45 protein-coding genes (2 of these 45 cut by a window edge) are annotated in these 57,671 nt (G+C 74.4%); 25 read left to right on the top strand and 20 right to left on the bottom strand.

Going from position 1 to position 57,671, the window contains the following annotated elements; all coding sequences use genetic code 11:
• From IEY73_RS13280 to IEY73_RS13305, 6 genes are all read left to right on the top strand, one after another.
• Window positions 1-500: the 3' portion of a carbohydrate ABC transporter permease gene (locus IEY73_RS13280; protein ID WP_189079489.1), read on the top strand. The gene continues 454 nt to the left of window position 1, outside the view; only the last 500 of its 954 coding nucleotides appear in the window; its start codon lies beyond the left edge, outside the window; the stop codon is at window positions 498-500.
• A 93-nt stretch (window positions 501-593) separates the two neighbouring features.
• Entirely contained in the window at window positions 594-1,460 is an 867-nt protein-coding gene (locus tag IEY73_RS13285; protein ID WP_189079490.1) for a carbohydrate ABC transporter permease, read from the top strand.
• A complete protein-coding gene (locus IEY73_RS13290) occupies window positions 1,460-2,590 on the top strand; it encodes an ABC transporter ATP-binding protein (protein ID WP_189079491.1) in 1,131 nt (376 codons plus the stop codon). The genes IEY73_RS13285 and IEY73_RS13290 overlap by 1 nt, the downstream gene beginning before the upstream one ends.
• Window positions 2,587-3,702: an ABC transporter ATP-binding protein gene (locus IEY73_RS13295; protein ID WP_189079492.1), complete on the top strand. Its 1,116-nt coding sequence runs from the start codon at window positions 2,587-2,589 to the stop codon at window positions 3,700-3,702. Before IEY73_RS13290 ends, IEY73_RS13295 begins: the two co-directional genes overlap by 4 nt.
• Before the next feature lie 10 nt (window positions 3,703-3,712).
• Window positions 3,713-5,536, top strand: a complete 1,824-nt coding sequence (locus IEY73_RS13300; RefSeq protein ID WP_189079493.1) for a dihydroxyacetone kinase family protein — start codon at window positions 3,713-3,715, stop codon at window positions 5,534-5,536.
• A complete protein-coding gene (locus IEY73_RS13305) occupies window positions 5,533-6,021 on the top strand; it encodes a ribose-5-phosphate isomerase (protein WP_306661483.1) in 489 nt (162 codons plus the stop codon). Before IEY73_RS13300 ends, IEY73_RS13305 begins: the two co-directional genes overlap by 4 nt.
• Here the strand turns inward: IEY73_RS13305 and IEY73_RS13310 are convergent.
• Window positions 6,004-7,512 (bottom strand): FGGY-family carbohydrate kinase, encoded by a 1,509-nt coding sequence (locus tag IEY73_RS13310; RefSeq protein ID WP_189079494.1) that lies wholly within the window; start codon window positions 7,510-7,512, stop codon window positions 6,004-6,006. The two genes, IEY73_RS13305 and IEY73_RS13310, sit on opposite strands and share 18 nt — an antisense overlap.
• A 37-nt stretch (window positions 7,513-7,549) precedes the next feature.
• Entirely contained in the window at window positions 7,550-8,074 is a 525-nt protein-coding gene (locus IEY73_RS13315) for an NUDIX domain-containing protein (RefSeq protein ID WP_189079495.1), read from the bottom strand.
• Between the two features lie 109 nt (window positions 8,075-8,183).
• On the opposite strand from IEY73_RS13315, the gene IEY73_RS13320 reads away from it, so the two are divergent.
• Window positions 8,184-9,161, top strand: a complete 978-nt coding sequence (locus IEY73_RS13320) for a S1C family serine protease (RefSeq protein WP_189079496.1) — start codon at window positions 8,184-8,186, stop codon at window positions 9,159-9,161.
• Here the strand turns inward: IEY73_RS13320 and IEY73_RS13325 are convergent.
• The 5 genes from IEY73_RS13325 to IEY73_RS13345 all read right to left on the bottom strand — a co-directional run bounded on the left by IEY73_RS13325 (window position 9,133) and on the right by IEY73_RS13345 (window position 16,008).
• Entirely contained in the window at window positions 9,133-9,666 is a 534-nt protein-coding gene (locus IEY73_RS13325) for an aromatic-ring hydroxylase C-terminal domain-containing protein (RefSeq protein ID WP_229715803.1), read from the bottom strand. The two genes, IEY73_RS13320 and IEY73_RS13325, sit on opposite strands and share 29 nt — an antisense overlap.
• A 122-nt stretch (window positions 9,667-9,788) precedes the next feature.
• Window positions 9,789-13,274, bottom strand: coding sequence for an ATP-binding cassette domain-containing protein (locus IEY73_RS13330; RefSeq protein ID WP_189079497.1), 3,486 nt, complete (start codon window positions 13,272-13,274; stop codon window positions 9,789-9,791).
• A gap of 94 nt (window positions 13,275-13,368) precedes the next feature.
• Entirely contained in the window at window positions 13,369-14,508 is a 1,140-nt protein-coding gene (locus tag IEY73_RS13335) for a metallophosphoesterase (RefSeq protein ID WP_189079546.1), read from the bottom strand.
• Between the two features lie 127 nt (window positions 14,509-14,635).
• Window positions 14,636-15,295 carry a nucleoside/nucleotide kinase family protein gene (locus IEY73_RS13340; protein WP_189079498.1) on the bottom strand — a complete coding sequence of 220 codons (660 nt, stop codon included), beginning with the start codon at window positions 15,293-15,295 and terminating at the stop codon, window positions 14,636-14,638.
• A 47-nt stretch (window positions 15,296-15,342) separates the two neighbouring features.
• A complete protein-coding gene (locus IEY73_RS13345; protein WP_189079499.1) occupies window positions 15,343-16,008 on the bottom strand; it encodes a hypothetical protein in 666 nt (221 codons plus the stop codon).
• A gap of 382 nt (window positions 16,009-16,390) precedes the next feature.
• On the opposite strand from IEY73_RS13345, the gene IEY73_RS13350 reads away from it, so the two are divergent.
• The 3 genes from IEY73_RS13350 to IEY73_RS13360 are packed head-to-tail and all read left to right on the top strand — an operon-like array spanning window position 16,391 to window position 19,538.
• Window positions 16,391-17,215: a polysaccharide deacetylase family protein gene (locus tag IEY73_RS13350; RefSeq protein ID WP_189079500.1), complete on the top strand. Its 825-nt coding sequence runs from the start codon at window positions 16,391-16,393 to the stop codon at window positions 17,213-17,215.
• Window positions 17,212-18,270, top strand: a complete 1,059-nt coding sequence (locus tag IEY73_RS13355) for a glycoside hydrolase family 26 protein (protein ID WP_189079501.1) — start codon at window positions 17,212-17,214, stop codon at window positions 18,268-18,270. The genes IEY73_RS13350 and IEY73_RS13355 overlap by 4 nt, the downstream gene beginning before the upstream one ends.
• A complete protein-coding gene (locus tag IEY73_RS13360; RefSeq protein ID WP_189079502.1) occupies window positions 18,267-19,538 on the top strand; it encodes a serine/threonine-protein kinase in 1,272 nt (423 codons plus the stop codon). The genes IEY73_RS13355 and IEY73_RS13360 overlap by 4 nt, the downstream gene beginning before the upstream one ends.
• A gap of 442 nt (window positions 19,539-19,980) precedes the next feature.
• Here IEY73_RS13360 and IEY73_RS13365 read toward each other — a convergent pair whose 3' ends face one another.
• The 6 genes from IEY73_RS13365 to IEY73_RS13390 form a co-directional block, all read right to left on the bottom strand.
• Window positions 19,981-20,853 (bottom strand): bifunctional 5,10-methylenetetrahydrofolate dehydrogenase/5,10-methenyltetrahydrofolate cyclohydrolase, encoded by an 873-nt coding sequence (locus IEY73_RS13365; protein ID WP_189079503.1) that lies wholly within the window; start codon window positions 20,851-20,853, stop codon window positions 19,981-19,983.
• A 167-nt stretch (window positions 20,854-21,020) separates the two neighbouring features.
• Window positions 21,021-21,947, bottom strand: coding sequence for a hypothetical protein (locus tag IEY73_RS13370; RefSeq protein ID WP_189079504.1), 927 nt, complete (start codon window positions 21,945-21,947; stop codon window positions 21,021-21,023).
• Window positions 21,944-24,460, bottom strand: a complete 2,517-nt coding sequence (locus tag IEY73_RS13375) for a putative glycosyltransferase family protein (RefSeq protein ID WP_189079505.1) — start codon at window positions 24,458-24,460, stop codon at window positions 21,944-21,946. The genes IEY73_RS13370 and IEY73_RS13375 overlap by 4 nt, the downstream gene beginning before the upstream one ends.
• A gap of 174 nt (window positions 24,461-24,634) precedes the next feature.
• Window positions 24,635-26,002, bottom strand: coding sequence for a glycosyltransferase family 2 protein (locus IEY73_RS13380; RefSeq protein ID WP_229715804.1), 1,368 nt, complete (start codon window positions 26,000-26,002; stop codon window positions 24,635-24,637).
• Complete coding sequence (locus IEY73_RS13385; protein ID WP_189079506.1) at window positions 25,999-26,976, bottom strand: glycosyltransferase family 2 protein; 978 nt, start codon at window positions 26,974-26,976, stop codon at window positions 25,999-26,001. The genes IEY73_RS13380 and IEY73_RS13385 overlap by 4 nt, the downstream gene beginning before the upstream one ends.
• Window positions 26,977-27,023: 47 nt before the next feature.
• Window positions 27,024-27,974 carry a glycosyltransferase family 2 protein gene (locus IEY73_RS13390; protein WP_229715805.1) on the bottom strand — a complete coding sequence of 317 codons (951 nt, stop codon included), beginning with the start codon at window positions 27,972-27,974 and terminating at the stop codon, window positions 27,024-27,026.
• Window positions 27,975-28,930: 956 nt separating this feature from the next.
• On the opposite strand from IEY73_RS13390, the gene IEY73_RS13395 reads away from it, so the two are divergent.
• Entirely contained in the window at window positions 28,931-29,992 is a 1,062-nt protein-coding gene (locus IEY73_RS13395; RefSeq protein WP_189079508.1) for a serine/threonine-protein kinase, read from the top strand.
• 45 nt (window positions 29,993-30,037) lie between these two features.
• Here the strand turns inward: IEY73_RS13395 and IEY73_RS13400 are convergent, their stop codons facing one another.
• Window positions 30,038-31,468 carry an amino acid permease gene (locus tag IEY73_RS13400; RefSeq protein WP_189079509.1) on the bottom strand — a complete coding sequence of 477 codons (1,431 nt, stop codon included), beginning with the start codon at window positions 31,466-31,468 and terminating at the stop codon, window positions 30,038-30,040.
• A gap of 360 nt (window positions 31,469-31,828) precedes the next feature.
• On the opposite strand from IEY73_RS13400, the gene IEY73_RS13405 reads away from it, so the two are divergent.
• The 12 genes from IEY73_RS13405 to IEY73_RS13460 all read left to right on the top strand — a co-directional run bounded on the left by IEY73_RS13405 (window position 31,829) and on the right by IEY73_RS13460 (window position 45,406).
• On the top strand, window positions 31,829-32,164 hold the full coding sequence (locus IEY73_RS13405; protein WP_229715806.1) for an STAS domain-containing protein: 336 nt from the start codon (window positions 31,829-31,831) through the stop codon (window positions 32,162-32,164).
• Between the two features lie 72 nt (window positions 32,165-32,236).
• A complete protein-coding gene (locus IEY73_RS13410) occupies window positions 32,237-33,271 on the top strand; it encodes an alpha/beta hydrolase (protein WP_189079511.1) in 1,035 nt (344 codons plus the stop codon).
• A complete protein-coding gene (locus IEY73_RS13415; RefSeq protein ID WP_229715807.1) occupies window positions 33,268-34,545 on the top strand; it encodes an ATP-grasp domain-containing protein in 1,278 nt (425 codons plus the stop codon). The genes IEY73_RS13410 and IEY73_RS13415 overlap by 4 nt, the downstream gene beginning before the upstream one ends.
• A complete protein-coding gene (locus IEY73_RS13420) occupies window positions 34,538-35,842 on the top strand; it encodes a cytochrome P450 (protein ID WP_189079512.1) in 1,305 nt (434 codons plus the stop codon). The genes IEY73_RS13415 and IEY73_RS13420 overlap by 8 nt, the downstream gene beginning before the upstream one ends.
• A 69-nt stretch (window positions 35,843-35,911) precedes the next feature.
• Window positions 35,912-36,886: an ABC transporter substrate-binding protein gene (locus IEY73_RS13425; RefSeq protein WP_189079513.1), complete on the top strand. Its 975-nt coding sequence runs from the start codon at window positions 35,912-35,914 to the stop codon at window positions 36,884-36,886.
• A gap of 8 nt (window positions 36,887-36,894) precedes the next feature.
• A complete protein-coding gene (locus tag IEY73_RS13430) occupies window positions 36,895-37,710 on the top strand; it encodes an ABC transporter permease (RefSeq protein ID WP_189079514.1) in 816 nt (271 codons plus the stop codon).
• Window positions 37,707-38,549 (top strand): ABC transporter permease, encoded by an 843-nt coding sequence (locus IEY73_RS13435; protein WP_189079515.1) that lies wholly within the window; start codon window positions 37,707-37,709, stop codon window positions 38,547-38,549. Before IEY73_RS13430 ends, IEY73_RS13435 begins: the two co-directional genes overlap by 4 nt.
• A complete protein-coding gene (mdlC, locus tag IEY73_RS13440; RefSeq protein WP_189079516.1) occupies window positions 38,546-40,159 on the top strand; it encodes a benzoylformate decarboxylase in 1,614 nt (537 codons plus the stop codon). The genes IEY73_RS13435 and mdlC overlap by 4 nt, the downstream gene beginning before the upstream one ends.
• 4 nt (window positions 40,160-40,163) lie before the next feature.
• Complete coding sequence (locus tag IEY73_RS13445) at window positions 40,164-40,907, top strand: ABC transporter ATP-binding protein (protein WP_189079517.1); 744 nt, start codon at window positions 40,164-40,166, stop codon at window positions 40,905-40,907.
• Window positions 40,908-40,975: 68 nt separating this feature from the next.
• Window positions 40,976-41,443 (top strand): DUF5990 family protein, encoded by a 468-nt coding sequence (locus IEY73_RS13450; RefSeq protein ID WP_189079518.1) that lies wholly within the window; start codon window positions 40,976-40,978, stop codon window positions 41,441-41,443.
• A 17-nt stretch (window positions 41,444-41,460) separates the two neighbouring features.
• Entirely contained in the window at window positions 41,461-44,598 is a 3,138-nt protein-coding gene (locus tag IEY73_RS13455; RefSeq protein WP_189079519.1) for a DEAD/DEAH box helicase, read from the top strand.
• Window positions 44,591-45,406, top strand: coding sequence for an SWIM zinc finger family protein (locus IEY73_RS13460; RefSeq protein ID WP_189079520.1), 816 nt, complete (start codon window positions 44,591-44,593; stop codon window positions 45,404-45,406). Before IEY73_RS13455 ends, IEY73_RS13460 begins: the two co-directional genes overlap by 8 nt.
• 81 nt (window positions 45,407-45,487) lie before the next feature.
• On the opposite strand, the gene IEY73_RS13465 is transcribed toward IEY73_RS13460, so the two are convergent.
• Window positions 45,488-47,014 carry an SDR family NAD(P)-dependent oxidoreductase gene (locus IEY73_RS13465; RefSeq protein ID WP_189079521.1) on the bottom strand — a complete coding sequence of 509 codons (1,527 nt, stop codon included), beginning with the start codon at window positions 47,012-47,014 and terminating at the stop codon, window positions 45,488-45,490.
• A 239-nt stretch (window positions 47,015-47,253) separates the two neighbouring features.
• Entirely contained in the window at window positions 47,254-47,928 is a 675-nt protein-coding gene (locus tag IEY73_RS13470) for an AbfB domain-containing protein (RefSeq protein ID WP_189079522.1), read from the bottom strand.
• A gap of 354 nt (window positions 47,929-48,282) precedes the next feature.
• Between IEY73_RS13470 and IEY73_RS13475 the strand changes: the two genes are divergently transcribed.
• Both IEY73_RS13475 and IEY73_RS13480 read left to right on the top strand, forming a co-directional pair.
• Window positions 48,283-51,177: an ExeM/NucH family extracellular endonuclease gene (locus tag IEY73_RS13475; protein WP_229715808.1), complete on the top strand. Its 2,895-nt coding sequence runs from the start codon at window positions 48,283-48,285 to the stop codon at window positions 51,175-51,177.
• A 76-nt stretch (window positions 51,178-51,253) separates the two neighbouring features.
• Window positions 51,254-52,474 carry an MFS transporter gene (locus IEY73_RS13480; protein WP_189079524.1) on the top strand — a complete coding sequence of 407 codons (1,221 nt, stop codon included), beginning with the start codon at window positions 51,254-51,256 and terminating at the stop codon, window positions 52,472-52,474.
• Window positions 52,475-52,572: 98 nt separating this feature from the next.
• Here IEY73_RS13480 and IEY73_RS13485 read toward each other — a convergent pair whose 3' ends face one another.
• From IEY73_RS13485 to IEY73_RS13500, 4 genes are all read right to left on the bottom strand, one after another.
• Complete coding sequence (locus tag IEY73_RS13485; RefSeq protein WP_189079525.1) at window positions 52,573-53,295, bottom strand: SDR family oxidoreductase; 723 nt, start codon at window positions 53,293-53,295, stop codon at window positions 52,573-52,575.
• A gap of 11 nt (window positions 53,296-53,306) precedes the next feature.
• Entirely contained in the window at window positions 53,307-54,104 is a 798-nt protein-coding gene (locus tag IEY73_RS13490; RefSeq protein ID WP_189079526.1) for an AraC family transcriptional regulator, read from the bottom strand.
• A gap of 9 nt (window positions 54,105-54,113) precedes the next feature.
• Window positions 54,114-56,723 (bottom strand): MMPL family transporter, encoded by a 2,610-nt coding sequence (locus tag IEY73_RS13495; RefSeq protein ID WP_229715809.1) that lies wholly within the window; start codon window positions 56,721-56,723, stop codon window positions 54,114-54,116.
• An 83-nt stretch (window positions 56,724-56,806) separates the two neighbouring features.
• Window positions 56,807-57,671 carry the 3' portion of a hypothetical protein gene (locus tag IEY73_RS13500; RefSeq protein ID WP_229715810.1) on the bottom strand. It continues 29 nt past the right edge of the window, so the window shows 865 of its 894 coding nt (coding positions 30-894); its start codon lies off the right edge, out of view; the stop codon is at window positions 56,807-56,809.

A 57,671-nucleotide genomic window follows, 5' to 3' on the forward strand; every position in this document is an offset into this window, starting at 1 on the left:
CGCAGTTCGGCGTGCTGAACCACGTGCTCGGGCTCGGCTCGACGTTCGACTGGCTGAGCCGGGACCGGGCGCTGTGGTCCACCGTCCTGGTGGACGTGTGGATCTACACCCCGTTCGTGGCGATCCTGGTGCTGGCGGGCGTGCGCTCGCTGCCCAAGGAGCCGTTCGAAGCCTCCGACGTGGACGGCGCCGGCTGGTTCTACATGTTCCGCCGCCTGATGCTGCCGATGATGTGGCCGTACATCCTGGTCGCGGTCATCTTCCGGCTGATGGACTGTCTGAAGATCTTCGACATCGTCTACGTGCTGACCGCCGGCGGGCCCGGCAACGCGACCCGCACCCTGCAGGTCGGCGCCTTCGAGGACTCGATCACCAACCTGAACTACTCGCGCGGCTCCACGTACATGTTCCTGCTCTGGATCATCGTGTTCGCCGTCGCCCGCTACCTGGTCTCCGTGCTGGGCCGGGCGCAGCGGCGGGCCGCCGGGGCGGAGGGATAGCCATGACCGACTGCACCGAGCGGCACCGGCCGCACCTGGCAACGGCCTCGCAGGCGAGGGCCGGGAGGGCATGGCGAAGGAGGCTCAGCACCCATGGCTAGAGAGATGATGCCCGGCCGGCGGCGGTTCACCGCCGGCAGCGTGGGCGCGGACCTGCTGATCCTGCTCTGGTTCGTGTTCTCGCTGTTCCCGATCGTGTGGATGGTGCTGCTGGCGCTGAAGACCCGGTCCCAGCAGACCAGCACCTACTTCGCGTTCAGCCCCACGCTGGAGAACTTCGGCACCGTGATGAGCCGACGCGGGGAGGACCTGACCAGCGTCAACTTCTCCGGCGCGCTGCTGTCCAGCGTGCTGAACTGCGGTGGCGCGGTGCTGGTGTCGCTGCTGATCGGCATTCCGGCCGCGTACGCGGCGGGACGCTGGAAGTACCGCGGCTCCGAGGATCTGATGTTCCAGATGCTGTCGTTCCGGTTCGCGCCGGAGCTGATGGTGGTCGTGCCGCTGTTCGTGATCTACAACCAGACCGGCCTGTTCGACACCACGTACGGCATGATCTGGGTGCTGCAACTGGTCACCATGCCGCTGGTGGTGTGGATCCTGCGATCCTACTTCCAGGACCTGTCGCCGGAACTGGAGCAGGCGGCGCTGCTGGACGGCTACACCCGGCGGCGCGCGTTCGTGATGGTGGCGCTTCCGCTGGTGCGGCCCGGCATCGCCGCCGCGGCGCTGCTGGCGTTCATCTTCGCCTGGAACAACTACGTCTTCCCGCTGATCCTCACCGACAGCGAGGCGACCACGGTCACCGTCGCGGTCACCAAGTTCCTCGGCGGCGGCGGCCAGGCGTACTACAACCTCACCGCGGCGGCGGCGCTGATCGGCGCGCTGCCCCCGCTGGTCCTCGCCCTGACCATCCAGCGCTATCTGGTGCGGGGCCTGTCGTTCGGGGCGGTGAAGGCCTGATGGCCACCTTGGAGTTGGAGGGCGTGACCACGCGCTACGGCAAAGTGGTCGGCGTCGAGGACCTGGAGCTGACCGTGGGCGACGGCGAGTTCTTCGTCGTCCTCGGTCCGTCCGGCGCCGGCAAGACCACCACGCTCAAGAGCGTGGCCGGGCTGGTGGACATGGACGCCGGCCGGGTGTCCATCGGCGGGCGCGACATGGGCGGCGTGGAGCCGTACCACCGCAACGTCGCGATGGCATTCGAGAGCTACGCGCTGTACCCGCAGAAGACCGTCTTCGAGAACCTGGCGTCGCCGCTGCGCTCCGGGCGCACCGGCACCTACGACAAGGCGGAGCAGAGCAAGCGGATCGAGCTGGTGACCACCACCCTGGGCATCAACCACCTGCTCAAGCGCTTCCCGCGGGAGCTGTCCAACGGGCAGCGGCAACGGGTCGCGCTGGGCCGGGTGCTGGTCCGCCCGGCCGACGTCTACCTGCTGGACGAGCCACTGTCGCACCTGGACGCCAAGCTGCGCGCGGCGATGCGCGCCGAGCTCAAGCAGCTCGGTGAGGACAGCAGCACCACCAGCCTGTACGTGACGCACGACTATCAGGAAGCGCTGGACCTGGGCGAGCGCATCGCGGTGCTGCGGCACGGCAGGCTGGTCCAGGTCGGCACCCCGGAGCAGATCTGGCGGGAGCCGGCCGACACCTTCGTCGCCAAGGCGCTGGGCCAGCCGGAGATCAACCTGCTGGACGGCGAGGTGACCGGCGGGCGGATCGTCGCCGCGGGCGGCGCGGTGAGCCTGCCGGTGCCCTCCGGGGTGGACGTCGGCGACCGGGTGCGGGTCGGGCTGCGGCCCCGCGACCTGGACCGGGCCGACGCCGATCCGGACGGCGGCGCCCACCGGGCCGGCGCCGAACGGCTGCACCTGCGCGGCCGGGTGCACCTGGCCGAGCGGCTGGGCCGGCTGGTGGAGCTGAGCATCGAGGTCGGCGACACCGAGATCATCATGGTCGCCGGCAGTGATCACGCCCCCGGCGAGGGCGACGTCATCGACATGGCGATCGACCTGGCCGACGTCCACCTCTTCGCACCCGGGGCGCCGGGCGAGGAGACCGCACGCCTGGGATCCGGGAGGCCACGATGACCACCGCCGTCACCGCCACCGACGCGGCGCCGCTCACCCTCACCGACGTCCGCAAGACGTACCTGGCCCGCGGCCGGGAACCGTTCGAAGCGGTCAAGGGCATGTCCATGGACATCCGGCCGGGCGAGCTGATCGCCCTGCTCGGGCCGTCCGGATGCGGCAAGACCACCACCCTGCGCATGATCGCCGGACTGGAGACGGTCACCTCGGGCGCTATCGCCATCGGCGACCGCCAGGTGCAGGACCTGCCGCCGGGCAAACGGGACATCGGCGTGGGCTTCGAGAGCTACGCGCTCTATCCGCCGCTCAACGTGCGGGAGAATCTCGCGTACGGGCTGAAGGCGCGCCGTGTCCGCGGCGCCGCCCGCCAGGTGGACCAGCTCGCCGCCCGGCTGGAGATGTCCGACCTGCTCGACCAGCGCCCGGCCAGCCTGTCCAGCGGGCAGAAGCAGCGGGTCGCGCTGGCCCGTGCGCTGATCCGCAACCCGCGCGTGCTGCTGCTCGACGAGCCGTTGTCGCATCTGGACGCCGCACAGCGGCAGCGGGTGCGCCGCGAGCTCAAGGTGCTGCAGCGCGAATTCGGCTACACCACCATCGTGGTCACCCACGACCAGTTGGAGGCGCTCAGCCTGGCCGACCGGATGGCGGTGATGAACGCCGGCGTGATCGAACAGTTCGGCACCCCGGACGAGATCTACGACGACCCGGCCAACATGTTCGTGGCCGACTTCGTCGGCGAGCCGAAGATCAACCTGTTCGAGGGCACGGCGGTCCGGCGGTCCGGCGGCACAGTGGTGCGCGCCGGCCGCGACGGGCGGCTCGCGGCGTACGCGCCCGCGGCCACCGACGGCCAGGCGGTGACCGTCGGGCTGCGCCCGCAGGACGCCCGGCCGGCCCACGACGACGAGCCGGCGCTGGCCGCGCGGGTGGTGGTCTACGAGGACTTCATGGAGTTCGGCCTGGCCACCCTGGAGGTTCCGGGGGTGGACGGGCGGATCGTCGCGCAGCTTCCGCACGGCGTGCGCTGGCGGCGCGGCGAGACCCGCCGCATCGCCGCCCGGCCCGACCGGGTCTACCTGTTCGACACCGAGACCGGCACGCGGATCCGCTGAGGAGCACCGGATGACGTACGTCTACAACAGCGAACGCACCTTCAAAGACGAGACGATCGACGGGCTGGTCGCGGCGTACCGCCGGTACCAGCGGCGGGTGCCGGGCACCGCGGCGGTGATCTCCAACGCGGCGCCGGCGCCGGGCCGGGTGTCCACCATCGTCGGCGGCGGGTCGGGCCACTACCCGTCGTTCGCCGGCCTGGTCGGGCCCGGCTTCGCCGACGCCGCGGTGTGCGGCGACGTGTTCACCAGCCCGTCGGCCGAGCAGGTGCACCGCACCATCCGCGCGGTGGACGGCGGCGCCGGCGTGGTGATGCTCTTCGGCAACTACGCCGGCGACGTGATGCACTTCGGGCTCGCCGCCGACCAGGCCCGCGCTCAGCAGGGCATCGACGCCCGCATCGTGCTGGTCACCGACGACGTGGCCTCCGCGCCGCCGGAGCGGGCCGCGGACCGGCGCGGCATCGCCGGGGACTTCTTCGTGTTCCGGGCCGCCGCCTCGGCCGCACACCGCGGCGACAAGCTCGACGACGTGGAGCGGATCGCCCGGCACTGCAACGACCGCACCTTCTCCATCGGGGTGGCGTTCGACGGGCTCACCGTGCCGGGCCGCGACGAGCCGCTGTTCACCGTGGACCCCGCGACCATGGTGCTGGGCCTGGGCATCCACGGCGAACCGGGGATCAAGACGATGCCCCGCGCGGACGCGAGGTCGCTGGCCGGGGTGCTGGTGGAGCGGCTGCTCGCGGAACGGCCGGCCGGCGCCTCGCGGGCCCGGATCCTGGTCAACGGCCTGGGCCGGGTGAAGTACGAGGAACTGTTCATCCTCTATCTGAGCGCGGCGGCGCTGCTGCACGACGCCGGAGTGGAACTGACCGAGCCGGAGATCGGCGAGTTCGTCACCTCGCTGGACATGGGCGGCTGCTCGATCACCCTGGTGTGGACCGACGACGAGCTGGAGTCGCTGCTGTCCGCCCCGGCGGCCACCCCGGGATATGTGCGTCCCGGTCCGGTGCCGGACCTCGACGGGGAGCCCCGCCCGCTGGGCGCCACCGCCGCCGCGGTGACGCAGGCGCCGCCGCCGGTCGACGAGGCGCGGCTGACCCCGGACGGGCGCACCGCGCGGCGGGTGCTGGCCGCGGTGGCCGAGCGCCTGCAGGAGCTGGAGGGCGAACTCGGCGACCTGGACGCGGTGGCCGCCGACGGCGACCACGGCACCACCATGACCCGCGGCATGGACGCCGCGCTGGTCGCCGCCGGCCGCGCCGGCCCCGACGCGGCGGCGGTGCTGACCGCGGCCGGGATGGCCTTCGCCGACGCGGCGGGCGGCGCCTCCGGCGCCCTGTGGGGCAGCGGCCTGACCGAGGTGGCGGACGCGCTGCGCGAGGCGCCCGGCGGTGAGCCGCGGGCGGTCACCCTGGCCCGGGGCCTGGAACGGGCCCGCGACTCGGTGATCCGGCTGGGCGGCAGCGTGCCGGGTGACAAGACGCTGGTGGACGCGCTGGATCCGTTCGTGACCCGGTTCGCCGCCGCGGCGACCGCCGGGAACCGCACCGCCGCGGCGTGGACCGAGGCGGCCACGGCGGCCACCCGGGCCGCCCAGGAGACCGCGCACCTGCGCGCCCGGCGCGAGCTGGCGGCGCGGCTGGCCGACCGCAGCGTCGGCACCCGCGATCCGGGCGCGGTGTCGCTGGCCGCGTCGATGGAGGCGGCCGCGCAGGCGCTGCGCGCCGAACAAACCGGCTCGGCCGGCTCGGCCGGTTCCGCCGGCTCGGCTAGCTCGGCCGGCTCGGCTAGCTCGGCCGGCGCGGCCGGATCGGAGGGTTCCGCGTGAGCGGGCAGCCGCAGCGCCGGCCGCTGCGCGTCGCGGTGGGCGCCGACGAGGCCGGGCTGGCGCTCAAGGACGCCCTGGCCGACCTGCTGCGCGGCGACGCGCGGGTGGCCGCGGTGCGGGACTTCGGTGTGCACGAGCCGGACGACCGTACGGCGTACCCGAACATCGGCCTGCTCGCGGCGCAGGCGGTGGCCGACGGGCAGGCGGACCGCGCGCTGCTGGTGTGCGGCACCGGCATCGGCATGGCGATCACCGCCAACAAGGTGGCCGGGGTGCGCGCCACGGTGGCGCACGACGCGTACTCGGTGGAACGGTCGGTGCTGTCCAACAACTGCCAGGTGCTCGCCCTGGGCGCCCGCGTGGTCGGTACGGAACTGGCCAAGCGGCTCGTCCGCGAATGGCTGGACCTGGAGTTCGACGACAGCTCCGCGTCGGCGCGCAAGGTGGAGGTGATCAGCCGGTACGAGTCAGGACGGCGCGCCTGAGCCGGTCTCCTGCAGGTCGGCCAGCCGGTGCACCTGGGTGAGCGTGGCCGGGTACAGCTCGGTGAACGTCCGGTACAGCTCGTCGTAGACGCGCGAGTTGCCGGCGTGCGGGGTGACCACCTCGGCGATGCGCGTCCAGTCGGTGTCCGCGGGCACCGCGCCGGTGCCGATCGCCGCGAGCAGCGCGTCGCCGTAGCTGGCCCCGATGGTCTGCTCCGGCAAGAGCTGCTCGCGGCCGGTCACGTCGGTGACGATCTGGGTCCACAGCCCGCCCTGAGTGCCGCCGCCGACCGCGACCAGCCGCTTGGCCGGCCCGCCGCCGCTGTTGTCGATGAACTCCATGATCTGCCGGATGCCGTACGCGATGCCCTCGTACGCGCCGCGGAACAGGTGCCCGCGCCGGTGCCGCAGGGACAGGCCGGCGATCACGCCGCGGGCCCGCGGGTCGAAATGCGGGGTGCGCTCGCCGGCGAAGTAGGGGAGCACCACCAGGCCGTCCGAGCCGGGCGGCACCGCGGCCGCCTCGGTGACCAGGTCGGCGAAGTCGGCGCCGCCGGTCAGCTCCTGGATCCACCCGGTCAGGCTGCCGGAGGTGGCCATGCCGGCGGCCAGCGTGAACGTGCCGGGTTCCACGCCCGCCGTGGTCCACAGCATCGGATGCGAGCGGAAGCCCTCCAGCGCCTGGACGAAGAACATGGTCGAGCCGTACATGAGCATCAGGTCGCCGGGCTGGCGCACCCCGGCGCTGAACGCCTCGGCCCAGGCGTCCACCGTGCCGGCGGCCACCGGTGTGCCGGCCGGGATGCCGGTCTGCCCGGCCGCCTCCGCGGTGACCGTGCCGACGATCTCAGAGGACCAGGCCAGGCGGGGCAGCGGCACCCCCGGGGCGACCTGCTCCGCCCAGTCGGTGTTCCAGGCGCCCCGGCGGATGTCGTACAGCGGGTCGCACTGGCTGGCGGTGTGGTGATCCAGCACGTACTCGCCGGTCAGCCGGGCCACCGCGAAGGAATGGGAGTTGTACCACCCGGCGGTGCGTTCCCACACCTGCGGCTCGGTGCGCCGCAGCCACCGCAGCTTCGGGCCGACCGCCTGCGACGACAGCGCCTTGCCGCCGTGCGCGAAGATCTCCTCGGCGCCGAACAGGGTGGTCAGTTCGTCGATCTCGGCGTGGGCCCGGCTGTCGATGCCGTACAGGATGGCGGGACGCAGCGGGCGCAGGCCGGCGTCGCAGGGCAGCAGGCACGGCCCGACGCCGCTGACGCACACCCCGGCGATCCGTCCGGCGCCGGCGGTCCGCTCGGACAGCTCGCGGGCCAGCGCCACCACGTCGGCCCACCACACCCGCTCGGCGTCCACCTCGGCCCAGCCCGGCCGGGGCAGATCCATGCCGTGCCGCCGGGCCGCGGTGGCGATCACCGCGCCGTCGGCGCCGGCCACCACCGCCTTGCTGCTGCTCGTCCCGACGTCGATGCCGAGGAACAGATCGCTCATGGTCGGGCCACCTCGCGAGGGAAACGGAATTCTCACCCTAACCGGCGCCGGGCCCTCCCGCGATCACATCCCCGCCACCGCTGCGTGGCGCGTCCGGCCGCCATCCGAGCAGGGTGGTCCCGGTGCGGCGGGCACGCAGCGCCGCGTACATCCGCCGGCCGCCGTCGCGGAACAGCCGGGCCGCCGCCTCGCCGGGCTCCAGGAACCGGGCGTCCTCCAGTTCGTCCTCCTGGCGGCGCAGCGGCACGCCCGGGCCGAGGGTGCCGCCGTCGAACAGGAAATGCATGATCGGCCGGGTGCGCGGGCCGGCCGCCGGCAGCCAGTCGACCACCAGCAGGGCACCCAGATCCAGATCCAGGCCGACCTCCTCGCAGATCTCCCGCCGGGCGGCCTGCTCCGGGTTCTCCCCGGCGTCCATCGCGCCGCCGGGGAACGTCCAGTGCGGCGCATAGCCGGGCTTGACCAGCAGCACCCGGCCGGCGTGGTCGGTGATGAAACCGCCCGCGGCGCCGTGATGGACGGCCACCTGCTGCCAGTACTGCTCCGGTTCGATCCAGGCCATGCCCGCCAATGTAGGCGGCACGTACAGGCATCACACAGCGGGCACACCGCCGCCGGACAAGCTGCCGGGTCATCGTCGAGACAACCGCGCAGCGAATCGAGGTGTCGACATGACCGACACGATGACCCGGCCCCGCGCCTGTTCCTCCGCCGTGCCCGGGGCGCCTGGCAGCCCGCCGCCGGAGGACGTGCCGCCGTCCCCGCCGCCGTCCGGGCTGCCCGCGCCGGGCGGCGGCGACCGGCGCTGGCCGCGGCGGGTTGCCGGCGGGGCTCTGGTGCTGGCCCTGATCGCCGGGGGCGGCACGGCCGGCGGGGTGCTCGCCGACCACTATCTGAGCGGCCGCGACACGCCGTCCGCCGCGGCGGTGGGGACCACCGCCGCGGTCACCGAGGACGCGGACCTGGCGAAGGTGGCCGCCGCGGTGGAACCGAGCATCGTGACGGTCACCGTGGACGGCGCCCGCTCGTCGGTGCTCGGCTCCGGGGTGATCCTCACCTCGACCGGGCTGGTGGTGACGAACAACCACGTCATCGACGCCACCGGCACGGTGCGCGTGCGGCTGTCCGACGGGCGTACCGTGCCGGCCACGGTGGTCGCCGCCGACCCCACCCACGATCTGGCGCTGGTGCAGGCGCAGGGGGTGTCCGGGCTGACGCCCGCGACGTTCGGCACCGGCGACAGCGTCGCGGTCGGCGACACGGTGCTGGCCTTCGGAGCGCCGCTGGGGCTGGAGGGAACCGTCACGTCGGGCATCGTGTCGGCCACCGACCGCACGGTGTCCGCGGGCGATGCGGGCTCCGGCGCGGCGAACGGCGGCGGTGACGGATCGTCCGGCGGTGACGGATCGTCCGGCGGCTACGGATCGTCCGGCTCGGGTGAGCGGCTGACCGGGCTGCTGCAGACCGACGCGGCGATCAACGAGGGCAACTCCGGCGGCGCCCTGGTGGACCTGTCCGGTCACGTGATCGGCATCAACGTGGCGATCGCCACCGCCGGCGGCAGCACCGGCAACATCGGCGTCGGCTTCGCCATCCCGGCGGACACGGTCACCGCGGTGGTCAAGCAGTTGCAGTCGCAGGTGCGCTGAACCACCGGGTGAGGGCGGTGCGCAGGGCGGCGGCCGGTTCGCCCTCGCGCCACGCCACGTAACAGTCGGGCCGCAGCAGCATCGCCGGGCCGGCCCCCGGGGCGGCGACCGCGTCCACCCGGTCGCGCCACCCGGCGGCCACCTCGTCCAGGCCGTCGCCGGGACGGTGCAGCAGCAGCGGACGGCCGGTGCGGGTCAGCTCGGCCAGCCGGGTGCCGTCGTGCAGGGTGACGTCCGGCGCCCACCCGCCGACACCGTCGTACGCGAGGTCGGCGCCGGCGATCAGGCCGGCGATCCGCCGCAGCGTGCTGGTGTCCTCCAGCATCTCGCCGAACAGCGTCCGCAGGGCCGTGACCCGCGGTCCCGGGCCGACCAGCATGCCCTGCGCCTGGGTGTGCATGATCACCCGCAGGCCGACCGGGCGGCGCTCGCTCTGATAGGTGTCCAGCAGGCCCGCGGGCGAGCGGCCGCGCACCTGCGCGGCCAGCTTCCAGCCCAGGTTCACCGCGTCCCTGCAGACCGAGGTTGAGTCCCGGACCGCCGATCGCCGAGTGCACGCTGAGCAGGGTGCGCCCGTCCGGAAGCAAAAGTTGCGGGCCACGCATAGATGCGTGGCCCGCAACTTTCTCAGCCGGCCAGGTGACCCCAGCGGTTCTCCAACTCCGCCCAGCCGCCCTGCGCGGCCACCCGGCCGTCGATCAGCACCAGCACATGATCGGCCTGCACCAGCGCGGCGCGCTTGGAGGTGGAACCCACCACCGTGACGCCGTGATCGCGCAGCGCCCGCCACAACTCCAGCTCGGTGGTGACGTCCAGCGCCGAGGACACGTCGTCGGCGATCAGCAGTTCGGTGCGCGGCGCCAGCGCCCGGGCCAGCGCCAGCCGTTGTAGCTGGCCGCCGGACAGCCGGGTGCCCTTGTGCCCGATGAGCAGTTGCAGGCCACCGCCCGCGGCGGCCAGATCGTGCTCAAGCTGCGCGGTGGACACCGCACCGGCGGCGTCCACCGGGTGCCCCAGCGCGATGTTGTCCGACACCGTGCCGGACAGCACCCGCGGGAGCTGCGCGACATACCCCACCTGGTTGGGCCGCAGGAACAGCTCGGGCTGGTCCACCGGGTCGCCGTTCCACCACAGATCCCCGGTGTGGTGCACGATCCCGGCCAGGGCGCGCAGCAACGACGACTTGCCCGCGCCCACCGGACCGGTCACCAGCACCAGCCTGCCCCGGTCCACCACCAGGTCGACGTCGCGCACGCCCACGGTGCCGTCCTCGTGCACCGCGTTGAACCCGGCCAGCTCCAGCCGGTGCAACGGCTTGCGGGCCGCGGTCGGCGGTGCCGGCGCGGTGCCCGCGCTGAGGTCCACCCCGGCGACCGGCGCGGAGTACTCCGCCGTGCCGGTCATCGCGACCGTGCGGCGCGTCCAGACCCGCGCCGACGGGAAGTGCGACACCAGCGACGCCGTGGTCCACGCGAACCACCGCGCCGCGCCCAGGGTGGCCACCGCGATCAGGGTGGCCGCCGCGGACAGGTGCCCGGCCAGGTACATCGCCCACGCGGCGATCGGCAGCAGGCCGCTGACCACCGAGGGGGTCGAGCGCGCCCACACCTGGATGGCGATCTCCCGGCGCTGCCGGTCGCTGCGCACCCGGTCCAGCGTCGCCAGGTGCGCCAGCACCGGCTCGGTCGCCCCGGCCAGCTTCACCGTCCGCGCCGCGGTCAGCGACGACACCAGCGCGGTCGCGAACGCGGCGCGGGCGGCCACGGTGCGGCGTGCGGCCCGCTCCAGCCGGGGGCCGAACACGGTGGCCGCCAGGCCGGACACCACCATCGTGCCGACGAAGAACAGCGCCGGCACCGGCGAACCGGACGTCCACGTCATCGTCACGATCATCACGATGCTGATGCTGGTGTCGATCAGGTTGTCGGCGAGCATCACCACCCGCTCGGTGTCGCCGCCCTGCGCGACCACCTCCGCCGGGGTGTGCTTGCTGATCCGGCGCGGCCCGATCTGGCCGTGCAACAACCGCAGGCTGATCCGCAGCATCTGGCGCACCCACCACTCCGGGAACCAGGCGCCGGTGTAGTACAGCGACGGGATCGCGACGAGCAGTCCGGCCGCGATGCCGAACGCCGGATACCACGGCTCGCCGGAGCCGTCCACCACGTCGGCCCACAGCAGCGGCAGGATCGCGCCGTCCAGGCCGAGCAGCACCAGCACCACGAACAGGGCGACCGCGCCCATGCCGAACCGCGCGTCGTTGGTGGCCAGCCGCGCGATCTCCCGCATGGTGCGGGCGGGTGGCGCCGGCGGCAGCGGCGGCGGGTCGGCCATCACCGTCGCTCGCGCCCCCACCACCGCGCCCGCCGGCCCGGCCTCCTCGGGCAGCCGCACGTCCCGCTCGGCGAGCAGCACCCCGCCGGTCGCGGACTGCGGGGTCCGTCCCGGTGCGACACCGCTGGCCAGCAGCTCGCGGAAACGCCGGGACTCGCGCAGCGGCCCGGCCTCCACCAGCGCCCCGTCGCCGAGCACGATCACCTCGTCGCAGCGCTGCACCGACGACAGGCGGTGCGCCACGATCACCCCGATGCGCCCGCGCAGCAGGCGATCGGTGGCCCGCTGCACCCAGCCCTCGGTGACCGGATCCATCCGCGCGGTGGCCTCGTCGAGGATCACCACGTGCGGGTCGCGCACCAGGATGCGGGCGAAGGCCACGAGCTGTTCCTGGCCCGCGGACAACTTGTGGCCACCCTCGCCGAGCCGGGTGTCGATGCCCTCGGGCAGAGCGGCCACCCAGCCCCGCAGGCCCAGCTCGTCCACCGCGGACGCGGCGCGCGGCAGCAGATCGGGGTCGAACAGCGCGATGTTCTCGGCCAGCGTGCCGGCCAGGATCTCGGTGCGTTGCGGCACGATCGAGGTGAACCGGCGCAGGCCCTCCACGGCCAGGTCGTTGATGTCGGCGCCGGCGAAGAACACGGTGCCGCGCGGCACCTCCACCGACCGGGTCAGCACCTTCGCCAGCGTCGACTTGCCCGAGCCGGTGCGCCCGATCAGCGCGTACGAGCGGCCCCGCTCGAACCTCAGGTCGAGGTCCCGCAGGGCGGGCGGGCGGCCGGAGTCGGACTGGCCGTACCGGAACGTGAGACCGCGGATCACGATGTCGCCGGCCCGCGGCGGCGCCCCCGCGGTGGGCTCCTGCGGCACGTTCCGCAGCAACTGCACCCGCGACCACGCGCCCAGCGCGTTCTGCAGCTCCGGCACCATCCGGGTGACATGTTCCAGGGTGCCGCCGAAGCCGAGCGCCAGCAGCCACACCGCGGTCAGCCGCGCCCCGTCGATGTGCCCGCCGGCCAGCGCCCAGACGCCGATCAGCACCAGCGCGGCGATCAGCACCCGGGTGATGGCGCCCGCGGACATGGTCACCCGCGCCGACATCCGCCACACCCGGCGGCCACGCCGCAGCACCTCGGCGGCACGCCGGGCGAACAGCGCCCGCACGTACGGCGCGGCCAGGCTGGTCCGCACGTCATCCTGGCCGTGGATGGCCTCCTCCATCGCGGCGGCCATGTCGGACCAGGCCTCCTCCTCGCTGATCCGCGCCGGGGAGATGCGCCGCACCGGCCCGCTCATGGTCACGTAGAGCAGCCAGCTCACCGCCACCATGCCGAGCCCGGCGGGCCACCAGACGGCGAACGCGGTGATGATCGACCAGGTGGCCACCGCCAGCGACTGGACGATCCGCACCCCTCCGCCGCGCAGCTCGGCGCCCACCTGGTAGACGTCGCTGTCGATGCGGTCCAGCAGCTCACCGACCGGGGTGTTCTCCAGCGACGGCAGGTCCTGCCCGAAGGCCACCCGGTTGAGCCCGCGGCGGGCGTGCGCGGCCCAGTCGGCGGTCAGCCGGGCGGCGAGCAGCCCGACCGCGACGTCGCTGAGCACCGCGGCGACCAGGGCCGCCGCCAGCACCGCGAACAACGGCGCCGACCGGTGCACCAGCACCGCGCCGGCCAGCGCCAGCGCGCCCGCCTGCCCGGCCGCGCCCAGCACGATGAGTGCCAGGGCCAGGCCGGTGCGGCGTCTGGACGTGACCCAGAGATCGCGGAACAGACGCATCGGAAGTCCTCACGGCAGGGGGGCGGTACCCCCATCCTCCGTACGCCGGCACGTCCGCTCAATCCAATTTCGTCGCTGTTCGGTGCCATCCACGTCACGCTGCGCTGGCGGCCCCGGCGTGCAAGCGCAGCAACGTGATCTCACTGGGCGCGAAGACCCGGAACGGCGGACCCCAGAATCCGGTGCCGCGGCTGGTGTAGAGCTGCGTGCGCGCGCCGTGCCGGCTCAGCCCGGCGAGCACCGGCTGGTCCAGCCGCACCAGGTAGTGGAACGGCCAGATCTGCCCGCCGTGGGTGTGCCCGGACAGTTGCAGGTCGACGCCGTGCGCCACCGCGCCGTCGACCTGCTGGGGCTGGTGCGCCAGCAGCAGCACCGGCAGCTCCGGGTCGGCGCCGCGCAGCGCGGCGACGTGGTCGGTGTGGTGGCCGGGCACGCCGGACCCGGCCGCGGTGCGGTCGTCCACACCGGCGACGACCAGCCGGGAACCGCCGCGTTCCACCACCACGTGCCGGTTGTGCAGGGCCTCCCAGCCCAGCGCCGCCATGTGCTCCACCCAGCGCTGGGCGCCGCTGAAATATTCGTGGTTGCCGGTGACGTAGACCTTGGCCAGCCGCGCCCGCACGTCGCGCAGCGGCGCGGCCTGCTCCCGGCGCTGCGCCACCTCGCCGTCGGCGATGTCGCCGGTGTGCGCGACCACGTCGGCGTCCAGCTCGTTCATCGCCTCGACCACGCCGGCCGACCACCGGGCCCGGTCCAGCGGCCCGTAGTGCGTGTCGGTGATCAGCACCACCCGCAGACCGTCCAGCCCGGCGCCGAGCCGGGGGAGCGTCACGTCGACGGTGCGCACCCGCGGCACGCGCATGGCCGCCGCGTAACCGGTGACCAGCAGAACCGCCGAGACGGCCAGCACCGCGGCGGACACGATCCGCGCGCGGGCCGGATCGGCGACCCCGGCCAGGGCCAGCACCGCACGCAGCGCCAGGCTCAGCACCGACCAGGTGAACAGCACCCACACCACGCCCAGCAGGGTGTCGGCGACCCGGGCGGCGGGGTCGCTGCGCCGGCGCCCGTGCCCGGCGGCCATCAGCACCGGGAAACCCGCCAGCGCCGCGGCGAACACGACGGTGGCGGCCACCGCGACCGGACCGGGCCAGTCGTTGCCGCCCCGCACCAGCGTCCACCAGGGCACCCCGAACAGCAGCACCAGAACGGCCGCCACGGTCAGCCCGGACATCCACGCCCGCACCCGGACCCGCGGCCGCGCCGCCTCATCCACCGTCACACCGCAAGCTTGCCACCCCGCCCTCCCGTGCGGCCCAGGACGGGGCGGCTCAGGACGGGGGCGTCCCAGGACGGGCGGCTCAGGACGGGGGCGTCCCGAGCGTACGGGTCAGCCCCGAGGGCACCACCAGGTCGGCGCGGTCGCGGGTGGCCAGGATGACCGCGGCGTTGCGTTCGTCGGTGCCGGTGGCCCACTCCACCGCGGACGACTCCGGCTTGCCGAACCGCACGTGCCGCTCGACCAGCCGGCGCCGGCGCTCCTCGGCGTCCAGCTCGACGTACCACGCCTCGTCGAGCAGCGACCGCACGGCCGCCCAGCGCGGATCGTCCACCAGCAGGTAGTTGCCCTCGGTGACGATCAGCCGGGCGGACCGGGGCACCGGGATCACCCCGGCGATCGGCTGTTCCAGGACGCGTTCGAAGCCCGGCGCGTACACCAGGTCGTCGGCGTCCTCGCGCAGCCGGCGCAGCAGCGCGGCGTACCCGAGCGCGTCGAACGTGTCCGGGGCGCCCTTGCGCGCGCGCAGCCCCAGCCGCTCCAGCTCGACGTCGGCCAGGTGAAACCCGTCCATCGGCACGTGCGCCACCGGCACCCCGGTCGCGGACAGCGTGCCGACGAGTTGCTGCGCCAGGGTGGTCTTGCCGGCGGCCGGGGCGCCGGCGATGCCGAGCACCGCCCGGCGGCCGTCACCGGCCAGCCGGGTGGCGCGCTCGACCAGGTCGGCGAAGGTGACACTCATCCGATCATTGTGCCGTGCGGCGCGACCGGCGTGCGTGAACCCGGTGGTCAGAGCCACAACCGGCGGGCGGCGACCCCGGCCGGGGACAGCGGCCGGGCACCGGCCCGGGCCAGATCGCCGCGCACCCGCCGGGGCAGTTGCGCGCCGAGCGCCCGCAGCGCCGGGAACAGGTCCAGCACCTCCCGGTGGCTGAGCGCGCCGGCCCCGATGATCACGCCGTTCACCGCCATCGGGTTGCGCGCCAGCTCCCGGCACAACGCCGCCCGCCACGACGGGTCGGCCACCCCGAGGGCGAACTCCCCGGCGATCCGGTTGCTCACCGTGACCGCGGGCGTGTCGGCACCGCCGCGACCGGACCGGGCCAGCACCGGCGCCAGCCGCACGGCCACGCCGAGCTGGGCGGCCAGCTCCGGCAGCGTCAGCGCCTCCAGACCGAAGGCGCAGACGTCACACAGCCGCCGGTACGTACGCGCGTGCACCGTCACGGCGGGCCGCGGGCAGCCGCCCACCGGGCCGCACAACCCGTCCATGATGATCTCGGCGAGCCCGCCCGCCTCGTCGAAGCGTCCCACCCCGAACCAGGTGAGCGGGAAGGCCCGGTAGCGGGCCAGCGCGGCGTACTCACTGGCGTATCCGTCGCGGTCCACGACGATGCGTGGCGCGCTGGCCGGTGCCTCCGGGTGCTGCGCTTCCAGCCGGACGAGTCGGAACATCGGCACGCTCCTGAGCAAGTGCGAATCCGCCGCCGGGACGGCCGGCACCTCGCGCGCCGGCCGGGAGTCGGCGGAGCGGCGGTCGCCAGAGGGTACGGACCGGACGGGCCGCGCGGTTCACCGCGTCCGCGAACCGGCGGTGTCGCCTGTCCGATGCGCCCCGGGACGCATCGGTCGTTGGTATGAGCCTTCTCTCCGGGCCAGGCAGTCGCTACTGAGCTGGGCGAACTCGATCTAGGGTGGGACAAGATCGGCGGGCGCCGGGGCCGGAGCCGTCCCGGGCAGGAAACGGTGCGAACCCGTCAAGCGCGCCGGGCGACCGGCCGATAGGAACCATGCCGGACCGACAGGCGACCACGCCGGCGGAGGGAGGACGACCGCGGTGACCGTCACGGCGCCACGCGGGTGGCAGACCCTGCCGGTGCTCATGTACCACTCGGTGTCCGCGGCCGGCGGGCCGCTGCGCGACCTCGCCGTGCCCGCCGCCCGGCTGGCCGAGCACCTGGCGGCGCTCACCGGCGCCGGGTACCGCCTGGTCGGCCTCGCCGCGGCGCTGGATCTGCTGGACGCCGGCAGCCCGCAGGCCGGGGCGGAACGGATGGTCGCGGTCACCTTCGACGACGGCTACCGCAACTTCCTCACCGCGGGCGTCCCGGCGCTGGCCGAGGCGGGCGCCGGCGCCACCCTGTACGCGTCGGCCGGCCATCTGGGCGAGCACGCCGGCTGGCTGGGCCGCTGGGCGCCGGACTTCGGACGCCTGCTGACCTGGGAGGAGCTGGTCGAGGTCGGCGCGGCCGGGATCGAGGTGGCCAACCACGGCTGGCGGCACCACCCGCTGGACGTGCTGCCCCACGCGCAGCTACGGGCCGAGATCCGGCGCAGCCGCGACGAGCTGGAGCAGCGCCTGCAGACACCGATGCGCGGATTCGCCTACCCGCACGGCTACCACGACCGGCACGTCCGGGACGCGGTGCGGCAGACCGGGCACGACCACGCCACCGAGGTGGGCCGCCGCCGGCACACCCCGGCGGACCGGCGGTTCGCGGTGCCCCGGCTGCAACCCACCCCGGACATGACCGGTGCCGACCTGGTCGCGTTGGTGGCCGGTGGCGGCCCGGCACTGGTGCCGCGCGTCAAGCGGCTCGCGCAGCCCGGCTGGCGCGTCGTCCGCCGGATCGCCCGCCGGGCGGGGAAGAACCTGACGTGAGCCCGTCGCACCGCGCCTCGGCACGCCTCAGCCGCCGCGGCATGCTCGGCCTGGCGGCGCTGGCCGGGCTGGCGGCCGCCGAGCTGGGCCTGGACCGGTTGCGCACCGACGACCGGCCGGCCGAGGCGAGCACCGGCCCGGCGCCGCCGTCGGCGTCCGCCGGGTCCGCGCCGCCGCCGTCGCCCAGCAGCGCGCCGCTGCCGCGCGGGGACGGCGGCCCGGTGCCGTTCATCCCGGGCAAGGCCATGCTCGGCGCCTATCTCGACCTGGAAGGGTTGTCCGACGCGCAGAGCCAGGCGCTGCGCCGCAGGCAACTGGGCCGCCCGGAACGGATCGTGCACGTCTTCTACGACTGGACCGACGACCTGCCGCGCGCCGTCGACGCCCGCCCGTCCGGGGCGGTCCCGATGGTCTCCTGGCGGGGGACCGCGTACGACAAGATCCTCGACGGCCGCTACGACGCGATGATCGCGCGGGCGGCCCGGCGGCTGATCGCACAGCGCCGCCCGGTGATGCTGCGCTGGGGCTGGGAGATGAACGGCGGCTGGTACCCGTGGGGCGGCGCCAAGAACGGCGAGAACGCGGAGGGGTTCGTCCGCTCGTGGCGGCGCCTGCACCGGATCTTCGCCGACGAGGGCGCCGACAACGTGGCCTGGGTGTGGAGCCCCAACTGGAACGACAGCCCGGACGAGGAGTGGAACCGGATGGCGCACTACTACCCCGGGGACGCGTACGTGGACTGGGTCGGCGTGTCCGGTTACAACCTGCACCACGAGACGCCCGCCAGGCTGTTCGACGACTTCTGTGCGGCGTACGGGCCGGACAAGCCGGTGATCATCACCGAGGTCGGCGCGGTGGACCGCGGCGGGCGCACCAAGGCGGACTGGATCACCCTGTTCGCGCAGTGGGTGCGGGCCACGCCGCAGGTCGGTGGCATCACCTGGTTCGACACCGACACTCACTACAGCTATCCGGAGAAGTGGCGCATCGACTCCGACGAGGCCTCGCTGGCCGCGTACCGGGCGATGGCCGACGATCCGAGGTTCGCCGGATGAGGGCGGGCCGGATGTGGCCGGACCGGATGCGGGGCGCCCGGATCAGCGCCCGCGACCGGTTCTTCGCCGCGGTCGAGGTGACCCGGATCATCGGGCCGCTGCGCACGCCGGACGCCGACGCGGTGCGGGCGGCGCTCGCCGGGCTGCACGCGGACCGGCCGGGCGCCCGGGTGGTCAGCCGTCTCGACCTGGCCGGCGGTCGATGGCGTCCGGTGCCCGCGGCCGACGCCCCGGCCTGGGTGCGGAACCTGGTGATCGACGCCGGCCCGGACGCGGACGCGGACACCACGCTGGCCCGCCTGAGAGCCGAGCCGCTGGGCCAGCGGCCGCTGCTGTTCGGGGTCGGCGGCGCGTACGCCGGGCTGCGCTTCAACCACGCGCTGGGCGACGGACGGTTCCCCGCCCCGCTGATGCTGGGAGTGCTGTCCGCGGCCGCCGCCGGTGAACCGGCCCGCTACCCGTACCCGTCGGCCACGCGGCTGCCGCTGCTGCGCGCGCTCGGGCATCACCTGGGCCGGCGTCCGGGCCGGCTGCGCGCCGCCGCGGGCCTGGACCGGCCCCCGTCCCCGCCGGCCACCGGGGACGAACTGCCCTGGCGCCCGGCGATCGCGCACCACTGGGCGCGCTCGCAGCCCGGCGCCGCGTCCCGGCTGCGCGCCTGGCGGGACCGGCACGCCCCGGCCGCCTCGATCGGCGCGGTGCTGTCCGCGGCGGTCACCGTCGCCTTCCGCGCCCACGTCGGGCCCGGCGACCGGCCCGGCGTGATGGTGCTGGTCGATTCGCGCCGGTACCTGCCCGACGGCGTGTCGGTGAACGGCAACTTCGTGTCCGGCCAGTACGTGGCCCCGCCCGACCCGTCGGACCCGTGTGCCGTGCACGAGGCGATGAGCGAGTCCCTCCGGTCCGGCCGGTCGCTGACCGCGCTGGCCCTGCACAACGCGCGCCTGGCGCTGACCGGGGCGCCGCGCCCGCCGGACACCGTGCCGCGCGAGCCGGGCCCGCATCTCACCCTCACCTATGTGGGCCGGGCCGACCGCTACGCGAACCTGCCCTGGCTGGCCGGGCACCCGCAACGGCGGCTGATCAACGTGGTGAGCACCGCCGGGCCGCAGGGCGTCACGGTGGCGGTGGAGGAGTTCGGCGACGTGCTGCACGCGACCACCACCTTCCACGAGAACGTCTTCGACCCGGCGGCGATGGCGGCGGCGACCGACGCCCTGGTGCACCACGCGCCGGACCTGCTGGCCCACGTCAACCCCCAGTCGTGACATCCGTCCGCCCCGCCCCGGGGTGCGCGACCCCCGCGCCGCGCCGCGCGTCGCCCGCCGCGTGCCGCGGGTCGCCCGCCGCGTGCCGCGGCGTGTCGCCGTCGATCTTGAACTTAGTGGTCCGACAAGCCGGCCATATCACGCCGAAAGGGGCACACAAAGGTCAAGATCGACGGTCCTGGCCCGCCCCGCCGCGTCGATCATGAGGTCTGCGGTCCGACAAGTCGCATGAGACAGGACGAATCCGGCCCGCTATTGCCAAGATCGGCGCTGCGGGGTGGGCGATGGACGGCGGGGCGGGTGCGGGCTACGGGCGGGGTGCGGGCTACGTGCGGCCTACGGGCGGGGTGCGGGCTACGTGCGGCCTACGGGCGGGGTGCGGGCTACGGGCGGGGTGCGGGCTGGGTGCGGGCTACGGGCGGAGTGCGTGGGGGCGGTCGGGTCAGGCGGGGTTGGTGACGTCCGTGGCGCGTTCCGCCGCCGCCACTGCGTTGCGGAACAGCATCGCCACCGTCGTCGGGCCCACGCCGCCGACCCGCGGCGTGATCGCCCCGGCCACCTCGGCCACCGACTCGTCCACGTCCGGCAGCAGTCGGCGTCCCTCGTACCGCACCCCGGCCCCGATCACCGTCGCGCCCGGTTTGACGTGGTCCGGCCGGATGATGCCCGGTACGCCCGCCGCGGCCACCAGGATGTCGGCCCGCCGGGTGTAGCGGTCCCAGTCGGGCACGCCGGTGTGCACCACGGTCACCGCCGCGTTCGCCGTCGGCCGCTTCTGCGCCAGCATCATCGCCAGCGGCCGGCCGATCGTGGCGCCGCGGCCCAGGATGACCACCTCGTGCCCGGCCACCGGGATCTCGTAGTGGGCGAGCAGCGCCTCGATGCCGGCCGGGGTGCAGGGCAGCGGACCGGGCAGGCCCACCGACAGCCGTCCCAGGTTCAGCGGATGCATGCCGTCCACGTCGGCGTCCGGGTCGACCGTCATCAGCGCCGCGTCGTAGTCCAGGTGACCCGGAACCGGGTACTGGATCAGCAGCCCGTGCACGGCCGGGTCGTCGTTGAAAGCGGCGATCGCCCGGTGCAGGTCCTGCTGTGTCGCGTCCGCGCCCAGGTGCGCGTGCGGCGACACGAAGCCCAGCTCGGCGGCCTGCTTCTGTTTGATCCGGATGTAGCCGGCGCTGGCGTCGTCGTCGCCGACCAGGATGGTGGCCAGCGCGGGCTCGACGCCGCGCTCGCGCAGCGCCGCGGCCCGCCGCGCCACGTCGGCCAGCACGGCCTCGGCCACCGGCTTGCCCGCCAGGACTCTCGCAGTCATGTGCCACGCCCCTTCACGTGGGCACCCAGGCGGACGGCCCCCACGACCGCTCCCCGATGGTGCACGCCATCCTCGTCGCCGCCAGTCGCGTGAGGCCCGCCAGCTTACCGGCGGCACCGGGGCCGGGGTCAGGCGGCCGGGTCAGGAGACCGGGTCAGGAGACCGGGTCAGGAGGCCGCGACGAACAGCGTCCGGTACGCCGTGGTGTCTCCCGACCGGTACAGGGTGACCGTGAGCCGCTGGTCTGCGGGCACCACCAGGGACCCGGTCCACGAGCCGTCGCCCGCGGGAACCGTGCGCCGATCCACCCGCGCGCCGTCGGCACCGGTCACCACCAGGGTGTAGGGGCCGTCGGCGGCCAGCAGCCCGTCCGCGGTGAGGCGCAGCGTACGGTTCCCGTCGCCGTTCGGCGCGCCCGGCGGCGCCGCCGACAGGGTGGTGACCGTGACGTGGTAGCTCTCGTGGGCGCTGCGCAGCGACACCCATCCGGCGCCGCCCAGCACCGCCAGCACCAGCAGCAACGGCAGGAACTCCCGGACCACGCGGCGGCGCTGTTCACGTGCCTGGGCCTGGCGCACGCGCTGCTGCGCCAAGGCGAGCTGCTTCTCGGCCAGCCGCCGCCGCGCCAGCTCGGCCTGCTGGTCGGCCCGGCGCTGCGCCTCCTGCGGCGACGGCGCCTCGCGCACCACCGGAATCTGCACCGTCTCCGCCTCGGCCGTCCCGGCCGCCGGGCGGCGGCGCAGCCGCACCGGTCGCACCACCGCGGTCCAGACGATCAGCGCGGCGAGCGTCACCGCCGCCGCCGACACCGCCCACCACGCGCGGTCCAGGGGCATCCCGGCGGCGTTGCCGACGAGGCCGCTGATCACCAGCACGCCCAGGCTGAGCGCGGGCGCCAGCACGGTCCGCTCCACCGCGGTCATGGTCTGCCGGCGGAACAGCACCTCGGTCAGCGCCAGGCCGGGCAGCGCGAAGCCGAGCAGCAGCGCGCCGGCCACCGCGAGCGGCTGCGGCGCGGCCAGCACCGCGACCGCGGCCAGCACGGTGACCACCGCGAGCAGCCGCGCGGCCAGCCAGTTCATCGGACGGCTCATGCGTTCCCCATCCGGTAGATGCGCACCGTGCCGTTGTCGTACAACCGGTCCACCCCGGACAGCGCGTCGAACTTGCCGATCTGCGCGGCGGTCAGCGGCTGGGTGATCCGGCCGGCCCGCGGGTCGTTCTCGAAGTACGCCTCGCTGACCGGCAGTTGGGTGCTCAGCCGCCGGTCCACCACCAGATAGTCCAGGCCCAGGTCGGCGACCTTCTGCTCGTCGTCCAGCGTCCACTGGTCGGCGTAGTACAGCGAGCCCACCTCGCGGACCGGATCCTGCCGCCCGTACGTGGAGGCCAGCGACACCGACGTCACGTCCCCGCCGACCCGGTGGCCCGGGCCGAGCGTGGTGCGTTCCCAGTTCGCGGCGTCCACGCCGTACGCGTCCACCGACCGTTCGAAGCCGCCGGCCAGGTACGGGCCGGGCAGCAGCGAACCCAGCGGCGGCCAGCCGCCCGCCCGCGCGCCGATCATCAGGATGGTGACCAGGGCGGACCCGGCCAGCACCCGCAGCACCAGGTTGCGGCCGGTGGGCGGGGCCACATACAGGGCCGGCTGAACCCACCAGCGGCGGCCCTCGGCGTCCCGCGCCGGCAGGATCTGCACCGCCCGGACCAGGGCGATCGCGGCGATGATGGAGATCGGCACGTACGTGAAGGTGGACAGCCGCCCGGCGATCTCCGGCCCGTTCTGCCCCAGGAACCGCACCCCGTTGCCGGCGAAGAAGATCGCGCCGCCGGCCAGCGCCGCCCACCGCCAGTCGTCGGAGTCCCGGCGCGTCACCATGTCCCGCGCGACCGCCAGGTAGAGCACGAACAGCCCGATCAGGCCGGAGCCCTGCAACACGAGCTGGCCAACCGACACCGGCGCGGACACCGACCCGGCGCTGACCTCGTTGGTCAGCAACATCCGCACGGTCTCGACCACCTGCTCGGCGGGCGCCTCCAGATATCCGATCACGTCTCGCGCGACCAGCAGGATCCACGCGCTCACCACGGCCAGCGCCACGGTCGGCATGATCAGCGCCGACCAGCGCCGGGGCCGGTGCGTGGCCACCTCCGCCACGCTCACCAGCAGCAGGGTCGCGACGAGCGCGAACGCGGTGACGTGGTGGCACACCGTGGTCAGCCCGATGGACAGCACCGTGATCGCGGCGAACACCCGGCCGTTGCCCTCGCGCCAGCGCCGGTTCGCCCAGATGGCCAGCATGAAGAACGGCAGCGCCGCGGTCTGGTACAGGAACATCGAGCTGAAGAACAGGTAGTGCAGGGCGGTGGCGTAGATGGCGCAGGTGACGCCGGCCACCGCCGGCGAGTTGCTGGTCCGCAGCACCAACGCGAACAGCACGCCGACGAACACCAGGTGCGCCACCCCGGCGACCATGATGCCCGCCACGCTCACCGGCAGACCGGTCATCGAGGCGATCGCCGCGCCCATCTCGGCCAGGCCGGGGAAGTGGACGGCCGGTGGCAACGCCGGGTTGGGCTGGAACAGCTTCCCGGTCTCCAGCACGATGGTGGTGGCCAGCCAGTGCTGCAACTCGTCCGGGAACCGGAACTGGTCCGGGGAGTACATCCACTTCAGCAGGTACTGGTTGATGGCCAGCCCCATCACCAGCAGGAACGATTCGGCCACGCCGGCCATGCGCCGGCTGAGCAGGCGCAGCACGACAGGGGTGAAGACGACGATCTGACCGATCCAGTACGCGACGGGGGCGCCCGCCGCGCTGTCCCGGCCGCCGGCGTAGGCCCACGCCACCATCAGCACCCCGAGGCTGGACACGAGCAGCACGAATGGGGCGTGGCCCAGATCCCACGGGCCGCCGCGCGGCACCCGGCGGCGTTCCCAGCGCGGGATCCGCCGTCGTTCCTGGCCGTGGGACGGGCCGGCGTCCGCGCGTGACGCCCCGGCGCCGGGGAGTTCGGCGTCGCGACCATCGGCGCGTTGCGGCGCGGCCACCCGGCTGGGCAGCCCGGTGCCGGGGCGGCCCGGCACCACCGGCGCCCGGCTGGCGGCCGGCACCGCGTCCGCGTCGCGGGCCGGTGTTGCGATGACGGCGGTGGCTTCGGGGTCGCCGGGTCGGATGACGGCGGTGGCTTCGGGGTCGCCGGGTCGGATGACGGCGGTGGCTTCCGGGTCGCCGGGCCGGATGACGGCGGTGGCTTCGGGGTCGCCGGGTCGGATCACCGCGGTGGCTTCGGGGTCGCCGGGTCGGATGACGGCGGTGGCTTCCGGGTCGCCGGGTCGGATCACCGCGGTGGCTTCCGGGTCGCCCGGCCGGATCACCGCGGTGGCCTCCGGATCACGCCGGGGCGGCCACGGCGCTCGCACCTGCACGCCGGTCCGCACCCGCGGCCGTGCGGAGCCGGGCCGCCGCGGGTGCGTGGCGTCATCCGGCGATTCGATCTGCTGGATCGACGACATCCGCTCGCGCGGCCCCGGTCCGTGCGGCGTGGCCGGGCGGACGGGCGTGTCGGCCGCTCGCGCGGCGTCGGGCGTCTTGTCCTTGTCCATCAGCTTCCATGTCCCCGTGGGCCGGTGGCCGGGTGGCGGCCGGTTCCGGGCGTCGTGCGTGGGCGTGCGGTGGCGGGCCGGTCCGGGCGGCGGCCCGCCCGGTGCGGACACCCCGTCGTCACCGAGGATGCCCAATGCCGGGCCGGGATTCCGGTGAACCGCGCAGAGTCCACGTCAGCGGCGCCCCCGCCGGACGGTCCGGGCCGCGCGGCGTCCGCGCAGGTACGCCAGCGGTCCGCGCAGCATGCCCCGCCGGTTGGCGCCCAGCAGCTCGCGCGGGAAGTCCTCGCGCAGCGTGGCCACCCGCGGGCTGTCCGAGCCGGTGAGGTCCCGCAGCGCCGTGGGCGCGAGCCGCAGCAGCGGCCACAGCAGCGCCGGGCGGCGCAGCAACAGGCCGGTGTAGGCGGCGGTGAGCCCGGTGCCGTACCCGACCATCTGCTTGCGCAGACCGGAAAGGTCGCGCCGGTGGTAGTGGTGGGTGACCGCGCTGGGCTGGTAGACGATGGTGCCGCCGCCGAGCAGCACCTGGGTGAAGGCCAGGGTGTCCTCCGAGCCCATGGCCGGGGTGCCGGCGCCCAGCGCGGTGTCCCAGCCGCCGATGCGTTCGATCACGCCGGGGCGGAAGGTCATGTTGGCGCCGGTGCCGAACGGCGGCAGCGGGTAGAGCGGGCTCTGCCGGTGCGCGGTCGCCGGGGAGAACACGTCCGGGGTGAAGCCGCGGCCCTTGCTGTGCCCGCCGAACTGTTCGAACCACAGTTGCGCGGTGCTCTCCAGCTCGGCCGGCACGATCACGCCGGAGACCACGTCGGCGTCCGGGTGGTCGGCCAGCGCCCGGGCGACCTCGGCCAGCCAGTTCGGGTCGGCGTACTCGTCGTCGTCGATCCAGGCCAGGATCTCGCCCGGCGCGGCGGCGACGGCGGCGTTGCGGGCGAACGACAGTCCGGGCGTGGGTTCCCGCAGGTAGTCGACCGGACCACGGCGGGCTGCCGCAGCCACCGCGGCGGCGGTGGCGCCGGTGACCGGCGCGTTGTCCACGACCAGCACCCGGAAGTCCGGGTACGCCTGGTCGAGCAGGCTGTCCAGGCACCGGGTCAGCTCCTGCGGGCGTTCCCGGGTGCAGACCACCACGGTGATGTGCGGTGCGTCGGCGAGCACCTCGCGCCGCCGGGCCAGGAAGGCCGGCTCGCAGGCCGGGGTGATCCCGTCCACGGGCAGCCGGTCCAGTCCCAGGCCGGCCAGTTTCGGGGCGAGTGGCTCGCTCAGCCCGGCCTGGACCGCCACGGCCAGTTCGGCGGGGCGCAGCCCGGTGTCCGGCACGTCCACGAGCACGGTGCCGAGCGGCTCGGTGAACAACCGCACCAGGATCCAGGCGCGCGCCACCCGGCGCCCGTCGGCGGCCACCGCGGCGACGGTGGGCAGCGGGTCGGACAGGTCCACGTCCAGCACGACGGCGGGCAGGATCTCCCCGGTGGGGGTGACCGGCGGCGCGGTCAGCATCCGGTGCCCGGGCCGCGCCGCGCGGGGGTCGACGCCGGCGGTCATCGGGCCACCTCCGGCACCGCAGGCATCCGCGTGGCGCGCCGCGCGGCGACGGTCTCCACCGCGCCGCCCAGCCCGGCTGCGGTGACGCCGGCCACCACGCTGCCGGCGCGCAGGGCATGCCGCCAGCCCTGCCCGCGTACGGCGTCGGACAGGTTGCGTCCGACCGCGCGCGGCAGCGACCGCAGGTAGCTGCGCTCCGCGCTGAGGTTGTCGGTGCTGCTCTTCAGCCCGGCCATCTGGACCTTGCCGCGGCCCTCGGCATAGCACCGGCGCAGGAAGAACCCGAATGTCGAGTGGGAGCGCGGCACTTCGTGCCGGATGACGGCGTCCGGGACGTACATCCACCGGCCGCCGCCTGCGTCGCTCATCCGCAGGCACAGCTCGGTGTCCTCGGGGCGGTTCTGGGCGCCCAGCTTGCCGAAGCCGGTGCGGAAGCCGCCGACCGCGAGGAACGTCTCGCGGCGCACCACCATGCTCGCCGACCAGACGTTGCGGATCGGGGCGACGGTGGTGGGCATGCCGGCGTAGGAGCCGCCGACCGCCCAGAGGAACTCGTCGGGCATCCATGCCGGGCGCGCGTCCTCCCAGGCCGGGTCGATCGCGCCGCCGGCGCCCACCACGCCCGGGTCGGCGAACGGTGCCACCAGCGCGCCCAGCCACTGCGGCCCGGCCACCACGTCGTCGTCCAGGAAGGCGATCAGCTCCGTGGTGGTGTGGAAGGCGCCGGTGTTGCGGTTGCCGGAGACGCCCTTCTCGTACCGGTTCTCCAGCACCGTGACGCCGGGCAGGTCCCGCCGCACCCGGCGGAACATGGCCGGGTTGTGGTCCACCACGACCACGATCTCGGCGGGCGTGTGCTGCTGGGACCGCGCCGAGGCGACGGTCCGGACGAGCTGCGGCCAGCGCTGCTCGGCGTGGGTGGGGATGACGATGCTGACGGCGGCGCCGTGCGGTGCGGTGTCGTGCTGGTCCACGAGGGGCTCCTGAGACGAGGGGACTCGGGCGGGGGCTCGGGCGGGAGTCAGTCGTCGATCGCGGTGCGTGCCCGCAGCCGGGCGACGTCACCACTGCGGTGCGCGCCGGCCGGGGCAGGCGCGCCGGGGCCGGCGTGCGGCGTGCGCTGGCGGGGCAGCTCGGGGCCGGACGGGGCCGGCGGGCGGACCATCCGGGTGACCGGGGCAGTGGCCACGCCGGCCGGGGTCCGCTGGTGCACCAGGACCGCGCCGCCGCGGCGGGCGATCCGCTCGCGCCGGCGCATCCGGCCGTACTCGCTGAAGATGGTGCGCAGCACGCGGAAGCCGTCGCGGAACGTGTTGAGGTTGCTCTGCCCGTGCAGGCGGGCGTGCTCCACGCTGCCCACCTCGCCGACCCGCAAGCCGTCGGCGGCGGCCCGGATGTTGATCATCGTCTCGATCTCGAAGCCGTCGCCCCAGAGCTTGCTGCCGTCCACCGGGCGGGGCAGCGTGATGGCCGGCAGGTCCAGCGCCGGCACGACGCGGGCCCAGAACGCGTTGTAGCCGTAGCAGAGGTCGGTGAACCGGGTTCCGAACAGGGTGTTCACCACCAGGTTGAGCCCGTCGTTGCCGACCTTGCGCAGCCGGGTGATGTCGTGGCTGTGCCCGCCCCGGCCGAACCGTGATCCCTTGACGAAGTCGGCGCCGCCGACCAGTTCGGCGACGAACGCCGGAATCTCCGCCGGGTCGGTGGAGCCGTCGGCGTCGATCATCACGATGATGTCGCCGCTGCATGCGGCGAAACCGCAGGCCAGAGCGTTGCCCTTGCCGGTACGGGTCTGGTGCACGACGGTCACGTCGCTGCGGTGCTCGCGAGCCACGGCCACGGTCCGGTCGATCGACCCGCCGTCCACCACGATCACCTCGGTGACCATCGGCGGCAGCTTGGCGAGAACGTGCGGAAGGTTCCGCTCCTCGTTCAGCGTCGGAATGACGACACTTACGGTAGGTGATTTCACGCCGTCACTGGGAGTGGTGCTAGAGGAAGCCGAGGGCTCCATATCGTTCCCTTCCGGGGGGCGGGCGATGCGGGAGAGATGGCGGTCTCCGGGGGCCGAGAACCGCGTCGTCCGGGTCCGACCAAATCTAGCAAGCCGCTACTCAGCGTCAACTGACCGAAAGGACTCGGTGAAGGAGACTATGTGGTTTCTGCTGGCCAACCGTATGAGCAGGGGCGGTTCCCTCGTGCAACAGGGGTAAACGTATGGCGTCTTTCGTCACTGCACGTAATGGACATCTCCGTCCGGGACGGCCCATCACCGTCGTGCGGGAAAGGAACCTCGCATCACGCCGGAGACGGGCATGATCAACCGCAAGACCAGAATGTCCGATAGCGCTGGGTGAATTAGATCACTTCGGGCATCGCTACTCTGCGTGTTTACATGGTAGCGAATTGGTTGCTCCGCGCGCCGCGTCGCCGCGTCGGCGGTCGATGGATAGATTGTCGTCATGATCGAAGCGCCGGCCCGGCAGCGTGCTGTGGATCTGACACTACTGAGAGTGATTCGATGACCACGGATCAAGCGCTCTGTGTTTGTGGCCATCGGCTCGCCGCGCACGAGCATCTGCGTCGCGGCACCGACTGCACGACGTGCGGACCGCATCGTTGTCCCCGGTACCGCCGCCGGCGCTGGTGGCGGCGAGCTTGAGAGCCGGGTCACCCGCTGCCGCCCTGCCGCCGGCCGGCACCCGGGCGTTGATCTAGGGTTTTGGCCGCTGGCGCGCACGAGCGCCACACGGTCGCGTGGCGGGGCCCGCCCCACAAGGGCCGGCTCCGCCATGTCGGCCCCAACACGCCTCGATCACTCGATCGGGGCGTTTGTGCTGTCCATGGCCCGGGTAACCGGACGTTGCCAGGGGTACAGCCCGCGCGCGGGGGGAAGACCGGAGCGCGGGCGGCGCGCGAGGAGGGGCGATGCGGACGCTGGGCGGGCGCTACCGGCTCGTGCATCGCATCGGTGTCGGTGGCATGTCAGAGGTGTGGCAGGGCCATGACGAGGTGCTGGACCGCGCGGTAGCCGTCAAGATCATGTCGCCGGCCGTGGAGAGCGCGCTGGAAGGGATGACCGGCACTGAGCTGGTGCGCACCGAAGCCCGCTCGGCCGCCCGTCTGGCCCACCCGAACGTGGCGAGCGTGCACGACTTCGGCACCGCGCAATCACCCGGCCGCGACGTTCCGTACATCGTGATGGAGCTGGTCGACGGGCACACCCTCAACGACCACCTGAACGGCGGCGCGCTGGACTGGCAGATCGGCGTGCGCATCTGCGCCGAGGTGGCTGCGGCGCTGGCCGCCGCGCACGCCGAACATGTGGTGCACCGCGACATCAAACCCGCGAACATCATGCTCACCCCGGCCGGCGCGAAGGTGCTCGACTTCGGCATCGCGGCCGCCGTCGGCACGCCCGACCCGGATCCGGAAGGGCCGGTGATGGGCACCCCGGCCTACGTCGCCCCGGAACGGTTCGAAGGCCTGCCGGCCACCCCGGCGACGGACATGTTCGCCCTCGGCGTGCTGCTCTACCACTGCCTGACCGGGCGGCTGCCCTGGCATGCGGACACTCAGACCGGCCTGGTGGAGGCCCAGCGGTACGCCGACCCGGATCCGCTGCCGCCCATCGAGGGGCTGGCGCCCGAGGTCATCGACCTGTGCTCGCGATGCCTCGACCGGGATCCGCTGGAACGCCCGACCGCGCTGGTGGCGGCGCTGCTGCTGGCCGAGTCGGTGGACGCCCGCGTGTACGTGCCGCTGGTGAACCCGACGCTGGCCGCCGCCCGCCCGCAGACCCGGTCGACGTGGGACCAGCGCGCCGCCGAGGCGCCCACCGACGCCGCGCTGCCGGCCGGCGGCGCTCCGGAGCCGGTGTCGCCCGGCGCGTCGGGCAGGGAGCCGGGCGCAACCGGCCATGGCCCGGCGGACCTGGGCGCAGACGAGCGCAGTTCGGCGGAGCGGGTCGGCCGGCACCGGGCGGGGTGATCGCCCGCCCAGCGTCGCCCGCCCAGCGCCGGCCCGCCGTGGCGGTCAGCCGCGCTCGGCGGCCCTCCTGCGCATCCGGGAATGGCGGTAGCCGTAGGCCACGTAGATCACGATGCCCAGCACGAGCCACACCACGAACCGCACCCACGTGGTGAGCGGCAGGTCGGTCATCAGGTAGACGGCGAACACGATGCCCAGCGCGGGCAGCACCGGCGACCACGGCACCCGGTACGGCCGGGGCATGTCCGGCCGGGTCCGGCGCAGCACGATCACGCCGATGTTCACCAGCACGAACGCGAACAGCGTGCCGATGTTCACCAGCTTCACGATCTCGCTGAGCGGGACCAGGGCGGCCAGCGCCGCGATCAGCAGACCCAGGCCGATGGTCAGCACCGCCGGTGTGCCGTACCGCTGATTCACCGTGGCCAGCCGCTGCGGCAACAGACCGTCGCGGCACATGGCGAAGAAGATGCGGGTCTGTCCGTACATGATCACCAGCACCACGCTGGTAATAGCGACGAGCGCGCCGAACGACAGGATGCCGGCCGCCCAGCCCATCCCGGCGCCCTTGTCCAACGCCGCGGACAGCGGCGCGTCGCTGTCCTTCATCTGGTCCGGGCTGGCGATGCCCAGCGCGCCGACGGCCGTCAGCACATAGAAGAACGTGCAGATCAGCAGCGACCCGATGATGGCCACCGGCAGCTCGCGGCCCGGGTTGCGCGCCTCCTCACTGCCGGTGGAGACCGCGTCGAATCCGATGTACGCGAAGAAGATGATCGCCGCGGCGCTGGTCACCCCGTCGACGCCGGACGGGGCGAACGGCTGGAAGTTGCCGGTGCCGAAGTTGACCAGCGCCACCACGATGAAGAAGGTCAGCACGGTCAGCTTGACCACCACCATGACCAGGTTCACCCGGGCGCTCTCCGTGACGCCGCGCACCAGCAGCAGCGTGATGGCCAGCACGATCAGCACGGCGGGCAGGTTGAACACGCCGCCGTCCTCGGGTGACTTGGCGATGGCGTCCGGCAGGGACACCCCGAACGCGGCGTCCAGGAACGCGTTCAGATTGCCGCCCCAGCCGACCGCGACGCCGGCCACGGAGACGCCGTACTCCAGGATCAGGTCCCATCCGATGATCCACGCGACCACCTCGCCCAGCGTGGCGTAGGTGTAGGTGTAGGCGCTGCCGGACACCGGCACCGCGGAGGCCAGCTCGGCATAGGACAGCGCGGAGAACGTACAGGCCACCGCGGCCAGCACGAACGACAGGATGACCGCGGGCCCGGCCACCCCGGCGCCCTCGCCGATGACCACGAAGATGCCGGTGCCGATGATCGCGCCGACGCCCATCGCGGTCAGATGTGTGGCGCCGACGGCGCGTTTGAGGCCGTGTCCCTCCTCGGTCGTCTCGGAGACCAGCGCACTGATGTCGCGGGCGGCGAAGACGCCCGGTGTGCGGTCCGATGTCGTGGCCATCCCTGGCCCCCTTCCATCGGCGGCGGTCGCGCGCCCGCCGCGACGGCGCTGATCCGCCGGGCGCGCGCCCGGCCGCAGTGGCGGCCGCAGGCGAGCACGTATCGCCGGTCACCGATCCCACCGTAGTCGTCCGGTCGCCCGGCGTGCAAGATGATCTGCGCTATCCGGCAATCTTGATTGCCCGAGTTGACCTTCCGGCGCCGGTGCGCACGGGCCGCAGGCACGGGTGCGCAAGGGCCGCACCCGATGTCCGGCAGCACCCCCGATGCGTGCGGCAGCCTGCGAGGCAGGCCGCGGGCGTTGTACGGTGACCCCACGGCAGGGTGCCGGGTTCGGAGGTCGATGATGGGCGAGGCCGTGATGACCACACGGCGCCAGGCCGACGGCGCGATCGTGGTGGATGTTCGCGGCACTCTCGACGCGGCCACCGTCGGCGCGTTGCGCCAGGCCCTGCTGAGCACCCTGCACGGGGAGCGCCCGCGCACCATGATCGTCGACCTGACGTTCGTCACCTTCATGGACTCGATGGGCATCGGCGCGCTGGTCACCGGCTACAACGCGGCCCGCGAGACGGGCACCCGGTTCGTGCTGCGCAACCCGAGCGAGTTCGTGCACCGGCAGCTTAGGGTGACCGGGCTGGCCGAGATGTTCGGGCTGCCGTCCGACCCGCGTTCCGCGCAGACGTACACGCCCTGACACCCCGGGCCCGGCCGTGGCCGGCTCGTCAGATCTTGCGCGCGGCGCGGTCGTGCCCGTTAAAGTTCGGTCATGGAACCGGCGACCGGGGCGTGGTGCACCGCGTCGACGGTCTGCTTCCGGCTGCGCGACCGGGAACGACGGCTGTCCGCCGTGCGCCTGGACTGCGGCCTGGCCGCCGAGCGCGAGTTCCGTTACCAGCCCGGCGACGGCGTGTGGGAGCTGCGGGTGCCCCGGCCGGCGGTGCAGCGCCTGGAATACCGGCTGGAGCTGACCGGACCGGACGGCGCCCGCACGGTGCTCGACCCGGACAACCCGCTGCGCGTGCCCGGCGGGTTCGGCGACATGTCGGAGCTGCGCTGCACCGGCTACCAGGAGCCCGCCTGGCTGCGCCGGCCCCGCGCCGACGGACGGTGGCGCGACCTCTACCTGCCGCTGCCCTCGGTGCGCGGCGAGATGGTCGCGCGGATCTTCTCGCCCGCCGTGCCCACCGACCGGGTGCTTGTCGCGCACGACGGTCCCGACTTCGAACGGTACGGCCGGCTGGGCCACTACACCGCCGCGATGACCGGCTCGGGGCGCCTGCCGCCGCACCATCTCGTGCTGCTGCCGCCCGGCGAGCGCTTCGAGTGGTACTCGGCCAGCCCGGCGTACGCCCGCGCGCTGGCCCGCGACGTGCTGCCGCGCATCGGCGCCGAGCTGGGCACGCGGGCGCCGGTGGTGGGTGCCGGGGCGAGCCTGGGCGCGCTGGCCATGCTGCACGCCCAGCGGCGCCACCCGGAGTGCTTCGCCGGCCTGTTCCTGCAGTCCGGCAGCTTCTTCCGGCCCCGGCACGACCGGCAGGAGTCCGGCTTCCGCCGCTACCTGCGCATCGTGCGCTTCACCGGCCGGCTGGTCCGCAGCCCCGACGGCCCGGCCGTGCCCACGGTGCTGACCTGCGGGGCGGTCGAGGAGAACCGGGCCAACAACCGGGAGACCGCGCAGGCCCTGCGGCGGCAGGGCTACCGGCTGGAATACGCCGAGGTGCCCGACGCGCACAACTGGATCGGGTGGCGTGACGCCCTCGACCCGCACCTGACTGCGCTGCTGCACACGATCTGGGGATGACCGAGCACCCGGGCGAGCAGGCCGGGCGGGAGGCGAGCATGGCGGACGTCGAGCACACCATCGGGTTGCTGCTGGGCACCGAGGACGACTGGCCACGGGCGTACGAGGGCCTGCTGCGCCGCCTCGGCACGGTCGGCGGGCCGGACGGGCGAACCCACCGGGTGCGCAGCGTGCGGGTCACCATCGAGCCGTTCAACCTGCGCTACCGCCCGCGCCACGACCTGGTCATCGACCGTCTCGCGTACTGGTACTACCACCCGCGCGAGTGGCTGAAGAAGATCTCCCTGATGGACGACGTGTACCTGCTGAACAGCCCGTTCACGTTCCAGTCCATGGAGAAGCACGCCGCGTACTGCGCCATGATGCGGCTCGGCCTGAAGGTGCCCGAGACGGTGCTGGTGCCGTACAAGAACCCGCTGGACAACTCCCGGTGGGCGTACACCTCGGCGCGCTACAACCAGTCGTTCGACCTGGACGCCACCGCCGCCGGGGTGGGCTATCCGATGTACATGAAGCCCTACGACGGCGGCGCCTGGGTCGGCGTGTCCAAGATCCGCGACCCGGCGGAGCTGCACGCGGCCTACGACGCCTCCGGGGAGCGGCTCATGCACCTGCAGGCCGCGGTGGAGGACTACGACGTGTTCGCCCGGTCGCTGACCATCGGCCCGGAGACCATGGTGATGAAGTTCCGCCCGGAGCTGCCCATGCACGACCGGTACGCGGTGTCGCACGACTTCCTCACCGCTCCGGTGGGCGACGAGGTGGTCACCATCTCGCGGCTGATCAACGCGTTCTTCCGGTGGGAGTTCAACTCGTGCGAGTCGCTGATCCGCGGCGCGGACGTGCACCCGATCGACTACGCCAACGCGTGCCCGGACGTGGCCGTCACGTCGTTGCACTACTACTTCCCGTGGGCGATGACCGCGCTGCTGCGCTGGACGGTGTTCTGCGTGGTCACCGGGCGCCGCCCGCGCCTGGACCTGGACACCTCGGCCTACTTCGCGATCGCCGACGACCCCGGGTTGGACTACCGGCAGAAGCTGGCGGCGTACCGGCGGCTCGCCGACGACTACTTCGACATCGATCGCTATCAGGAGTTCTGTGACAAGCATTTGAGCCATGTCGATGCGATGGTGTACGACTGGGTGATGAGCGAGGAGTTCCGTTCCCTGCTGCGCGAGACGGTCCGGGCGGCCTATCCGGTGCACGAGCACGAGCGGTTCCTGGCGCACTTCGGCGGGCTGGTCGACGCCTGGGCGCGTGACCATGGCTGACCGGGGCCGGCTGGGCGCCGGCGACCTGCGCACCGCGGTGGCCTTCGCGGGGGGCCTCTACCGGCGTCGGCTCGGCTTCGTCTATCACGGCTACCTGCACCACGACCCGATCTCGCAGTTGCACCTGCGGACCGGCCGCGACGACCCGTACGCGGTGTACCGCCGCGTCCGCGCACAGGGCGCCCTGGTGCCGACGCGGCTCGGGCGCTGGATGACCGCCACCCACCGCGTCTGCGACGCCGTGCTGCGCGACCGCCGCTTCGGCGTGCGCTCGGCGGAACTGGTGGCCGGCTCGGAAGCCGACGAGTTCGACATGTCCATGCTGGACCGTGACCCGCCGGACCACACCCGGCTGCGTCGCCTCGCCCAGCCGTCGTTCGGGCCGCGCCGGATGGCGGCGTACCGGCCGCGGATCGAACGCACGGTCGACGAGCTGCTGACCCGGGCCGGCGCGGAGTTCGACGTGGTGTCCGCGCTCGCCGCCCCGCTGCCCATCGCGGTGATCACCGACCTGTTGGGGGTGCCGGACGCGGACGCGGAACGGTTCGCCCGCTACGGCGTGGTCATCGGCGGGGCGCTGGACGGCATCTCGTCGCTGCGTCACGCCGCCCGGCTGCGCGCGGCCGCCGCCGAGCTGCGCGTGCTGTTCGAGGAGCTGTTCGAGCTGCGCCGGCACACCCCCGCCGACGACGTGATCAGCCGGATCGTGGCCGCGCGGGGGGACCGGATCGGCCCGCAGGAGATGGTGCCGCTGTGCAATCTGCTGCTGGTGGCCGGTTTCGAAACCACGGTCAACCTGGTCGGCAACGCGGTGAACGCGCTGCTGGACCACCCGCGGCAATGGGCGGAGCTGTGCGCGGACCCGCACGGACTGGCCGGGCCGGCGATCGAGGAGACGCTGCGGTGGGACCCGCCGGTGCAGCGGACCGCCCGGTGCGCGCTGGAGGATGTGGAGCTGGCGGGCCGGACGGTGCGCGCCGGCGACTTCGTGGTCACCCTGCTGGGCGGCGCGAACCGCGACCCGGAGGTGTTCGCCGACCCGGACCGGTTCGACATCCACCGCACGCCGGGCGCCGACCATCTGGCGTTCTCCAGCGGCATCCACTACTGCGTGGGCCAGCCGCTGGCCCGCCTGGAGGCGACCGTGGCACTGCGCATGCTCGCCGAGCGGATGCCCGGCCTGCGCCGCGCCGGGCCGATGCGCCGCCGCATCGGCGGCCTGCTGCGCGGCCCGATCCGGCTGCCGGTGCGCGCCACCGCGACCGCGCCCGCGGTCGGCGCCGGGAAGGCCGCTTGAGCGACGCCCCGCACGCGACCCCGCCCGGCCCCTTGCCATCGGCGGAACGCCGGGTATTCACTGAGATCTATGAAGGTGCGCCGTCGGGTCGCCGCGGCGACCGCGTTGCTGCTGGCCGCGGTCGCCGGGTGCGACAGCGGCACGTCCACCGGCTCGGACTCCGGCCTGGAAAAGGACACCGTGGTGGTGGCCGCACTGCCACTGCTCGACGTCGCCGCGCTGCACATCGCGATGGCGCGCCGGATGTTCCAGGCCGAGGGCCTGACCGTCAAGGTCCAGCCGGTGGCGCAGAGCCTGGCCGCGCTCCCGGCGCTGCAGAACGGTCAGGTCGATGTGATCGCCGGGGCCAACTACGTGACCTTTCTCCAGGCCCATGCTCAGGGCACCCTCAAGCTGAAGATCATCGCCGATGGCGCGGCGCAGGCCCCGCGGTTCATGCGGCTGCTGGTGGCGCCGGACTCGCCGATCCGCACGCCCGCCGACCTCGCCGGGCGGACAGTCGCGGTGAACATCCTCAACAACATCCAGTCGCTCACGCTCAACGAGATCCTGACCGCCGAGGGCGTCGACCCGTCCACCGTGAAATACCGTGCGGTGCCCTTCCCGCTGATGGACAAGGCGCTGGCCGGCGGTGACGTGGACGCGGTGCACACCGGTGAGCCGTTCGGCACGGTCATCGAGCGCAGGCTGAAGGCCCGCATGGTGGTGGACGGCGGCGGGCCGCCGGTCACCGGCCTGCCGGTCAGCGGGTACGTCAGCAGCGCGGAGTTCGTGACGAAGTATCCGCGCACCGCGGCGGCGTTCCAGCGGGCGATCGAGAAGGCGCAGGCGCTGGCCGCCGCCGACCGCTCCGCGGTGGAGCGGGTGCTGCCGTCCTACGCCAAGGTGGACGAGCAGACCGCCACCGCGCTCACCCTGCCCGGCTATCCGGCAGCCCCGGACGCGGCCCGGATGCGGCGGCTGATCGGCCTGATGGTGAAGCAGGGTCTGCTCAAGGCCGACATCGACCCGGCCGGCCTGATCTTCACGCCGGCGGCCCGCTGAGGCCCGCGGTGACGGGCACCGGCCGGATCGTCCGCGGCGCGACCGGGATCGCCGCCGTGGTGGCGCTCAGCGAGTTGCTCGCGGTCACCGGTGTGGTGCCGCCCGGCTTCCTGCCGCCGGCGTCCGCCGTGCTCGCCCGCGCGGCGCACCTGGTCGTGGACCCGGCGTTTCTGGCCCAGATCGCCGCCACCGTACGGGCGTGGCTGACCGGCCTGGCCGTCGCGGTCGCCGTGGGCGTACCGGCCGGGCTGCTGATCGGCGGCGTCCCGGCGGCCGGCGCGGCGGTGCGCCCGGTGCTGGAGTTCCTGCGGCCGATCCCGTCGGTGGCGCTCATCCCGCTGGTCAGCCTGCTGCTGGGGGCCGGGCGCACCACCGAGGTGACGCTCGTCGCGTTCGCCGCCACCTGGCCGGTGCTGTTCAACACCGTGTACGGCGTGCAGGACCAGGACCCGGTGCCGCGGGAGACCCTGCGGGTGTTCGGGTTCGGCCGGGCCACCGTGCTGTGGCTGGTGGCGTTGCCCGCGGCGGCCCCGTTCATCGCCACCGGGGTGCGCCTGGCCGCCGCCGTGGGGTTGATCCTGGCCGTGGGCACCGAGATCCTCGCCGGGTTCGGCGACGGGCTGGGCGTGTTCATCGCGCAGGCGCAGCAGGTCGTCGACGGCACCGTGGACGTGCTGGCCGGCACGGTGTGCGCCGGGGTGCTGGGACTGGTGGCCAACGCGGTGCTGGCCGGCGCGGAACGCCGGCTGTTCCACTGGCATCCCTCCCAGCGGCCCCTCTCCCCGCGGCCCGCCGCGGCCACGGCCCGGGCGGTGCGGAGATGAGCGTGGCGTCCGCGGCCAGCCGCCCGGCCCTCGCGGCCGGGCGGCTGGCCGCCGTGGTGGCCCGGCGCTGGGCGGTGGCCGTCGCCCTGGTGGCCGCGTGGGAGATCGTCACCCGGCGCCGCGGTGACGTCTTCTTCCCGCCCCCGTCGGCGATCGTGGCGCGGATGCACGAGCTGTGGTTCTCCGGCCCGGCGACCCGGCTGTGGCTCACCCCCGCCGCGACGGCCGATCTGCTGCCCAGCCTCGGCCGGATGGCCGCCGGGCTGGCCGGCGCCCTGCTGGCCGGCGTCACCCTCGGCGTCGCCCTCGGGCGGTCACCGCGCACCCTGGCCTATCTGGACCCGCTGCTGCAGTTCGGCCGCTCGGTGCCGCCGCCGACGCTGGTGCCGGTGTTCGTGGTGCTGCTGCACCTGGGCACCACCATGCAGGTGACCTCGATCGTGTCCGGGGCGGTCTGGCCGATCCTGCTCAACGCCGCGGACGGCGCCCGGTCGGTGGACCCGGTGCAGACCGACACGGCCCGCGTGTTCGGCCTGTCCGCGACCGACCGGCTGCGGACCATCATCCTGCCCTCCGCACTGCCCAAGATCTTCGCCGGGCTGCGGCTGAGCCTGTCGCTGGCGCTGATCCTGATGGTCTTCTCGGAGATGCTGCCCGGCACCGCGAACGGCATCGGCTTCCAGCTCATCGACGCGCAGAGCCGTTCCGACCTGCCCACCACCTGGGCGGCGGTGGCGCTGCTGGGCATCCTCGGCTACCTGCTCAACACGTTGCTGCTCGGCGTCGAACGCCGGGCGCTGCGAGGACACGACGCGACACGTGGAGGAGAACGCCCATGACCCGCCCCGCCACCAGCATGACCGTCCGCGACGCGGTGTTCGACTTCTTCCGGCAGGCCGGGATCGACACGGTGTTCGGCAACCCCGGATCGACCGAGCTGCGGATGCTCCGCGACTGGCCGAGCGACCTGCGGTACGTGCTCGCCCTGCAGGAGTCGGTGGCGGTGGCCGCGGCCGCCGGGCACGCGCTGGGCACCGGCCGGGCGGGCGTGGCGAGCCTGCACTCCGCCGGTGGCGTCGGGCATTCCCTGGGCGCGGTGTTCAACGCGTACCGCGACCGGGTGCCGGTGCTGGTCATCGCCGGTCAGCAGACCCGCGAGATGCTGCCCACCCGCCCGTTCCTGGCCGCCGACGAACCGGCCACCTTCCCCCGGCCGTACGTGAAATGGAGCGCCCAGCCGGAACGGGCGCAGGACGTGCCCGCGGCGATCGCCGAGGCGTACCGCACGGCGATGTCGCCGCCGCGCGGCCCGGTGTTCGTGTCCGTCCCGGAGGACGACTGGGACCAGCCCGCCGAGCCGGTGGAACCGCGGACCCTGCTGCACGGTTTCACCGCCGACCGGGACGCGCTACGGGTGGTCGCCGAGGCGGTCAACGCCGCCGCCCGCCCGGCGCTGGTGATCGGCGCCGGGGTGGACGAGGACGATGCGCAGGCGCTGGCGGTGGAGTTCGCCGAACGGGCCACGGCCGCGGTCTGGCTCACCCCGCTGTCCGCCCGGTCCGGCTTCCCGGAGACGCACCGGCTGTTCCGCGGTTTCCTGCCTCCGGTACGCGACCAGATCGTCCGCCTGCTGGACGGCCACGACGTGGTGGTGTCGGTGGGCGGGCCGATCTTCAAATATCACGTGCACAGCGGCGGCCCTTTCCTGCCCGCGGGCACCAGCCTGTTCCAGCTCGACTGCGACCCGGCGCAGGCGGCGTGGGCGCCGGCCGGCACCAGCGTGCTGACCACCGTCCGGGCGGGCCTGGCCGGCCTGCTGGAACTGGTGGAGAAACGGGACCGCCCGGAACCGCCGGCCCGGGTCCTGCCGCCGCGCCCGCCGCTGCGCGACCCGATCGATCCCGGCCTGGCCGTGGCGGCGATGCGGGAACTGATCGGGGAGCAGACCGTGGTGGTGGAGGAGATCCCCAGCCACCGGGAGACCTTCCACGCCCGGTTCCCGATCACCCGGCCGGGCGGGTTCCTGACCACCGGTAGCGGGGCGCTCGGCTGGGGGCTGCCGGTCGCCGTCGGCCGGGCCCTGGCCGGGGGCGGCGAACGGGTGGTCTGCGTGGCCGGCGACGGCTCGTGCATGTACTCCATCCAGGCCCTGTGGACGGCGTCCCGCTACCGCGCGCCGGTGACCTTCGTGGTCCTCAACAACGGCGGCTACGAGGCGGTCAAGCAACTCGGGCGGCGGCTGGGCACGCCGCGGACGGTCGGCACCGACATCCCCGGACTGGACCTGGTGGCGGTGGCCGGCGGGCTGGGCTGCGCCGGTGCCCGGGTGGCCGACGCGGCGGACCTGCCGGACGCGCTGGCCGCGGCCCTCGCCGCGGACGGCCCCTATCTGCTGGACGTGCCGGTGAGCGCGGGCGAGACGTCCGCGTACGCCCCGGACGCGATCTGAACGCATGCTGCAGATCGACGGCCTCGGTCACGCGTACGCCGGTCATCCGGTGCTGCGCGACGTCGACCTCACCGTGCGCCGCGGCGAGCTGGTCAGCATCGTCGGCCCGTCCGGCTGCGGCAAGTCCACCCTGCTGCGCTGCGTGGCCGGGTTGACCGCGCCCGCGCGGGGCACGATCCGCATCGACGGCCGGCCGGTCGCCGGGGTGCCGGGCGGTCTGGCGGTGGTGTTCCAGGAATACGGGCGATCGCTGCTGCCCTGGCTGACCGTGCGCGACAACGTGGCGCTGCCGTTGCGCCGCCGCGGCGGGACCCGTGCCCAGCGGCGTGCCGCCGCGGCGTCGGCGCTGGACGCGGTCGGGCTGGCCGCCGTGGCGGCGCGGCGGCCGTGGCAACTGTCCGGTGGCATGCAGCAGCGCGTGGCGATCGCCCGCGCCCTGGCGTTCCGCCCGTCGCTGCTGCTGATGGACGAGCCGTTCGGCTCGGTGGACGCGCAGACCCGGGAAGACCTGGAGGATCTGCTGCTGACGGTGCGCGGACCGGAGATGACGATCCTGTTCGTCACGCACGACATCGACGAAAGCGTGTATGTGGGGGACCGGGTGGTGGTGCTCAACGGCAGCCCGGCGGGTGTGGTCGCCGACCTGCCGGTGACGCTGCCCACCCGCGGGGAGCAGATCGCCACCCGGGAGCAGGCCGAGTTCGTGCGGCTCCGCGCGGAGGTTGGCCGGCAGGTGCGCAAGGCGTGACCGGTCTGCCGCGTGCCGGGGCGGCGTTGCCGGCCGGTCGTGTCACAGGCCCGGATTAGAGTCGCGGCATGCGCATCCGGATCGAGGGCCACGACCTGCCCGGCCGCCGTGCCGGGGCGCAGGCCGACAGCCTGCGCCTGGGCGGTGTGCAGGTGGGTGTGCAGCGCGCGGCCGAGGTGGTGTCCCGGCTGCCGTGCGATGCGAGCGAGGCGTGCTGGGAGTTCGCGGTGACCAGCCGGGAGGTCGACGGCCTGCTCGACGTCGGCGGCCCGTTCGTGCACGGCCGGCCGGGCGCCCGTTTCCTCTACCTCGCCTGGGGCGCGGCGCAGGACACCGCTCCCGACGACCCGCCGGGTGCCGGCTTCGCCCTGTTCCGCCGGGCGAAGCTGCTGTTCACCGACGTGCCGGCGGCGCAGTTGCGTGCCGCCCACGAGGACCGGGGCGCACTCGTCGCCCGGCTCGGCCTGACCGGCGCGGACGGCGGGCCGGTGTGCGCACGGGTCCGGCCGCCCCAGGTGACCTGGTCACTGCGGTGACCGGGGACCCGACAGGCATGCCCGCCGACGCCGGCGGGAGGCTGCCCGCGCGGTCCGCGACCCGGGTGATGCACGGCGTCATCGCCGGGGACGGCGCCCTGGCCGTGTGGGCCGAGACCGACGTGCGGCCCACCGCCCCGGCCGCCGCGCCCGGCTCGGCGCCCGGCGACCCGCCCGGCCCGGCCCGGCCGCGGCGTCGCCGGGACGCCCCGGCCCACCCGTTCGCGGCACCCCGCCGCGACCTGCCGGCCGGCGACGTGCGGCCGGACGCCGTGCTCCTGCTGCCCTCCACCGCGACCGCACCGCTGCCGTCGCCGCAACTGGGACTGCCCGCCCGGCGCGGCCGGCCACGGCTGCGCGCCTGGTCGGTGCCCGCGGTGACGGTGCCGTTCCTGACCGACGAGGTGGTGCAGGAGGCCGGCGGGCGCGTCGGCGCGTCCGCGTCATACCTGGTGGAGCTGTGCGAGTTCGCGGCGGATCTGGTGCGCCGCGGCCGGGTGCTGCCCGCGGTGACGCCGGCCGGTGCGGGACGTCCGCGGGCGCGGTGGCGCCCGGTGCTGACCGGGTCCGACGCGGCCCGCTTCGAGCACCTGCGCGAGCGGATGCCGCCCGCGTGCCGCGCCGAACGGACCGCCGGTGCGCTCGCGGGCGCCGCCCCGGCGCTGACCGCCGCACTGGACCGGCTCGTCGACGGGCTGGTCCGCACCCGGCTGGCGCTCGCCGGCGTCGAACTGGGCGATGCCGGGCATGAGGCAGCCGGGCATGAGGCAGCCGGGCATGGGGCAGCCGGGCATGGGGCAGCCGGGCATGGGGTGCTGTCCGCCTGGCTCACCGCGCTCGCCGGGGACGCCGGGTTCGACGCGGCGCCGGGCGAGGTGACCGGGCTGGCCCGGCGGCTGGACGAGTGGCACGCCGCGGCGAGCACCCGGGCCGCCGTGCGAGTGTGTTTCCGGCTCAGCCACCTCGACGACGACCCCGAGCCGCCGGACGCCACCACCGGCGTGGCGGAGCCCGGCACTGGACCGGCGTGGCTGCTGGAGTTCCTGCTGCAAGCCATCGACGAGCCGAGCGTCCTGGTGCCGGCCGGCGAGATCTGGCGCGACCGGATCGCCCCGCTACGGCGCTGGACACGGCGTCCGCAGGAGCGTCTGCTCGCCGGGCTGGGCCGGGCGGTGCGGCTGCATCCCGACCTGGAACCGGCGCTGCGCGAGCGTCACCCGGCGGAGCTGGTGCTGGACACCGAGGGCGCGCACCGGTTCCTGGTCGCGGCGGCCGACCTGGCCCAGGCCGGGTTCGGCGTGCTGCTGCCGGCGTGGTGGCGCGAACGCGCCGGGCTCGGCCTGGCGCTGCGGGTGCGCGAGCGCGACCCGGTCGCTCCGGTGCTGCGCGACCGCACCGTCGACCTCGCTTCGCTGGTCGACATGCAGTGGGGGCTGACGCTCGGCGGCCGTGTGCTCACCGACGGGGAACTGTCCGACCTGGCCCGCGTCAAGGTGCCCCTGGTGCGTCTGCGGGGGCGCTGGGTGCACCTGGACCCCGACCGGCTGCGGGCCGGGCTGGACTTCCTGGGCCGTGGCGGCGGGACGGCCACCGCCGGGCGGGCGCTGCAGATGATCCGGCTGCTGCCGCCCGAGGAGCTGCCGCTGCCGGTGACCGCCACCTCGGGCCGCGGCTGGGCGGCCGACCTGCTGAGCGGGGACCTGGCGCGCGGACTGGAGCTGATCGACGCGCCCGCGGGGCTGACCGCCACCCTGCGCCCGTACCAACGTCGCGGGGTGTCCTGGCTGGTGTTCATGGACGCCGTCGGCCTGGGCGCGCTGCTGGCCGACGACATGGGCCTGGGCAAGACCGTCCAGGTGCTCGCGCTGCTGCTGCACGTCCGGCGCGGTCCGACGCTGCTGATCTGCCCGCTGTCGGTGCTCGGCAACTGGCGGCGGGAGGCCGCCCGCTTCGCCCCGTCGCTGACCGTGCGGGTGTGGCACGGCACGCAGCGCGACCGGCCGGACGACCTGACCCGCGGCGCCGACCTGGTGCTCACCACCTATGCCACCGCGGCGCGCGACGCCGGCCTGCTCGCCACGATCGCCTGGGACCGGGTGGTGCTGGACGAGGCGCAGCATGTGAAGAACAGCGCCGGGCGCACCGCCCGCGCGGTGCGCCGCCTGCCGGCCCGCAGCCGGATCGCCCTGACCGGGACCCCGGTGGAGAACCGGCTGGCCGAGCTGTGGTCCGTGATGGACTGGCTCAACCCCGGCGTGCTCGGCGCCGCGCCCACGTTCCGCGCCCGGTTCGCCGTCGGTATCGAACGACACGCCGACGAGGAGGCCGCGGCCCGGCTGCGCCAGGCGATCCGGCCGTTCCTGCTGCGCCGGGTGAAAAGCGATCCGCAGGTGCTCGCCGACCTGCCGGAGAAGCGACACCTGCGGCATCTGTGCGCTCTGACCGCCGAGCAGGCCACGCTCTACAAGGCGGTCCTGGACGACATGCTGGAACGGCTGGCGGAGAGCACCGGCGGCGCCGGCAAGGGCATCGTGCTGGCCGGCCTGACCAAGCTGAAACAGGTCTGCGATCATCCGGCGCTGCTGCTGCGCGACGGTTCGCCGCTGCCCGGCCGGTCCGGCAAGCTGGACCGGCTGGAGGAGATCCTGGACCGGGTGCTGGCGCGCGGCGAACGGGCACTGTGCTTCACCCAGTACGCCCGCTTCGGCTCGATGCTGGTGCCGCACCTGACCGCCCGTTTCGGCGCGCCGGTGCGGCACCTGCACGGCGGCACCTCCCGGGCGCAGCGCGACGAGACGGTGGCGGCCTTCCAGGACGATCCACGGCCGGGCGTGTTCGTGCTCTCCCTCAAGGCCGGAGGCACCGGGCTCAACCTGACCGCGGCCAACCATGTGGTGCACGTGGACCGGTGGTGGAATCCCGCGGTCGAGGAACAGGCCACCGACCGGGCTTATCGCATCGGCCAGGGCCGCGACGTGCAGGTGCACACGCTGCTCTGCATGGGCACCGTGGAGGAGCGCATCGACGCGCTGATCACCGACAAGGGCGCCCTGGCACGCCGGGTGGTCGGCGCCGGGGAGGGGTGGCTGACCAGCCTGTCCACGACCGAGCTGCGGGAACTGCTGGCGCTGGACCCGGAGGCCGTCGATGACTGACGGGTTCGCGGCCGGTTTCCTGGCCATGTTCGAGGCGTTGCGGATGACGCCGGTGCTCGCCCGCGGCCGCCGCGCCGCGCGGGCGGGTCACGTGCGGGACCTGACGGTGTCCGGCAGCATCGCGGTGGCCCTGGTGCGCGGCCCGGACGAGGCGGACACGGCCCGTGCCCGGGTGGCGGTGCGGGCCTTCGGCGCGGCCGAATGGGCGCGCGTCGAGGACGACCTGGCCGCCCAGGCGCGGTACGCGGCGGACCTGCTCGCCGGCCGGATGCCGGCCGGCATCGAGGAGGTCTTCGACGCCGCCGGGCTGAGCCTGCTGCCGTTGTCGCTCACCGAGATCGCGATGGACTGCTCGTGCGGCCGCTGGCCGCGGCCGTGCACCCATCTGGCCGCGGCGCTGTACGCGCTGGCCGCGGCGTTCGACGAGGACCCGTTCCGGGCGTTCGCGTGGCGCGGTCGGGCCCGCGACGAGCTGCTCGTGCGCCTGCGCCAGGTGCGCGGCGCGGCCGTCATGGACGGGGAGGCGCCGGACCCGGCTCCCGGGGCGGACCCGGCTCCCGGGGCGGGGCCGGCTCCCGGGGCGGGGCCGGGCGTGTCCGGCGCGCCGGTGGCCGAGTCCGCCGGTGCGGATGTCGACCCGGAGGAGTTCTGGCGCGCCGCGGCACGGACCCGCCCGCCGCCCGCGCCGCCGGCGGCCACGCGGGCCGGCGCGGTGCTCGACGAGGCCGACCCGCCGGACCTGGCCGTCGACCCGGGGACGCTGGCCGACCTGCTGCGGCCCGCCTACCGGGCGTTGCCCGGCCCGTGACGCGGCCCGCCCGCCTGCCGGGCCGCAGGCCGGGCGGCCCGCCCGCCTGCCGGGCCGCAGGCCGGGCGGTGCGGGGCTGCCTCACCACGGGTCCGGGGCGTAGTCCTTCAGGAAGCAGCCGTACACGTCCTCGCCCAGTTCGCCGCGCACGATCGGGTCGTACACCCGGGCGGCGCCGTCGCTCAGGTCCAGCGGCGCGTGGAAGCCGTCCTCGGCCAGCCGCATCTTCGTCGGGTGCGGCCGCTCGTCGGTGATCCAGCCGGTGTCCACGCTGGTCATCAGGATGCCGTCGGCGAACAGGTCCGCCGCGCTGGTGCGGGTCAGCATGTTGAGGGCGGCCTTGGCCATGTTCGTGTGCGGGTGACCGGCGCCCTTGTACCCGCGGCTGAACACGCCCTCCATCGCGGACACGTTGACCACGTACCGGCGCGGGAACCGCGACGCGATCATGGCCGCGCGAAGGCGGCTGACCAGGATGAACGGCGCGGTCACGTTGCATAGCTGCACCTCGAGCAACTCGGTGGGCGGCACCTCGTGCACCCGGTCGCTCCAGCTATTGGTCGCCGCCAGGTCCGGCAGCAGACCGCCGGCGTCCACCGCGGACGGCCCGGCGGCCAGCGCCAGCGCGGTCACCGCCGCGCCACTCACCGCGGGCGGTCCGGCCGGTTGCCCGGTGGCCGGTTGCCCGGTGGCCGGTTGCCCGGTGGCCAGTTCCCCGGTGGCCGGTTCCCCGGTGCGCGGGCGGCCGGCGAGGAACTCCAGCTCCGGCAGCGGGCCGCCGGGCAACGGGTCGGCCTCGGCGGCGCTCAGGGCGGCGTACGAGCCGGGGGAGCGCCGCACCGTCTGCGCCGCGTTGTTGATCAGGATGTCCAGCGGTCCCCGCTGCGCCACCGAATCGGCCAGCGCCACCACCTGGGCCGGGTCCCGCAGGTCGATGCCGACCACCCGCAGCCGGTGCATCCACGCGTCGCGATCGGGCATGGCGGCGAACCGTCGCGCGGCGTCGTGCGGGAAACGCGTGGTGATGGTCAGGTCGGCGCCGTCGCGCAGCAGTCGCAGGGCGATGTACATGCCGATCTTGGCCCGGCCGCCGGTGAGCAGCGCCCGCCGCCCGGTCAGGTCGGTGCGGGCCTCGCGGCGGGCGTGGTTCAGCGCGGCGCACGGCGGGCAGAGCTGGTGATAGAAGGCGTCCACCTCCCGGTAGCGCACCTTGCAGATGTAGCAGCCGCGTGCGCGCCGCAGCGTGCCGGCCGAGGTGCCGGTGGTCGGCGAGCGCAGCGGCAGTCCCGCGGTCTCGTCGTCGATGCGACCGGGCGCGCCGGTCGCGGTGGCCGCGGTGACCGCGCGGTCGGCGGCGAGTTCCGCGTCGCGCCGATCCCGCCGGCGGCGCATCTTCGCGGTCTTGAACAGCCCCGACGTGGCCCGCCGCACGGCGACCGCGTCCGGATGCTCGACCGGCAGCCGTTCGGCCTGCGCGAGCACGTCCAGGCACAGCGCCAGCCGGGCGGGATCGATACCGCCGGCCGGTGTCGCCGTGCCGGCCGGTTCCTGGGTGGCGTCGCCGGTGGCGTCGCCGTGTGCCGGCGTGCCGGCCGTCGTGCTCGTCATGTCTCCTCCCGGGGCGTGCCGCCGTCCGCGACCGCCCCGCGCCGGGGCACTGTGCGCCGGTGGCACTGTACTGAGCGTGGCGGCGACGGCCAAACACCGCCGCGGACATGCCGCGTCGCGCCGTACCCGGGGCCGTCCGGGCACCGGTACGGCGGGACATGCCCCGAGCCGCCCGTCCCGTTCTGTCCCACCCCCGCCGTGTCTCGTCGCGTGCCGTCGCGAGCGGTCCCGGCGGCGGGTCACCCCGGCGGCGTGGCCACCGCGAACGAGCTGCGGTCGGTGAAGGTGTCCGTGCCGTCCGGCTCGTCGATGTAGAGCCCGCCGTCCCGGCGGTGGATCACGTGGCCGGGGTAGTTCGTCGATCGCAGCCGGACCGTCCCGGAATCGGCGTCGTCCAGCGGGCAGAAGGTCGCGTCCTTGCGGAACAGGTCCGAGCCGTCCGGCGCGTCGAAGCGCAGCCGGTAGTCGAAGTGGCGCAGGTATTCGCCGCCGCCGGTGGCGAACGAGAAGCAGGCGTCGTCGGCCAGCCCCGCGGACACGGTCAGCACCTGCGGCTCGCCGTCGGAGGACATCGCGGCGAAGTCGCCGTCGCGGGTCAGGCGGGTGTCCGGGTCGTCCGCCGCGGCGAGCACCCACGAGCCGGTGGTGAGGCGCCGCGGCGACGGCGACGGCGACGGGGCCGGCGAGGCGGCCGGGGCCGAGGCGGGAGCGGAGGCGGCGACCGCGGGCGCGGGGGGATCCACGTTGGCACGCCAGACCGCGTAACCCAGCGCCATCACCGCGACGATCGCGGCGCCTGTCCCCGCGGTCACCGCCGGGTGCGTACGGGTGAGCCAGCCGGCCCGTGGTTCCCGGACGTCCACGCCGCCACGTCCGTAGACGGTGCCGGACGGCGGCGGCCCCTGGTCGGTCATCGCGTCGATCGTCCTTCCTGCTCAGTGCCACACCGCAGGCCGTTCGGGCCCACACCGCAGGCCGCTCCCGCGTCGCTCCTGAGGCTGCTCCCGTGCCACGCCGGAGGCTGCTCCCGTGCCACCGGGCGTGATGGCGACCGGACAAGGAGGGTAGCCACCGCACGCCGGGCACGGGCCGCGGCGCGGCCGGGTCGTGACGCACGACATCACCCGGCATCGACAAACGTGCTCTAGCCTGTCATGCACCGTTCACATTCTGTCCGTCCCGGGGCCGGCAGCGGACGCCTAGCGTCCCTGCGCGGGCACCGGGCGACCCGGCGCCCCAGCCAGAACAGTCACCATGGAGGTCGGTCCGTGTCCCCTGCGTTGACCCGGCGAACCGTCGCCGCGGCCCTGACGCTGTCCACAGCGGGCTTGGCCTGCGCCCTGACCGCCGTCCCGGCGTTCGCCGACCCGGCCGGTTCCGGCCTGGTCATCAGCGAGGTGTACGTCAACGGCGGCTCGTCCGGTGCGAGCTACCAGAACAAGTTCGTGGAGTTCTACAACCCGTCCGGCGGCGCCGTCTCGCTGGCCGGCGACACCCTGCAGTACCGCGCCGCGACGAGCACCGTGGTGCCCGGCGGATCGCAGGTGTTCGCGCTGTCCGGCACCGTCGCCGCGCATGGGCACTTCCTCGTCCAGTTGCCCGGCAACGGCGCCGGCAGCAACCCCGGCGAGCCGCTGCCGGCGCCCGATGCGAGCACCGGCGGCAGCGTGAACCCGGGCGCCGCGGGCGGCACCCTCTACCTGGCGTCGAGCGGGTCCGGCGTGCTGCCGACCGACCCCGCGGTGATCGACAAGATCGGGTGGGGGACCAGCAACTCGCCCGAGACGAGCGCACCGACCGGCAACTCGCTCACCCTGAGCTACCAGCGTTCGGCGGACGGGACGGACACCGACGACAACGCCGCCGACTTCCACGTCGCCGCGCCCACCCCCCGCAACGCCGCATCCGACGGCGATGACAGCGGCGGGGACGGCGGCGATGACGGCGGCGGGGACGACGGCGGGCCCGCACCGCAGACGCTGACGATCGCGGCCATCCAGGGCACGGACACCGACACCTCCCCGTACGCGGGACAGAGCGTGACCACCGAGGGTGTGGTGACCGCGACCTACCCGGCCGGCGGCCTGAACGGCTTCTTCCTGCAGACCGGCGGCTCCGGCGGCCGGCCCGCGGACGACCGGACGCCGGGCGCCTCCGACGCCGTCTTCGTGTTCGGCTCGGACGCCGCCGGCGCGGTCACCGCGGGGCAGAGCGTGCGGGTCACCGGCACGGTGCAGGAATACCAGGGTGAGACGGAGATCGGCAGCCCGGAGGTCACCGCGCTGCCGGAACCGCTGCCCGGCGTCACCGCCGACGTGATCCCCTGGTCCGGCCTGGACTCCGATGCGGAGAAGGAAGCCCACGAGGGCGAACTGGTCGCGCCGCAGGGCGACTTCACCGTGTCGGACAACTACGACGCGAACTGGTACGGCTCGTTCGTGCTGGCCGCCGGGGACACCCCGCTGCGCCAGCCCACCGACGCCGCCCGCGCGGGCACCGCCGCGGCACGGGCCGTGGTGGCCGACAACGCCCAGCGCGCCGTGACGCTGGACGACGGATCGAGCTGGAACTACAGCTCGGGCGCGAACACCGGCCGGCCACTGCCGTGGCTCACGCCGGACAACCCGGTCAGCATCGGTGCGCGGGTGACCTTCCACGAGCCGGTGGTGCTGGACTACCGCTACGCGGCGTGGACGTTCCAGCCCACCGCCCAGGTCACCGGCGACGGCGCCGACGTGGCCACCTTCGCCGACCGGCGGGCCGCCAACCAGCGCCCGGCGGCGGTCGGCGGGGACGCCAGCCTGGCCACGTTCAATGTGGAGAACTACTTCCCGACCACCGGGGCGAAGTACGTCGCGGCGGGGCTGGGCACCTGCACCTACTACGACGACCGGGCGGGCACCCACATCACCGTGCGGAACTGCACCGGCACCGACGGCGGGGCCGGCCCGCGCGGCGCCGCGAACGACGCCAGCTTCGCCCGGCAGCAGGCCAAGATCGTCACCGGCATCAACCGGCTCGGCGCCGCCATCGTGTCGTTGGAGGAGGTGGAGAACTCGGTGAAGTTCGGCCAGCCGCGGGACACCGCCCTGGCCGGCCTGGTCGACGCGCTGAACGCCGCGGCCGGCTCGGACGTGTGGGCGTACGCGCCGTCGCCCGCCGCGGACAAGCTGCCGCCGCCGGCCCAGCAGGACGTGATCCGCACCGCGTTCATCTACCGCAGCGCCCAGGTGTCGCTGGTCGGACCGGGCACGGTGCTCACCGGCGACTCCGACCCCGGCGAGCCGTTCTCCATCGCCCGGGAGCCGCTGGCGCAGGGCTTCACCAAGGCCGGGGCCCGCGACGCGGACGCGTTCGTGGTGGTGGCCAACCACTGGAAGTCCAAGGGCTCCGGCACGCCGCTGTACCCCGGCGACGAGCAGGACACCACGCCCGGATCGGACCAGGGCGCCTTCAACGCGACCCGGGTGCGTGAGGCGCGCGACACCAGTGCCTTCGCCACGCGGGTGGCGCAGGGCCTGGGCACCGACCGGATCTTCCTGCTGGGCGACTTCAACGCCTACACGCACGAGGATCCGATGGAGGAACTGTACGCCGACGGCTACACCGACCTGGCCGGCGACCTGGACCCGGCGGAGTCCACGTATTCGTACGACGGGCTGCAGGGTTCGCTGGACCACGTGCTGGCCAACCCGGCGGCGCATGCCATGGTCACCGGCGCGGACGTGTGGCAGATCAACGCCCAGGAGGCGGTGGCGTACGCGTACAGCCGATACAACTACAACGCGACGCTGCTGTTCGACGGCGGTGACCCGTTCGCGGCCTCCGACCACGATCCGGTCGTGGCCGGACTGCACCTGCCGTCCACCCCGGCCGCGCCCGCCTGGAACGCCTCCACCGTCTACGACACCGGCGACACGGTGACCTATCACGGGTCCACATGGCGGGCCCTGTGGTGGACCCGTAACCAGCCGCCCGGGGACCCGTACGGGCCGTGGGAGGAGATCGCGACGGCGTCGGACGGCACCGCGATCTGGACGCCCACACGGGTGTTCACCGCCGGCGACGTGGTGCTCTACCAGGGACGGCGGTACGTCGCCCAGTGGTGGACCCGTAACCAGGCGCCCGGCGGCCCGTACGGACCATGGAAGGCGGCCGGCTGATCACCGCGGCACCGCCGGGCCCGGCACCTCCGGGCCCGGCCTGGCCTGAAACCGCGGCATCGACGATGATCCGAGGATGACGGCGAGTGGGGAACGCGACGCACCGGTGTCCGACGGACGGCGTGCCGTGTGGGTGGGCGCCGGGTACGCCGCGCAGGGCTTCGGCTATGCCGCCCTGGTCACCGCGCTGCCCGCGTACAAGGCCCGGCAGGAGCTGGACGACGCGTACGTCTCGGTCCTGCTGCTGCTGGTCTGCCTGGCCGCGGCGGCCGGGTCGGTGCTGGCCGACCGGGTCGCGGCGCGCTGGGGCAGCCGGTTCGCGCTCAGCGGCGGCCTGATCACCGTCGCCGCAGCCCTCGGCCTGACCACGTTCCGGACGCCGACCGCGGTCCTCACCGGGATCCTCATCGTGTGGGGGATCGGGCTCGGCGCGGTGGACGCCAGCCTGAGCATGCAGGGCGTACTGGTTCAGGCGCGGCTGCGGCGCAGCGTGATGAGCCGGCTGTTCGCCGCGTACACGGCTGCCGCCATCGTCGCGGCGCTGCTGATGTCCGGCGTCGCGGCGTCCGGGGCGGGCGCCGCGGTCACCGTCGGCGTCGCGGCCGTGATCGGCGCGGCGGTCGCCCTGGGTGGCTGGCCGTCCTTCGAGCCGGGGCGCACGGTGGCCGAGCCCGGCGGCGACCCGGGCGCCGCACGGCGCAGCAGCGGCCTCGCCCGGGTGATCCTGATCTGCGGCGCGCTGATCTTCACCGCGTTCCTGGCCGACTCGGCGGTCAGCACCTGGAGTTCGGTCTATCTGGACGATTCGCTGGCCGCGGCGCCCGCCGTGGTGCCGCTCGGGTACGCCGCCTATCAGGCCGCGGTGCTGCTGTCCCGGATGGTCGGCGACCTTGTGGTGCCGCGGACCGGCCGGGCGGTGGCCGCCGCGGGGTGCCTGGTGGTCTGCGCGCTCGGGTGCGGCCTGGTGGTGGCGGTGGCGTCGGTGCCCGCGGCGGTGGCCGGGTTCGCCCTGACCGGCATCGGCGTGGGCATTCTCGTCCCGTTGTCGTTCAGCGCGGCGGGCGAGGCGTCGGCCGGGCGCAGCGACGAGGTGATCGCGCGGGTCAACCTGTTCAACTACGGCGGCGCGCTGCTGGGCTCGGTGGCGCTGGGGGTGTTGTCCGAGCCGGTGGGTCTGCAGTACGCCTTCCTCATCCCGGTCGCCGGGATGGTGCTGGCCCTGCCGGTGGTGGGTGCGCTGCGCCGGTTGGCGGCCGGCCCGGCCGGGCTGCCGCCGCAGACGGTCCCGCCGCGCTGAGTCTCCCGCCGCGCTGAGTCTCCTGCCGCGCTGAGTGTCCTGCCGCGCTGAGTGTCCCGCTCCGCTGGTCCGCGGGCCGGAGCCGCCGCTCGCCGCCGTCAGAGCAGGTAGCCGCCGCAGGCGCGGATGTTCTGGCCGGTGATCCAGTGCGCGTCCGGCGAGGCGAGCAGGGCCACCACCGCCGCGACGTCGTCCGGGTCCCCGAGCCGGCCCAGGGCGGTGACCGCGGCGGCCAGGCCGGCGGCCTCCGGCGGGTTGAGCGACGTGAACAGATCGGTGCGGGTGGCCCCGGGTGACACCGTGTTGACGGTGATGCCGCGAGCGCCGAACTCCCGCGCGGCCACCTTGGTGAACTGTTCCAGCGCGGCCTTGCTCGCCGCGTACAGCGCATGGCTGGCCGCCGGCAGGACGGTGTTGACGGTGGAGACGGCGACGATCCGGCCGTTGTCCCGCATCAACGTGGCCGCGCGGCCCATGGCCAGCAACGGGATCTTCGCGTTGACCGCCATGACATGGTCGAAGTCGTCCGCGGTCAGGTCGCTGATCGCGCCGCGGGGGTTGATCGCGGCGTTGCTGACGAAGATGTCCAGTCCGTCGCGGACCGGCGCGAACATGTCGTCCACCGCGCTCACGGCCGCCTGATCGGCGCGGACCGGCACCGCGGCACCGTCCAGCTCGGCGGCCAGTTCGGTGGCCTTGTCGCGACGGTCCCGGTAGGTGAACACGACACGGGCGCCGTGCGCGGCCAGCCGTCGCACCACGGCCGCCCCGATGCCCCGGCTGCCGCCGGTGACCAGCGCGGTGCGTCCCTGCAGCATCATGACCGCGGACGCTACCGCGACGGCGACCGCCGGTATTGAACCGTTGCGAACAGTTGCGCGGGTGTGACACCGGCCATCCGCCGGACGTCGCGGGTGAAGTGTGACTGGTCGGCGTATCCGCACGCGGCGGCCGTACCGGCCAGACCGGTCCGCCGGGCCAGCAGGCCGACGGCGCGCTGGAACCGCGCCACCCGCGCCACCGCCCCCGGCGTCAGACCGACGTGGCGGTGCAGGCTCTTCTCCAGGTGCCGTCGGCTGACGCCGAGCCGGGCGGCGACCGCGCCCGGCCGGTCCGGCCCGCCGTGGCGTTGCAGCGCCCACCAGGCGGCCGTGACCAGCGCGGGCGGGCCGGAGCCGGTGAGCATCGACGTCAGCGTCTCGTCCAGCACGGTGCGCTGCGACGGCCAGTCCCGGGCCGCGTGCAGGCGTTCGGCGAGCTCGGCGTCCCGTCGTCCGAGCACGTCGGCGAGCGGCACGCCATCGCCGGCCAGCTCGGACATCGCCACGCCGAGCAGCGCCCGCGTGCCGGCCGGCGTGAGCCCCACGGAAACACCGGACGACCAGGTGGCGCCCGGGTCGGTGGCCGCGGTGACCCGGGGACCGGTGACCAGCCGCGCCCCGCCGCGGAGGTCGATCACAAGCGTGGTCAGGTTCAGCGGCAGCACCCGGTGCGGCACCGGCAGCGCGCCGTGGGCGGCGAATCCGGCGTAGCCCAGCACGTACGGGCGCAGCGCGGGCCGTGCGGCGGCGACGAGGGTGGCACACGGTCCCGGTTGCCTCCGGAGCGGGACGGAGTGCACGAGCTCCATCGCGCGGGCCTACCCGTCCGCGCCGGGGTTGTCGGCGCCGGGCTCCGCGCGGTCCGGGGCCGGTGGCAGGGCATGCCGGTGGGAGCGCAGCGGCGGCGGCATGGCGCCCGCGGTCGGCATGGACTCCGCATCGATCGTGTCCGGGTCCGGTCCCGGCGCGGGGGTGACGTCCAGGCGCGCCACGACCTGCGGCGGCGCGGTGCGGCCGGCGAACGGCATCTCGTCGCGGTCACCCACCGGCGGGTGCGGGGGCGGCCCTGGTGGGGGTGGCCCGTGCGGCAGCGACAGGTGCGGCAGCGGCGCGGCGGGTGTCGCGCCGCTCACGGCCGGAAAGGTCACGGTCGTCTCCGACGGTGCGCCGCCCGCCGGTGACGTCTCGGCGCCGACCGGTGCCTGGTCCGGGCGGCGGTGCCGCCCCGCCGGGGCCGTCGATTCCGCCGGGGCCGTCGATTCTGGCGGGGCCGTCGATTCTGGCGGGGCCGCCGGGTGGGCCGGACTCGCCGCGTACTCGGCCAGCCCGGCGCGGGCCTGCAGGCGGCGCAGCGGACCCGGCGCCCACCACGCCGCCTCGCCCAGCATCGCCAGCACCGCGGGCACCAGCAGCATCCGGACCACGGTGGCGTCCAGCACCAACGCGATGATCATGCCGACGCCGACGAAGCGCATGGTGGCGATCGACGACAACGCGAACGCGCCGGTCACCACGACGAGCAGCACCGCCGCGGCGCTGATCACCCGCCCGGTGCGCGCCAGCCCGGTGGTGACCGCCTCGGCGGTGCTCGCCCCGCGGGTGCGCGCCTCCACCATCCGGGACAGCAGGAACACCTCGTAGTCGGTGGACAGCCCGAAGACCACCGCGGCCATCAGCACCACGATGCCCACCTCCAACGGCGCCGGGGTGACCCGCAGCAGCGACGCGCCGTGGCCGTCCTGGAAGATCCACACCAGCGCGCCGAAGGTCGCGCACAGGCTGAGCGCGCTGAGCACCACCGCCTTCACCGGCAGCAGCACCGAGCCGAAGGCCAGGAACATCAGTACCAGCGTGGCCCCGGCCAGCAGGCCGATCATCAGCGGCAGCCGGGCGGCGGTGGCTGCCAGGCTGTCCACGTTGCGGGCCGTCGCACCGCCCACCAGCACACCCGCGCCGTCCGGCGGGTCCAGCGCGCGGATGGCCTCGACCACGTCCCGGTCCGCCGCGCTGAACGGGTCGGGGTCTGGCGGTGTCGCGGTGAACACCTGGAGGGTGCCCGTCGACCCGGCCGGGGTGACCGCCGTGACGCCCGGCAGGCCGGCCACCCGCGCGGCGACCGCGCGGCCCGCGGCGGCGTCGCCGCGCACCACGACCTGGATCCCCGAGGTGCTCAGCGCCGGATAGCCGGCCTTCAGCGTCTCCACGGCCTGCCGGGCCGGGTCGCCGGCGGGCAGGGTGCGCTCGTCGGTCTCGCCGAACTGCACGCCGCGGATCGGAGCGGCCAGCACCAGCAGCCCGGCCAGCAGCGGCAGCGCGACGAGCACCGGGCGGCGCAGCACGGCCGCGGCCAGGCGGGCCCATCCGGCGCCGGACCCGGCGGTGCGGCGGCGTCCGGGCAGGCGCACCGGCAGCCGGTCGACGCGCGGGCCCAGCAGCGCCAGCAGCGCCGGCAGCAGGGTCAGGGACAGCAGCGCGGCCAGCGCCACCGCGGCCAGCCCGCCGTACGCCAGCGACTTGAGGAAGCCCTGCGGGAACAGCATCAGCCCGGCCAGGGCGATCATCAGCAGGCTGGCGGAGAACAGGACGGTGCGCCCGGCGGTGGCCACGCTGCGCGACACCGCCTCCGCGGTGCCGCGGCCGGCAGCCTGTTCCTCCCGGAACCGTCCGACCAGGAACAGCCCGTAGTCGATGGCCATGCCCAGCCCCAGCAGGCTGGCCACGTTGACCGCGAACGAGTTCACGTCGTGCGCCGCAGCGATCGCCCGCAGCACGCCGAGCGCGCCCAGCACCGCGGTTCCGCCGACCACCACCGGTAGCGCCGCGGCCACCAGGGAACCGAAGATGAACAGCAGCAGCACCAGCACCACCGGCAGCGAGACCGCCTCGGCGAAGGCCAGGTCGTGCGCGGAGCGGCCGGCGGTGGCGTCGGCCAGCGGGGTCGCCCCGGCGGCCTGCACGCGGGCGCCGTCGACCGCGAGCCGGTCGTCGATCTCCCGGTACGCGTCGAGTTTGGCCCCGTCGTCGCCGCCGGCCAGGGTCAGCACGGCGACCGCGGACGAATGATCGGTGGCGGCGTACGCCGCGGCGGCCGCCGCGGACGGCGCCTGCCAGTACGAGACGACCGTGGTGACCGCCGAGCGGGGCAGCGCGGCCAGGCGCTGCTCGACCCGCTGGGCGAACTGCGGGTCGTCGATGGTGGTGCCGACCGGCGTGTAGACCACCACCACGTCACCGCTGCGGGCGCCGAGCGCGCGCTGCACCGTCTCGGCGGCCCGGGTGGATTCGCTGCCCGGGTCGTAGTAGCCGCCCTCGGAGAGCTGCCCGAACACGCCCATGCCCCAGACGCCCGCGGCGGCGACCGCGCACAACGCGATCACCAGCACGGGCCAGCGGAACCGGGCCACCCACGACCCCCAGGCGGCGAACACGGCCGCACCCCCTCTCCGGCTGGCCGGCGGCGCGCCTGCCGGTGTCCCGTCAGACAACCGGTGTCCCCTCAGATAAGCAGAAATCAGCGCAGCGTGGCGGCTTCCAGCGCGACTCCGCCGCAGTCGTCGTCGAACGACCGGTCGGTGCGCCACGTGACGGTGAGCCGCCCGTCACGCGGCGCCCGGTAGTCGATGACGAACATGGCGGTGGACATCCGGTTGTCGCGTTCCTCCAGCCGCTGCACGCGGGTGCCGCCGCCGGTGGACAGCGCCGCCTCCAGCCGTCCCCGTCCGGCGAACACTCCCACGTACACGCGCAGGGTGCGTTCGCCGGTGCCGGCCGGCGCGGACAGCGTGAAGCCGTTGCCGTCGCCGCAGGTGCGGATGCCGGTGGGGGTGCCGTCGGAGTGCGGCACCGGGGAGCCGCCCTCCCAGCGGAACCGTTGCGGGCTGAGCGCGTGCCGGAACCGGGGCGCCTGCGGGCGGCCCTCCACGATGTCGAATCCGCCGTCGGCGTCGCGTTCCTGGGAGAAGGCGTTCTGCTGGCCCCAGTGCACCCAGTCCCGGCGGCCCTCCGACGGCAGGTCGACCACGGCGGGCACGTCGCCGCGGGCGACGGTGACCGTGCCGGTGTCCGGCGGCGGGCTGGTGGCCGGCGGGGGCGGGCTGGTGGCGCGGGTGGGGCTGGGGCTGGGCGACGGGCTGGACGACGACGGCGACGGCAGCGGGATCACCGCCTGGTCGGGTGGGCTGCTGTCCAGGCCGCCCAGCGCCGGGGGCTGCGGCAGCGGAAGGGCGGCGGGCGGGTCGCTGCGCATCGCGCGGGCGACGACGATGCCGAACGCCACCACCACCAGCACCCCGGCCAGGATCACCGCGGCCGGGATGGCGATCTCGGCGAGATGGCGGCGGCCGTCGCCGGCCGGGAACGGCCCGGCGCTGAAGTGG

The organism is Mangrovihabitans endophyticus, from assembly GCF_014646155.1.
GTDB classification, from domain to species: domain Bacteria; phylum Actinomycetota; class Actinomycetes; order Mycobacteriales; family Micromonosporaceae; genus Actinoplanes; species Actinoplanes endophyticus.

Coding starts and splice junctions, on each gene's coding strand:
- IEY73_RS13490 (WP_189079526.1), bottom strand. CDS start 54,104: ATGGAGCTCGTGCACTCCGTCCCGCTCCGGAGGCAACCGGGACCGTGT.
- IEY73_RS13320 (WP_189079496.1), top strand. CDS start 8,184: ATGACCGACACGATGACCCGGCCCCGCGCCTGTTCCTCCGCCGTGCCC.
- IEY73_RS13415 (WP_229715807.1), top strand. CDS start 33,268: ATGACCGAGCACCCGGGCGAGCAGGCCGGGCGGGAGGCGAGCATGGCG.
- IEY73_RS13420 (WP_189079512.1), top strand. CDS start 34,538: ATGGCTGACCGGGGCCGGCTGGGCGCCGGCGACCTGCGCACCGCGGTG.
- IEY73_RS13485 (WP_189079525.1), bottom strand. CDS start 53,295: ATGATGCTGCAGGGACGCACCGCGCTGGTCACCGGCGGCAGCCGGGGC.
- IEY73_RS13345 (WP_189079499.1), bottom strand. CDS start 16,008: ATGTTCCGACTCGTCCGGCTGGAAGCGCAGCACCCGGAGGCACCGGCC.
- IEY73_RS13295 (WP_189079492.1), top strand. CDS start 2,587: ATGACCACCGCCGTCACCGCCACCGACGCGGCGCCGCTCACCCTCACC.
- IEY73_RS13435 (WP_189079515.1), top strand. CDS start 37,707: ATGAGCGTGGCGTCCGCGGCCAGCCGCCCGGCCCTCGCGGCCGGGCGG.
- IEY73_RS13375 (WP_189079505.1), bottom strand. CDS start 24,460: ATGGACAAGGACAAGACGCCCGACGCCGCGCGAGCGGCCGACACGCCC.
- IEY73_RS13360 (WP_189079502.1), top strand. CDS start 18,267: ATGAGGGCGGGCCGGATGTGGCCGGACCGGATGCGGGGCGCCCGGATC.
- IEY73_RS13330 (WP_189079497.1), bottom strand. CDS start 13,274: ATGCGTCTGTTCCGCGATCTCTGGGTCACGTCCAGACGCCGCACCGGC.
- IEY73_RS13480 (WP_189079524.1), top strand. CDS start 51,254: ATGACGGCGAGTGGGGAACGCGACGCACCGGTGTCCGACGGACGGCGT.
- IEY73_RS13380 (WP_229715804.1), bottom strand. CDS start 26,002: ATGACCGCCGGCGTCGACCCCCGCGCGGCGCGGCCCGGGCACCGGATG.
- IEY73_RS13410 (WP_189079511.1), top strand. CDS start 32,237: ATGGAACCGGCGACCGGGGCGTGGTGCACCGCGTCGACGGTCTGCTTC.
- IEY73_RS13445 (WP_189079517.1), top strand. CDS start 40,164: ATGCTGCAGATCGACGGCCTCGGTCACGCGTACGCCGGTCATCCGGTG.
- IEY73_RS13400 (WP_189079509.1), bottom strand. CDS start 31,468: ATGGCCACGACATCGGACCGCACACCGGGCGTCTTCGCCGCCCGCGAC.
- IEY73_RS13285 (WP_189079490.1), top strand. CDS start 594: ATGGCTAGAGAGATGATGCCCGGCCGGCGGCGGTTCACCGCCGGCAGC.
- IEY73_RS13425 (WP_189079513.1), top strand. CDS start 35,912: ATGAAGGTGCGCCGTCGGGTCGCCGCGGCGACCGCGTTGCTGCTGGCC.
- IEY73_RS13335 (WP_189079546.1), bottom strand. CDS start 14,508: ATGTCCGGGCTGACCGTGGCGGCCGTTCTGGTGCTGCTGTTCGGGGTG.
- IEY73_RS13310 (WP_189079494.1), bottom strand. CDS start 7,512: ATGAGCGATCTGTTCCTCGGCATCGACGTCGGGACGAGCAGCAGCAAG.
- IEY73_RS13450 (WP_189079518.1), top strand. CDS start 40,976: ATGCGCATCCGGATCGAGGGCCACGACCTGCCCGGCCGCCGTGCCGGG.
- IEY73_RS13465 (WP_189079521.1), bottom strand. CDS start 47,014: ATGACGAGCACGACGGCCGGCACGCCGGCACACGGCGACGCCACCGGC.
- IEY73_RS13290 (WP_189079491.1), top strand. CDS start 1,460: ATGGCCACCTTGGAGTTGGAGGGCGTGACCACGCGCTACGGCAAAGTG.
- IEY73_RS13470 (WP_189079522.1), bottom strand. CDS start 47,928: ATGACCGACCAGGGGCCGCCGCCGTCCGGCACCGTCTACGGACGTGGC.
- IEY73_RS13340 (WP_189079498.1), bottom strand. CDS start 15,295: ATGAGTGTCACCTTCGCCGACCTGGTCGAGCGCGCCACCCGGCTGGCC.
- IEY73_RS13365 (WP_189079503.1), bottom strand. CDS start 20,853: ATGACTGCGAGAGTCCTGGCGGGCAAGCCGGTGGCCGAGGCCGTGCTG.
- mdlC (WP_189079516.1), top strand. CDS start 38,546: ATGACCCGCCCCGCCACCAGCATGACCGTCCGCGACGCGGTGTTCGAC.
- IEY73_RS13370 (WP_189079504.1), bottom strand. CDS start 21,947: ATGAGCCGTCCGATGAACTGGCTGGCCGCGCGGCTGCTCGCGGTGGTC.
- IEY73_RS13300 (WP_189079493.1), top strand. CDS start 3,713: ATGACGTACGTCTACAACAGCGAACGCACCTTCAAAGACGAGACGATC.
- IEY73_RS13460 (WP_189079520.1), top strand. CDS start 44,591: ATGACTGACGGGTTCGCGGCCGGTTTCCTGGCCATGTTCGAGGCGTTG.
- IEY73_RS13455 (WP_189079519.1), top strand. CDS start 41,461: ATGCCCGCCGACGCCGGCGGGAGGCTGCCCGCGCGGTCCGCGACCCGG.
- IEY73_RS13405 (WP_229715806.1), top strand. CDS start 31,829: ATGACCACACGGCGCCAGGCCGACGGCGCGATCGTGGTGGATGTTCGC.
- IEY73_RS13395 (WP_189079508.1), top strand. CDS start 28,931: ATGCGGACGCTGGGCGGGCGCTACCGGCTCGTGCATCGCATCGGTGTC.
- IEY73_RS13315 (WP_189079495.1), bottom strand. CDS start 8,074: ATGGCCTGGATCGAACCGGAGCAGTACTGGCAGCAGGTGGCCGTCCAT.